We start from the raw sequence: 57,671 nt of genomic DNA, 5'->3' as shown, positions 1-57,671 counted from the left end.
GAAGTATGTTCAGGATCTTGCAGTACAAACTTTCCGCGTGTTAGGAAGCGCAGGGGTTGCTCGTATTGATTTCTTAATTAACGCTGAAAACAATGAGGTTTATGTTAATGAAATTAATACAATTCCGGGATCGTTATCTTTCTACTTATGGGAAAAAACAGACCGTAATTTTACGGAGTTAATGACAAGTTTAGTGGAGTTAGCATTGAAGCGTCAACGTGAACGTGAAAATTTAACTTTCTCATTTGAATCTAATGTTCTTTCATTACAAGCGGGGGGAACAAAGGGAGCAAAAGGAGTAAAGGCCTAAAATATTATTAAAGGAGAGCCAATACTGGCTCTCCTTTAATAATGATGATGATATTTTTCATAAAAAAAGTAGAGATGAAGATCTCTACTTTTTTTATTTATTCTCTGAAATATCGACAGGACGTGTGACTACTTGGTCGATTAATCCGTAAGCAACAGCTTCTTCAGCAGACATGAAGTTATCGCGTTCTGTATCCTGTTCAATTTTTTCAAGTGGTTGACCTGAACGTTCAGATAAAATGTGATTCAATTTATCACGAGTTTTTAAGATATGTTTTGCAGCAATTGCAATTTCTGTCGCTTGCCCTTGTGCACCACCAAGTGGTTGGTGAATCATTACTTCACTATTTGGTAATGCATAACGTTTACCTTTTGTACCAGCTGAAAGTAAGAAGGCCCCCATTGATGCTGCCATTCCGACACAAATTGTTGAAACGTCGCATTTAATGTAATTCATTGTGTCAAAAATAGCAAAACCAGCTGTTACAGATCCACCAGGACTATTAATATAAAGGTTAATATCTTTATTTGGGTCTTCAGCAGCTAAAAATAAAAGTTGTGCAACCACGATATTTGCGGTATAATCGTTAATTTCACCACTCAGCATGATGATACGGTCTTTTAATAGACGAGAATAAATGTCGTACGCACGTTCACCGTGGGCTGTTTGTTCAATGACTGTCGGTACTAAATAACTACTCATAAGGCACCCCTCTTTTTCTTGAAAGTTTTATATAGCACATTCTACCACAACCATACGAAAAATCATAGTATTGTGATGGCCATACTCTATTCTAATGTGATGGAAGGCGAGATATTCATTTTTATTAATAAAAACTTTAATAATTTATTATAAACGCTTACATAACTTTATAACTTGATTATTATGGTACAAATTGTTAGAATAAAAAACGTAGTAATTTTTCACAATATATTATGTGTTCTTTGAACGTATGATGTGAAAAGTAACCAATTTGATAATATCTTAGGAGGAATCTTTACATGGCAATTAAAGTAGCGATTAATGGATTCGGGCGTATCGGACGCTTAGCTTTACGTTTAATGATCGAAAACAACGACTTCGAAGTAGTTGCAATCAATGACTTAACTGATGCTAAAACATTAGCTCACTTATTCAAATACGATTCAGCTCAAGGACGTTTCAACGGAGAAATCGAAGTTAAAGACGGAGCTTTCGTTGTTAACGGTAAAGAAATCAAAGTTACTGCTGAGCGTAACCCAGAAGCATTACCTTGGGGAGAATTAGGTGTAGATGTAGTATTAGAATGTACTGGATTCTTCACTTCACAAGAAAAAGCTGGATTACACTTAAAAGCAGGAGCTAAAAAAGTTGTTATCTCAGCACCAGCAACTGGAGATATCAAAACTGTTGTTTACAACGTAAACCAAAATATCTTAGACGGATCTGAAACAGTTATCTCAGGAGCTTCTTGTACAACTAACTGTTTAGCTCCAATGGCTAAAGTATTAAACGACAAATACGGTGTACAAAAAGGATTCATGACTACAATCCATGCATACACTAACGATCAAAATACATTAGATGCTCCTCACGGAAAAGGTGACTTACGTCGTGGACGTGCAGCTGCTGCATCAATCGTTCCTAACTCAACTGGAGCTGCTAAAGCAATCGGTTTAGTAATCCCTGAATTACAAGGGAAATTAGATGGTGGAGCTCAACGTGTTCCTGTAATCACTGGTTCATTAACTGAATTAGTATGTACTTTAAACACTAAAGTAACTGCTGCTGAAATCAATGAAGCAATGAAAGCTGCTGCTAACGAATCATTCGGATATACTGAAGATGAAATCGTTTCTGCTGACGTAATCGGAATTTCTTACGGATCATTATTTGATGCAACACAAACTAAAGTAATGGAAGTTAACGGTGAGCAATTAGTTAAAGTTGCTGCTTGGTATGACAACGAAATGTCTTACACTAACCAATTAATCCGTACTTTAGGATACTTCGCTTCTTTAATTAAATAATTTAAATTAAGCGAATAATTTAAAAAGCTATCTCATATTGAGATAGCTTTTTTCATTTTCATCTATGAATTCGCATAAAAAGATAGAGAGTAGGTCATTTTAAACAAGAGGTGAAAAAGTGTGAAGGTTGCAATTTTAGCAGTAGGTAATGAGGTTCTCTGTGGAAAGACCCTTAATACCAATAGTATGTTTATTGCGCGTGAAGTGGAAGGCATGGGCGGAAAGGTCACTCATCAACAAGTAGTACCAGATCAAATAGAGGAAATTGTTAGAGGACTAGAGATAGCATATACTTATGCAGATTTAGTGATTACCATAGGAGGTCTTGGACCTACTGTGGACGATTTAACGCGTGATGGTGTGGCGAAGTATTTTGAGGTTGAATTAGTATATGATCAGGATATCTATCAGGGAATTTGTGACTATTTTAAAAGAAGTCATCAAGATATTCCTGAGAATAATGTCCGTCAAGCGTATAAATTTGCGGGTGGATTGGTACTTCCTAATAATAACGGAACAGCCCCAGCTTTATTTTTGCAAAAAGATTTTCAAACTATCTTTTTACTTCCAGGTCCACCATCAGAACTAGAATTAATTTTTAATGATAGTGTTCGCCCTTATTTAGTTAGCCAAATCGAAGAACGAAAAATAACTAATAGTTATAGGCTATGCGGAATTGGAGAATCGGTTGCAGAGGGTAAAATTATACACCTATATAAAAAATACCCTCACTTGAATATTGCCCCCTATTGTGCGGTAGATAAGGTAGACTATATTGTTACTACATTAGAACGTTATAGAACGGAATTAGAGGCCTTTGACGAAGAGTTTAGGACTATTATGAAGGATTACTACATTGGAAATCAAAGTACGGATCTTCCAAGCGAAATCGTGCGTTTGTTAAAGGAAAAAGGTTTAACTTTAGCAACGGCTGAAAGTTGTAGTGGGGGTTTGCTCTCATCTACCCTAATTAACGTTGAAGGTATTTCGACTGTATTTTTAGAAGGAATTGTTTCCTATAGTTATGAATCTAAGTTAAAACGTCTAGATATTAATGTTGACCGATTAATGGAATATGGGGCAGTTTCGGAAGAGATTGCTCATGATATGGCGGTAAATTTAAGGGAGATAAGTGGAGCAGATGTGACGGTGAGTATAACAGGGATAGCTGGTCCAGGTGGTGGTAGTGAATTAAAGCCAGTCGGGTTAGTTTATATGGCTATCGATGTTTGCGGTCAAATTTTCTTAAAATCATACATTTTTAATGGAAACCGTGAAAAAATAAGACAGCGTACCGTTGCCGAGGCATTATATTGGCTTTACTATCATATAAAAGCGCTTTAATAAAAGGTAATGTTTGAATTATATGTTAAAAAGCGTTAAAATAATATTTGTGAAAAATAATCTAAGGAGGACTCATCACATGAACAAAAAAACTGTTAAAGATGTTGAGTTAAACGGAAAAAAAGTCCTTGTACGTGTAGACTTTAACGTACCAATGAAGGACGGAAAAATTACAAACGATAATCGTATCGTAGCCGCTTTACCTACAATTAAATATATTTTAGAAAATGATGGACGCGCGATTTTATTCTCTCACTTAGGAAAAGTTAAGTCAGAGGAAGATAAAGCATCTAAGTCTTTACGTCCTGCAGCTGAGCGTTTAGCTGAGTTATTAGGAAAAGACGTTAAATTTATCCCTGAAACACGTGGGGCTGAATTAGAAGCAGCAATTGCAGAATTAAAAGATGGAGAAGTCTTAATGTTTGAAAACACTCGTTTCGAAGATTTAGATGGTAAAAAAGAATCTAAGAACGATCCTGAATTAGGAAAATACTGGGCTTCATTAGGAGATGTATTTGTAAATGACGCATTCGGTACGGCTCACCGTGCACATGCTTCAAACGTGGGAATCTCTGCTAACTTAGAAGCAGTAGCTGGATTCTTATTAGAAAAAGAAATCGAATTCATTGGTGGAGCTGTTGATGCACCACAACGTCCAATGGTAGCAATCTTAGGTGGAGCAAAAGTTTCAGATAAAATCGGAGTTATTGAAAACTTATTAGATAAAGCAGATAAAGTATTAGTTGGTGGAGGAATGATGTTTACATTCCTTAAAGCACAAGGTAAAAACATCGGAAAATCTTTATGTGAAGAAGATAAATTAGACTTAGCTAAAGCATTATTAGAAAAAGGTGGAGATAAGTTAATCCTTCCTATCGATACTGTTGCGGCTAAAGAATTCTCTAACGATACTGAATTCCGCATTGTTTCAGTTGATGAATTAGCTGATGACGAAATGGGATTAGACGTAGGGCCAGCTACTGTAGAATTATTCTCTAACGTTTTAAAAGATGCTAAAACAGTAGTATGGAATGGACCTATGGGTGTATTCGAAATGTCTAACTTCGCAAAAGGAACAATCGGTGTTTGTGAAGCAATCGCTAATTTAGAGAATGCAATTACAATCATTGGTGGAGGAGATTCAGCTGCAGCAGCAATGCAATTAGGATATGCTGATAAATTCTCTCACATCTCAACTGGTGGAGGAGCTTCTTTAGAATATTTAGAAGGAAAAGAATTACCAGGTGTAGCTTCATTAAGCGATAAATGCTGCGGATGTGGATGCAAATAATTTTTAACTAAAACTCAAAGGAATTCGCCTTTTTGTGAATTCCTTTTTTAAAACGCACACTTACACACACTAAATTACGAAAAAAAATATTTAACTGAGGTGAGTTTCATGAGAAAACCAATTATCGCAGGAAACTGGAAAATGAACAAAAATTATGACGAGGCTATAGAATTCGTAAAAGCGGTTGCTAATAAAGTGCCTAGTTCAGATAAAGTTGAAACAGCAATCTGTGCACCAGCATTATACTTACGTTCATTAGTAGAACATCAAGGAGAAAACTTACGTATTGGTGCTCAAAACATGCACTTTGAAGCAAATGGAGCATTTACAGGAGAAATCGCTCCAGGAATGTTAAAAGACTTAGGGGTTACTTATGTAATTTTAGGTCATAGTGAACGTCGTGAGATGTTTAATGAAACGGACGAAACAGTAAACAAAAAAACTCATGCAGCATTTGCTAATGGATTAATTCCAATCGTATGCTGTGGAGAGTCATTAGAAGAACGCGAAAACGGAACAACTAACCAAGTTGTAGACGCGCAAATTAAACGCGCTTTAGCTGGATTATCTTTAGAACAAGTTAAAGAAACAGTTATCGCATATGAGCCAATTTGGGCTATCGGAACAGGATTAACTGCTACAAATGAACAAGCAAATGAAACAATCGGATATATCCGTTCAGTTGTTGCACGTGAGCATGGACAAGAGGCTGCAGATGCAATTCGTATTCAATATGGAGGATCTGTTAAACCTAGCACAGTAGCAGGATTAATGGCTCAACCAGAAATCGATGGGGCATTAGTTGGTGGAGCATCATTAGATGTAGAATCATTCTTAGGATTATTAGAATTCTAATATAACGGCTCAATCGTTAAAAAAATCTTGATCTAGTATGATTGCTAGATCAAGATTTTTTAATAAAATAAGAAATTTGATAAAATTTAATTGACAATAAAATTCTAGAATGGTATTATAAATAAGTCGCCAAAAGGGCGATGGAAAAGAAAACAAAAAAAGTTAAAAAGTGTTTGACAGAAGTTGTTGAACATGATAAACTAGAAAAGTCGCCAAGAGAGGCAGACAAGAAATCTTACAAAAAAAGATGAAAAAACATTTGACAGAAAAAAGTCGAATGTGGTAAGATAAAGAAGTCACTAAAAGGCGAGAGAAGTTCTTTGAAAACTAAACAGAACGTCAAGAATCATTAAGTGAAAGAGATTTCGCAAGCTAAGGAAACAAACAATTATGGAGAGTTTGATCCTGGCTCAGGATGAACGCTGGCGGCGTGCCTAATACATGCAAGTCGAGCGAACCACTTCGGTGGGAAGCGGCGAACGGGTGAGTAACACGTAGGTGATCTGCCCATCAGACGGGGACAACGATTGGAAACGATCGCTAATACCGGATAGGACGAAAGTTTAAAGATGCTCCTGGCATCACTGATGGATGAGCCTGCGGCGCATTAGCTAGTTGGTGGGGTAAAGGCCTACCAAGGCGACGATGCGTAGCCGACCTGAGAGGGTGAACGGCCACACTGGGACTGAGACACGGCCCAGACTCCTACGGGAGGCAGCAGTAGGGAATCTTCGGCAATGGGCGAAAGCCTGACCGAGCAACGCCGCGTGAATGAAGAAGGCCTTCGGGTTGTAAAATTCTGTTATAAGGGAAGAAAGGTGATAGGAGGAAATGACTATCAATTGACGGTACCTTATGAGAAAGCCACGGCTAACTACGTGCCAGCAGCCGCGGTAATACGTAGGTGGCAAGCGTTATCCGGAATTATTGGGCGTAAAGAGCGCGCAGGTGGTTAATTAAGTCTGATGTGAAAGCCCACGGCTTAACCGTGGAGGGTCATTGGAAACTGGTTGACTTGAGTGCAGAAGAGGGAAGTGGAATTCCATGTGTAGCGGTGAAATGCGTAGAGATATGGAGGAACACCAGTGGCGAAGGCGGCTTCCTGGTCTGCAACTGACACTGAGGCGCGAAAGCGTGGGGAGCAAACAGGATTAGATACCCTGGTAGTCCACGCCGTAAACGATGAGTGCTAAGTGTTGGGGGTCGAACCTCAGTGCTGAAGTTAACGCATTAAGCACTCCGCCTGGGGAGTACGGTCGCAAGACTGAAACTCAAAGGAATTGACGGGGACCCGCACAAGCGGTGGAGCATGTGGTTTAATTCGAAGCAACGCGAAGAACCTTACCAGGTCTTGACATACCATTGACGCCTCTAGAGATAGAGGGTTTCCTTCGGGGACAATGGATACAGGTGGTGCATGGTTGTCGTCAGCTCGTGTCGTGAGATGTTGGGTTAAGTCCCGCAACGAGCGCAACCCCTGTCGTTAGTTGCCAGCAGTAAGATGGGGACTCTAACGAGACTGCCAGTGACAAACTGGAGGAAGGTGGGGATGACGTCAAATCATCATGCCCCTTATGACCTGGGCTACACACGTGCTACAATGGTTGGTACAAAGAGAAGCGAAGCGGTGACGTGGAGCAAACCTCATAAAGCCAATCTCAGTTCGGATTGTAGGCTGCAACTCGCCTACATGAAGTTGGAATCGCTAGTAATCGCGAATCAGAATGTCGCGGTGAATACGTTCCCGGGTCTTGTACACACCGCCCGTCACACCACGAGAGTTTACAACACCCGAAGTCAGTGGCCTAACCGCAAGGAGGGAGCTGCCTAAGGTGGGGTAGATGATTGGGGTGAAGTCGTAACAAGGTATCCCTACCGGAAGGTGGGGATGGATCACCTCCTTTCTATGGAGAAAGAGACGTTCTGTTTAGTTTTGGGAGAATTTCGATTTTCCTAGAATTGATCTTTGAAAACTAGATATCTTCTGAAGAAGAAAAGTTAAGTAATAAAGGGCGCACGGAGGATGCCTAGGCACTAGGAGTCGAAGAAGGACGCGACAAACGGCGAAACGCCTCGGGGAGCTGTAAGTAAGCAAAGAGCCGGGGATATCCGAATGGGGAAACCCGCTAGTGGTCATACGCTAGCACCGTATGGTGAATCAATAGCCATAGAGGAGATAGACCCAGGGAACTGAAACATCTAAGTACCTGGAGGAAAAGAAAGAAACATCGATTCCCCAAGTAGCGGCGAGCGAACAGGGAGGAGCCCAAACCGGAGTAATCCGGGGTAGAAGGACCTTCAGAAATGACTGAACATGATAGCCGAATGGTCTGGGAAGGCCAACCGGAGGGGGTGAGAGTCCCGTAGGTGAAATTGTGTGAAGCAGGGAAGGGATCCTGAGTACGGCGGGACACGAGAAATCCCGTCGGAAGCAACGAGGACCATCTCGTAAGGCTAAATACTACCTAGTGACCGATAGTGAACCAGTACCGTGAGGGAAAGGTGAAAAGAACCCCGGAAGGGGAGTGAAAGAGAACCTGAAACCGTGTGCCTACAACTAGTCAGAGCCCGTTAAAGGGTGATGGCGTGCCTTTTGTAGAATGAACCGGCGAGTTACGATATCGTGCAAGGTTAAGTTGAAGAGACGGAGCCGAAGCGAAAGCGAGTCTGAATAGGGCGAGGAGTACGATGTTGTAGACCCGAAACCGTGTGAGCTAGCCATGAGCAGGCTGAAGGTCAGGTAACACTGACTGGAGGGCCGAACCAGGGCACGTTGAAAAGTGCTTGGATGACTTGTGGCTAGGGGTGAAATTCCAATCGAACACGGATATAGCTGGTTCTCTCCGAAATAGCTTTAGGGCTAGCCTCGATAAGAGTCTACTGGAGGTAGAGCACTGAATGGGTGATGGCCCCACCTCGGGGTACTGATCTCAATCAAACTCCGAATGCCAGATAGATATGATCGGGAGTCAGACTGTGGGTGATAAGGTCCATGGTCAAAAGGGAAAGAGCCCAGACCGCCAGCTAAGGCCCCCAAGTGTCCGTTAAGTGGAAAAGGATGTGGAGATGCACAGACAACTAGGAGGTTGGCTTAGAAGCAGCCATCCTTTAAAGAGTGCGTAATAGCTCACTAGTCGAGTGACTCTGCGCCGAAAATGTACCGGGGCTAAACGGACCGCCGAAGCTGCGGATTGACACGAAGTGTCAGTGGTAGGAGAGCGTTCTAACAGCGGAGAAGCAGTACCGGAAGGAGCTGTGGAGCGGTTAGAAGTGAGAATGCCGGTGTGAGTAGCGAAAGATAGGTGAGAATCCTATCCATCGAAAGCCTAAGGTTTCCAGGGGAAGGCTCGTCCGCCCTGGGTAAGTCGGGACCTAAGGTGAGGCCGAAAGGCGTAGCCGATGGACAACAGGTAGAGATTCCTGTACCACTTAATAAACTGAAGGAGTGACGGAGAAGGCTAAGTTGAGCGTGTGAATGGATTCACGTGTAAGCAGTGAGGTGGTCATGTAGGCAAATCCGCATGGCGAAACATTGAGCTGTGATGCCGAAAGCCCGCAAGGGTGAAGTCAGCTGATGTCACGCTTCCAAGAAAAGCTTCTAGGGATAATTTATTAGGTGCCCGTACCGATAACCGACACAGGTAGGCGAGGAGAGAATCCTAAGATGAGCGAGAGAACTCTTGTTAAGGAACTCGGCAAAATGACCCCGTAACTTCGGGAGAAGGGGTGCTTGTGAAAGCAAGCCGCAGTGAAAAGGCCCAGGCGACTGTTTATCAAAAACACAGGTCTCTGCTAAACCGCAAGGTGATGTATAGGGGCTGACGCCTGCCCGGTGCTGGAAGGTTAAGAGGAGAGGTTAGCGCAAGCGAAGCTTTGAATTGAAGCCCCAGTAAACGGCGGCCGTAACTATAACGGTCCTAAGGTAGCGAAATTCCTTGTCGGGTAAGTTCCGACCCGCACGAAAGGCGTAACGATCTGGGCGCTGTCTCAACAAGAGACTCGGTGAAATCATAGTACCTGTGAAGATGCAGGTTACCCGCGACAGGACGGAAAGACCCCGTGGAGCTTTACTGTAGCTTGATATTGAGCACTGGTGACACATGTACAGGATAGGTAGGAGACGAAGAGACCAGGACGCCAGTCTTGGAGGAGTCGCTGTTGGGATACTACCCTTGTGTTACTGGGGTTCTAACCCGTGGCCATGAGCTGGTCAGGGGACAGTGTCAGGTGGGCAGTTTGACTGGGGCGGTCGCCTCCCAAAGAGTAACGGAGGCGCCCAAAGGTTCCCTCAGAATGGTTGGAAATCATTCGAAGAGTGTAAAGGCAGAAGGGAGCTTGACTGCGAGACCTACAAGTCGAGCAGGGACGAAAGTCGGGCTTAGTGATCCGGCGGTACCGAATGGAAGGGCCGTCGCTCAACGGATAAAAGCTACCCCGGGGATAACAGGCTGATCTCCCCCAAGAGTTCACATCGACGGGGAGGTTTGGCACCTCGATGTCGGCTCATCGCATCCTGGGGCTGTAGTCGGTCCCAAGGGTTGGGCTGTTCGCCCATTAAAGCGGTACGCGAGCTGGGTTCAGAACGTCGTGAGACAGTTCGGTCCCTATCCGTCGTGGGCGTAGGAAATTTGAGAGGAGCTGTCCTTAGTACGAGAGGACCGGGATGGACACACCGCTGGTGTACCAGTTGTTCTGCCAGGAGCATAGCTGGGTAGCTACGTGTGGAAGGGATAAACGCTGAAAGCATCTAAGCGTGAAGCCCCCCTCAAGATGAGATTTCCCATTCGAAAGAAGTAAGATCCCTTGAAGACGACGAGGTAGATAGGTCAGGAGTGGAAGTTTGGTGACAGATGAAGCGGACTGATACTAATCGATCGAGGACTTAACTAAATAGGAAAGGCAAAAACGAGCGATTATCACAGGCAGAAAGTGAAAAGAACTGAGGAATCACGAAGGTGATGAACAGTTATTGAACTTTACCACTGTGATGCGAGAGTTGCCGGACAAGAAGAAGTAAGCAGAAGATATCTAGTTTTGTGAGATTGATAAGATCTGACAGAAGGTCTAGTGATAAGGGCAAGGAGGGCACACCTGTTCCCATACCGAACACAGAAGTTAAGCTCCTTAGCGCCGAGGGTAGTACACAAGTGCGAGAGTAGGACGTCGCTAGGCCATAAAAAAAATGCGGGTGTAGTTTAATGGTAGAACTTCAGCCTTCCAAGCTGACTGTGAGAGTTCGATTCTCTTCACCCGCTCCAAATAGCCAATCAACATCCTTCGGGATGTTTTTTTTATTTTGTAGATAAAATATGTGGGGTGCTAGATAAAGATTTAAAGATGAAACTATTATAAATTATAAGGATAAAATTTCAAAAACATGTTAAAATGAAAGAAATATTGTTGCTTCATAACTAGTATTTTATATTAGGAACATAAATACTAAATTTGAATTTGTAAAGTTAATTGTGTAATGTTATGATAGATTTATGATGTTTTATCTAGTTATAACAAAATGGTTTAAAAGTGATAGTAGAAATGATCTTGAGATATAAATATTAAGGAATGTCAGCAAGGAGTGGAGGAATGGCTGTGAATATAATTGATCATTTACATAGTAATTATTTATTTGCTGTTATACGTGGGACCAGTGAAACGGACGCTATTGAAATTTCAAAGGCGGCTATTATGGGGGGAATAAAAAATATTGAGATTACATTTACAACGCCAAATGCTCAAGTAGCCATTAGTGGCTTACGTTCTCTTATAAAGGATAGGGATGTCTTTGTAGGAGCTGGAACAGTGATGACGGTGGAGAATGCAAAACTGGCGATTAATTCGGGAGCGGAGTTTATTATAAGTCCTCACTTTTCATTAAAAATAGCTGAGTTTTGTCAAGAACATAAGGTTCCATATTTTCCGGGCTGTGCAACTATAACAGAAATTTGTAATGCCTTAGACCATGGAATTGAGGTTGTAAAACTATTTCCGGGCGGTATTTTAGGCCCGGATTTTATCAGAGATGTTCGTGGACCGTTACCTGATGTTAGGTTGATGCCATCTGGTGGTGTTTCATTAGAAAATATGCAGTTATGGTATCAAAGTGGGGCCTGGGGAATTGCGATTGGTAGTTCTTTAACTGAAAATATTAAATTAGGGGGATATGAATCGGTTTATAGGGTTGCCAAGACATTTGTAGAGAAATACAGGGAATTACTTAATTAATAATTGTGAATAAGGAGATAACTTTTCTTAATTCCTTTAAAATAGAATATTGATGGATAGTAAAATAAAAAATTATTTGATAAATTGGTTGAATGAGTTAGATATTTATACGATTACTTTTAGTGTTTAATGATGAATGAAAAAGAGTTATAACATTTGTTATAACTCTTTTTGTTTTATCCTTTCGTCCAAATTTTACATAGTACAACTTTATTCGAGAATACTAATAGAGATAATTTAACATTTTGAGGTGGTCAGGATGAAGATACAACGTTTTTGGTTATATGGACTATTGTTTATCTGTTGTATGACGACATTGGTTTTTCAACCTATTTTGGTTAAGGCAGAGGAAGAAAAATCAGAGTTAATCTCTAAAACGATTCAGGCGACTCAGGATATTCCGTATTTACCTGATCATTATCGCTATATTGATTGGCGCCAAAGGGCGGTAGAGTTTAATAACTTTTTGTTTAAGACGAATACAGCGGATATAATATTTAATCAGGAAGAAAAAAATACGGGTCGTGCCGCGCTTGGGATTAAAACATATCTCGATGAAGGAATGGAAGCGCCGTCTCAAGCATTAACCCTAATTGGGGCTCTTTTATCCACAGAAGCGTTGGATTTAAATATCCTAAATGAGGAAGAGATAAGCAAATTAATGGAGTCTCTAGAGTCTTATTATAATATTGAAAATGGAGAGGGAACCTTTTTAAATTATCAAGAGGGTAATAGTAAAGAAATGAGTTTTTGGCAACAACTTTATCCCTCAATCGTTTATTTTATGTTAATGGATCGTTATTCTCCAACCGTTGATTCCGATGCGATGTTACAAAATATTGCGGATACGTGGTATGAAGTAGTCATGGATTTGGGAGGAAGTGATGGAATCGTCGATTTTGGATACACAGGCTATGATTTCAAAAATAGGATCCCATTTGATAATGGAAAGTGGATTGAACCTGATGCAGCAGCAGGGGTTGCACTTCTTCAGTATTATGCTTTTGAAAAGTTTGGGGATCGTAAGTATATGAAGGCGGCAAATTTATGTATGGAATATATGGACGATTTTGATCGGAATCCAGGATATGAATTATTATATTTATATTTGCCCTATCTGTCCGCCCGTCTAAATTCAACGGGTGATTATCACTTTAATACAGCGAAGTATATGGAGTTTTTCTTTACCGAGAGTGACTATCGTCGGGAATATGGTATTTTCAACGATGATTATGCCACCGGATTAATAGGTGAGCGTACTCAATATGGTGGTAGTCCAGCGTCATTTCAAAGTATTATCGGGGCAACCGCACTAGTACCGATGTTAAAATATGACCAACGTTATGCGATTGAAGTGGGCCGATACCTTTTGAATGTGACAAATAATTTGAATTTATTTTATGATGAGGATTCATCAGATAATGCTAATATCGTTCCTCTAGAAAGGGTCGAAAAGGATGGGGATGCAAGACAACGGCACTCTATTTTGAGTGGGACTTATTTGGGATTACTAGCCACTATGATTGAACCAACAAACGTTGAGGGAATTTTAAAAGTGGATATTAATCAAAATGATTATTATGTAGAAGAGGCTAAAGAACGTCCCTTATACTTATTATTTAATCCTCATGAAGATCAGAAGGTAGTTGAGTACGAGCCTCAGACAACGGGATGCGTAAGTTTATATGATGTCGTGAGTCATCAATTTCTTAAAGAGAATATTAAAGGAAAAACAGATATTGAAATTAAAGGCAATGAGGCGGTGATGATATTAGAGATTCCAATAGAGGAGGGAGAAAATCAGTATAGTATCGATCGGAAGGTAGAGCACGGGGTAAGTGCCGATGTTCCATTGGCGGTAAATATTTTAGATATACCGCGTTATGGAGTTATTGATGATAAATACCCGATTAATATTGATATTCAAACGACAGATGAGGCAGCCGTTTCAAATATTAAACTTTCACTAGACGGGGAGCCCATTTTCCAAAATGTTAATTATACTAAACCATACGAATTAGAGGCTACAAAGTTAGAGAATGGATATCACTTGTTGGAGGTTGAGGTTACTGCTAAGGGAGGATTAAAGGATTATTCCTATGCACGCGTATTTATCCAAAAAGACGATCAGCCGTATATTTTAAATAATCAGGCAATCGATATTACCAAATGGGAGTATGATTCTGAGAGGGATATTTCACTTACCAATGAAGATAAGGATGCCTTAATTCAAGGAAGAATCGTAAGTCAACCTTTTGCGATTGATTTTAGCCAGGTTCCACTTCTTGATTTAGAGGTAGCAGCATTTAGTGGGTCTTGGTCAGTACTCTTAAGAGATGTTGAAAGTGGACATGAATTTTATTTATTAAAGGATAGTACGGATGCGGGTCATATCATATCTAATATGAATTATGTACTTCATCGATTAAATCCGGGCAAATTTAATTTACTTGGAAAACATGAGGTGCAATTAGTTGTTCTACCGGGTGAGAATTCAACAGTCACATTAAAACAGGTACAGATATTTAATGAAGGAATTCAAACGATTGAGGAGAGCAAATGGAAAACCTCATTTCGAACAGAAAAGATTACGCATTGGCAATCGCGGTTTAATGCGTTAGCACGACTAAATTACTATAAAGGTCAGGCAGTTATTCGAAATTTAAATCCAGACGGGAATGGAGGCATGCAAACTCACTATTTTGAGGTGGATTTAAGTAAACATCCAAGATTTAAAATTAAGGTGGATGAGGTAGACGAATTATGGTCATTACTCGTTTATATTGAAGGTGAGAATCGAGGCTATTATTTACAATATCCAACGGATAAGACAGGAACCTTTAGTTATAATATCAGTGAGGTATTAGAGAAGGCTTTACCGGAAGGTGATTTAGATAATCAGGTGAATCTTCAATTTTGGGTTGTTTGTAATGGTCATTATGATTCTACCGTGAAAGTAGATTATCTAAGATTAGATTATGAAAAAAATTGGTTTGAATTAACTGCTATTATTTTGTTATCGGTACTCAGTGTGACGGCAATATGCGTCAACGTGAATAAAGAAAATTAAAAGGGGAGCCTCAAGGCTCCCCTTTTAAAAATATTAAGTCTAAATAAATTTAAAATGGATAAATTTTGTAGATGTTTAGGTGAAGGACACAGTTAGTTATTAAATTATGGTAAAATAGGAGGGAAGGGGGAAACCTGAATGATTATTAAAACGGAAATTATAGATTCATTTTTAGAGTATGGGAATTTGAATGCCGTAAAGGACCATTGGATTTACCAGGCTATTGTCCCTGGACAATTCACTTTCGAAGAACCTAAAAATGTTAATAGGGAATTACTAGTCCATTTATATGAGACAATTAAAAATAGATTGTATAATTTTAAACCGTTAAATGAGAGACTATGGCATAAAATATTTAGTAATCTTCAAATTCCGGATACTACTGCGATTTACCTGATTGTCGGTTTACCTCAACCATACGATGCCGTTGTGAGGGAAGATAAGGTGGGAATGAGATGTATTATTTTGGATTTGGTAAGGTTATGTACCTATGCAGATAGTTTGGAAGAACTTGACTTTATAGCCGCTGATTTTTTAACGCATGAGCTTTCCCATGTGCTTGTGAGTCAAAAGTATCCCTATTCTAAGAAGGTTCCTAAAATAGAGGTTTTAAAACAACTCGTTTTTGATGAAGGAATTGCCCATTTTCTATCTTATGAGGAGGATGTATTGTCGGTAGATTGGCATACAGATAAAATGAATAACCGCCGAAATTCAGTTTATCAAAAATTACGTTATTATTTGACACAGGAAGAGGCATTAACACATGAGGCTTTTAGGAACGCGAACACCGGGTCATTTTGGGATAAATATGCCTCAATATCCGGAATGTTTGCTGTTATCTCTTATTGTGAACGTGGCGGATGCCTTGAAGAGTTGTTAGAAAAGGGGCCGGATGCCCTGCTAGATATTATTGAAAAGGGAATTTAAAAAAAGAGACGTTTGCGTCTCTTTTTTTATACACATTTTAGTTTTAGATCGTCAGTTCTACAACGTATTTATATTTGTCTGATCGATAATAAGTTGTCGTATACTCGATGCTTTGATTGTGTTGGTCTTTACTGATTCTAGTTCTTTTTAATACGGCATCGTTTGTAGAAATTTCTAAGGCATCAGCAATGACCTCATTTGCTAACATGGCTTCAATGTATTCTTCAGCATGGGTAATGTGTATATTTTTTGTCGCTAATAAATCGTATAAAGAACCATATTGTTCTGCATCAAATGGAAGGTTTAGTGATTCAGGTAAATAAGAGATAGAGTACATGATAATATCGTTGTTAACCATACGAATGCGGTTTAATCGTAAAACTTTTTCATTTGTAGAAAGGTTTAGAGCGGATTTAATTGTTTCATCAGGAGTTACTAAAGAGATATTTATTTGTTTATTTTTAAGGAGTAATCCTTGTTCCGACATTTTTTGTGTAAAACTTTTTACTGTGGATAACTTATCAGCAATAGCATTTGAAAGAACAATAGTTCCTTTTCCGCGCCCACGCTCCTTTTTTAGAAGGCCCTCGTTTACTAATTCGTTGACCGCCTGTCGAATAGTCATGCGGCTGACATCAAACATATCTTCTAATTCATTTTCGGAAGGAATAGTACTTCCAACAGGATATTCATTGGTTATAATCTTGTGTTTTAGGACATCTTTAATTTGTAAATATAAAGGTTTAGAATCCTTTGAACGATCAAGTATCACAGATGATTCCTCCAATTCTATTTAAAACGGTATCATATAATAATATCATAATGTTTTTAAGGCTTTTTTTCAACTCTCATATAACATTCTAAATAAAACATCATTATGTCATATGAGTAAAAGATTTTACAAGGAATAAGATTTTTCTTAGATATTTAATAATCTTTTGATGAGATAAGTAGCCATAAAAAAAGGTAGTCTCGTTTAAAAAATGGACTACCTTTAATTTACCATATAAAAATGTTTTCATTGTATAAAAATATTCAAATTCATAAATTATCCAATAATAATGTCTGCTTTTGGATAACGAACTTTTGCTGGGTGAGCATTTGCTCTGAAGATGAGTAGGAAGGTAATAATACCGATGCGGCCAATAAACATCGTTGCAATGAGAACAATCTTAGCAAATGAAGTTAGGGCCCCCGTTATTCCCATAGATAATCCGGTTGTTCCAAAAGCTGAGCAAACTTCAAAGAAAATTTCCATTAATGAGAACGAATCACTCATACAAATAAGAAGTGTCGACAGACAAACAATTAAGGTAGCGACAATATAAATCATAAAAGATTTATAGACCGTTTGAGTTTCAATTTCTCTTCCGTAAATATTCACATACTGTCTTCCACGTGCAAAGGAGAGGATAGCCAGCACCATGATAGCAAATGTTGTTGTACGAATTCCGCCTCCTGATGAATTAGGTGAAGAACCAATGAACATAAGTCCACAGAACATCGTTAATGTAGCGGGAGAGAAGGCATTCATATCTACGGTTGCAAAACCTGCATTACGTGTACTTAATGAGTTAAATGTTGCAAAATAGAATCCTTCAATTAATCCTCTATCTGTAAGAAAGTGATTGTATTCAAAGAGATAGAATCCAATAATCCCAACAATCCACAGGATAAGCGTTGTTACCATCGTTAATTTTGTATAGATGGAGAATTTGAAACGTTGATTCGTTCGTTTGCAGTGGACGTATTTTTGAATATCTAAAATTACCGGGAATCCCATGGCTCCAAAAAACATGAGCATCATATGAAGCGTTTGGACGAAATAGTCATGTTGAAAAGGAATCAATGACGCCCCTGTAATATCGAATCCAGAATTGGTGATGGCAGAGACGGTTGTAAAAAATCCCTGAAGCATCGCAATCCAATAGACAGGATAATAGCCTGCAAAATAATAATAGTGTCCTAGAATAAGCATGAAGATAAGCTCAATCACTAGAAAGGAGATTAAGACGGATTTAACCAATTTAACAACACCACTTAGATTAATTTGGTTTTGATCTGTCATAATGAGGGCACGTTCTCGAGTAGAGATTTTATGTCCTGCTAATAACCAGATGGCTGTGGAAATCATCATTAATCCCAATCCACCAATTTGGAGGTTGAGTGCTAAAATTAAGATTCCTGGAAGACTAAAAGTTTCAACTGTTGAAATCGGTGATAAACCGGTATTACTTAATCCGCTCGTTGATACAAAGAGAGCGTCAAGAAAGGAAAGAGATGCTCCCTCTTGCAAGCTGAAAGGTAACCAAAGCAAAATAGCAAATCCGACCGTGAATAGAAAGTAATAGCCGGCAATTAAACGTGTCGGGGTAGAATGAAGCAGTCCCCGAATCTTTTGAAAAATGAACATGATGGCACTCCTTTTAATAGTTGATAAACATAGCATAATGCTAGTGATTTGAATTTGATTATATCATTAATAGCAACAAAAAAAGTGTAAAATTTATGACGCAATCCAATAAAAACGTTATTATATGGCAATGATGATAATTGATTCCATGAGTAGGAGATGCATAGTGTTATCTGCAGATAGGATTTCAATAATCCACAACTTAAGATGACGGCCTATTAAACATTTTTAATAATATAGTAACTTGTTGGTTTATTAGGCGTGTAAACGACAATGAGATAGTGTAGATCATTGACTGGAATTAATTGGTCATTTAAGTAAATAGGTTCGACCACAGCATATTTAAAGATATCAGGTAATGTAATTTGGTGGGTATTAAGTAGGGTCATCATAGTTGGTGAGTGTTCAGCTAAATGATTAACGATTTGACGACGTTCCTGTTTATGGAGTCGGTCTTCCCACCAAATTTTTGGTTTGATTTTACTTTGAGTGAGGTAGTCGACTTTCATATAAGAAAGAACAGTTTTTAAATGAGGAAAATCAGTCGCGATTAAATAGTCGTATAGCCTTGTGTATAAGTCACTTAATTGATAGTTTATCCAAGGGTAGCGGGATTCCCAAAAGGCACCGAAATCTTGCATAAAAGCAAAAGGCGAAGCGGCGAATGGTCCATCTACTAAGTACTTCATTGTATGGTCTAAGCGATGGGCATTCCAGTAACGTTCTAGAATCTCCTCAGCCAAGTGGATGTTGTGAACATCTGTTTCTGATAAGGTGTTGTTACGTTTCATTTGGTAAGGTGCGAATTGGTCGTACTCATATCCAAATTCATCGGCTTGTTTACGTAATCCGGTTCCGCGTAGTAGTTTTAGGAATCCAAGTTGTAGTTCTTCAGGACGGAGTGCGAATACGTCGTTAAATGATTGTTCAAATCGATCGTAAGGTTCTTCTGGAAGACCTGCAATTAAATCAAGGTGTAAAATGATTTTTCCACCTTCTTTAATTCGTAGAATATTTGTTGTGAGTTTATCAAAGTTTTGGCGGCGCTTCACGAGTTTATTTGTTAAGTCATAGGTAGACTGAATTCCGATTTCGAATCTAAATAGACCGGCAGGAGCATGTTCATTTAAGTAGTCAATCAGTTCGGTTGGCATAATATCCGCGGTAATTTCAAATTGGAACTGTGTTCCTTCTACGTGTTCTTCAATAATGAAGTTAAATACGTCGAGTGCGTATTTTTTGTTTATATTAAAGGTTCGATCTAAAAACTTAAATGTTTTGGCTCCGTGACTCATTAAATAACGGATTTCGTCTTTTACTTTTTCGATATCGAAGTAACGAACTTTATTATCCACAGATGCAAGACAGTATTGACAAGAATATGGGCATCCGCGAGAGGTTTCGATATATTGGATTCGTGTTGGAAGCAAAGGGATATCCTCTTCAAAATAAAAAGGTGACTGAATTTCTTTAGGGTCGAGAATAGGAGCGGGAGGATTTTGAACAAGCTCCTTCGTTAATAAGTTACGATAGACGATGCCACGAACATCCGCAAGGTCACGTCTCCCATGTAAATATTCCATTAGCTCTTTAAACGATAATTCTCCTTCCCCATAGATAATATAATCCACAGAGCTGCGAGAAAACCAAACATCAAAATCGTAAGAAACCTCGGGTCCTCCCATAATGATTGTTAAGGTTGGATCTTTTTCTTTAAGAAGGTTGATGAGTTGTAACGTTTTTTCAACGTTCCAGATATAAACACTAAAACCAATAATTTTAGGACGCATCGATAATAGATTATTAAGTATGTTATCGAGAGAATCTTTTAACGTATATTCTTTTAGCGTAATATCAAAATCTTTTGCATTAGCTTTAAGATAGCGGATAGCCAAATTGGTATGAATATATTTTGAATTTAACGTACTAAGTATAACTGACATTATTTAACACCTCATTTTTTTATCCTTTTCATTTTAGCATAAACCGACTTTAGATACCTATATCTTTTATGGTCTTTTAGATAGGAATTTAAAGATTTTGGATATAAAAAACAACTTTACCACTTTTTTGAACAATGGAAGTTTAAAATCACTTATTTTGTTAATAATGAAGATAAAATATGGTTGGAAGTAGGTGGGAAGATGTTGATTTCTCTTCAAAATGTTTGTAAGGAATATCAATTAGGTGAAGTTACAACGACGGCGTTAAAAGACGTAAATTTAGAAGTAAAAAAAGGGGAATTCGTTGTCGTATTAGGTCCATCGGGTTCTGGAAAGTCGACGCTGCTTCATGTAAGTGGTGGATTGGATCAAGTGAGCGATGGAAAAATCATTGTTAATGGGAGTGAGATTACGAAAATGAAATCATCGCAGCTCACTAATTTTCGTCGTAAAGAATTAGGTTTTATTTTTCAACAGTATCATCTAATGCCTAATATGACGGTATTTGAAAACGTAGAGGTAGGTGCGAGATTAAGTCGTTGTCCACTGGACGTGCAAAAGGTATTAAAAGAGGTAATGCTTGATGAAATGTTACATCATTTTCCGTATCAGTTATCCGGGGGTCAGCAGCAACGGGTAGCAATTGCAAGAGCTATTGCTAAAAATCCATCGATTTTATTTTGTGATGAGCCAACCGGGGCGTTAGATGAGGAAACCGGAAAGTTAGTCCTAGAAGTATTACAGCGAGTTAATGAAGAGTTTCAGACGACGATTATTTTAATTACCCATAATTTAGGTATTGCACAAATGGCGGATAAAGTCATCAAGATGAAATCAGGAATGGTTGTTGAAGTGATGCAAAATCCTCATAAAGTACGTGCAAGCGAAGTGAGTTGGGCCTAATGTTATCTAAAAATAGTATGAGGTTTATTCGTCTGAAACCTTTCCAATTTTTATCGATTGTAACTTTAATTGCAATGGCTTCATTTATTTATGTTTGTTTGCAAGGCTCTATTGATTCTGTCACCTATTTTTTAAATGATTATACGCATCAAACACGACAGGAAGACTTTTTTGTGGTTTTATCTGCTCCGAGTAAAGAGGATTTAAACAAACTAAACCGTAGTAAACGTGAGGATACCTCTGTTTTTCTAAATCAATTATCTTCACAAAAGAAAACATTACAGAACTATAGTTTGATTGATTATTATAATCTGCAAATTGAGTCATTAGCAGAGGAGTTTGATGTCACGTTAGAAGGTCGTTTTTACCGGGATGTGGTAAATGATGTAGACGGAAACACGTTTAGATACCGAGTTATAAATCCCACGGACTCAGTAAATTTGACCTATTTATTAGAGGGAAAACTGCCGGCTAAGGAAAATGAAATTGCTGTGTTTAAAACATTTGCCGATGGAAATCAGTTGAATATAGGAGATACATTAACCTTAAATCAACGATCATTTACGATAACAGCGTTCATAGCTGTACCGGATTATATTTACCCAATCTTTAATTATGATAGTCCCCTATACGAGCCTACACGTGAGACGGTAGCCATTGTCACGGAAGCCGCGTATCAACAATTTGATGAGAAGCAATGGGTTTTATATAGTGGCTATTTTAATCAGGAAATCGGAGACCTAGAGGGGGCTGTTTCTAAAATTTCAAATGCTGATGGGGTTTCCTACGCCATGAGTAGAGACCAAAATGTTAGGATTAATGCGGTAGACATTCATCTAAATAGTAATCAATTATTATCAATGACATTTACCGTTCTTTTATTAGCCATGTCTGTTTTCGTTATTTTATTGGTCATGAAAAAACGGATTAACTCAGAACGTGTTCAGATTGGCATCTTAAAGGCGATGGGATATCGTCGCTATGAGATTGCACTTAGTTACTTGGGGTATCCATTGTTATCCACAGTGTTTGGAAGTTTAATTGGATTCTTTTTAGGAATTGGTCTGTCTATTCATTTGGCTAATACCTATATGACAAACTATGTGGTTCCCTTTGTAGGATTTTACTTGACGTCAAAATTAATCATCGGGGGAATTATTTTACCATTAATCGTAGTTGGGGTTTCGAGTTTGATTATCTTACTTCTTTTATTGAAAGATGATCCTTTGACGTTAATGAGGGAAAGTAGTCATTTAAAGGTGTCGAGAGGTTCAAGGATGGTTATGCGAATATTAAAGCCATTTAAATTCGAAACACGGTTTAAATATTCGTTAGCTTTTCGTAATATCGGAAAAATTACTTCTCTATTTAGCGTCGTTGTGGTGGCAAGCATCTTTTTAGTCTTTTCCTCGATTGTTTTTCATTCCTTTGAAAGTATTGTGGATAAAGCATTTAAGGGGGCCAAGTATAGTTATCAGATTAAGTATAATCGGCTTATCGATGCCTCTTTAGCTGACACGGAATCTCCGTTTTTACAGTATACGACCCACCCGGTGATTGGAGAAAAGACGACCCCATTTTATTTATATGGAATCATACCCGAAAATAAAGTAAGTCCTCTTTACAATAGTCAAGGGGAGGAAATTACCGCGATGGCGCAACATGGATTAATCATTAATGAATTTATTGCCCGGGCTTATGCGCTTCAAATAGGAGATCGTTTATCCTTTGAAGTGAAGGGAATGGAATTAACATATCCGATTGTTGAGGTTGTGGATCATTATAATGGGCCAATGATGTATACCTCCCTAGAGAAATTAGCGACTGACCTAGGTTTGAATTCGAATCTATATAACGGGAAATGGAGTTCTGAGAGACCGTTAAATGATAAGAATATTTCCTATATTTTTTCTATTGATGACTTAACAAGAAATATTAAAGTAGGCATGGAAATGATTCGTATTTCACTATTAGTAATGGTTGTTGTGACGGTTATTTTAGGAAGTCTGATGATGGTATTAATTACGACCTTTATCATTGAGGAAAATCAACGACAAATTTCAATTTTAAAGGTGATGGGATACAGTAGAAAGGAAGTTTCTAAACTCGTTTTAACCATTTATTTTCCATTTGTGATGCTCGCCTATTTCGTCAGTGTCCCGCTTACTAGGGTGGGGATAGATTACATTATGACCCAAATAGCTTCTGAGCTTCCAATGGCTATTCCGACGGACTTTACATTGACCCAATTTGTAATTGGAGTGCTGACTGTAGGAGTTACTTACTGGATTTCTCTTTTGCTATCTAGAGGACAGTTGGATAGAGTATCATTGCATGAAGTGTTGAAAGTTTAACTAGAAATAAATTCATATAGGGAACGGCATTCATCTTTTTAATGTGGTTCTCATCGTCAGTTCTTTTGTTAGGTAAAGAATCGGATGAATTCTTTGAATCGTTTAACGTTGTAAAACACCTAAGCTACATCATTAGAGAGGTAGTTGCAGGTTTAAAAAATAATGATAGCTTGATTCGATTTTGTAGGTTGTAGTAAGTTTTTGATGATGGAAAAGGATGAACGTGATTGTTCATCGGGTGTCCCTCGCATCGAAAAGTAGCTAAGTCTGTTTTATTAAATAGAAAGTCTTCAACCTGTTTTAGTGCCTCCTCATTGGGGTGGGGACAGGTTGTGGATAATTAGTTTAATTAGTGGATAAACTATATTCATCTTCCCCTTTATCGGTCGTTTAATATTTAAAAACGCTATATTTTATGATATTCTAAAGACAGTGAACTTCTTTGTACGAAAGGTGGGTTTAATAAGATGAATAAGGTATTGTTTGACCATGATACGATTATGCGTTCTTTAAAGCGAATTGCACATGAAATTTTAGAGAAAAATGATGATTTAAATGATATTGTCATTATTGGAATTAGAACGCGTGGGGCTTATTTAGCTGAGCGTCTAGTACGTTTAATCGAGGTATTTGAAGGTGTAACAGTTCCTTTAGGGGAATTAGATATTACAAAGTATCGTGATGATATTACACGCGAAATGAAAGAGGTTATTGTGAATCAGAGTACAGTTCCAATGATGCTAAACGGTAAAACGGTTATTTTAGTAGACGATGTGTTATACACAGGTCGTACGGTTCGTGCGGCATTAGAAGCGGTTCTAGAATATGGACGTCCTAAAAATATACAATTAGCTACTCTTATCGATCGAGGTCATCGAGAACTTCCAATTCGCGCGGATTATGTAGGGAAGAATATACCGACTTCTCATTCTGAAGCTGTTCAGGTGTATTTAACTGAACTTGATGAGAAGGATGCTGTGGTATTATCAAAATAATCATGGAATATGGGACGTAGAAGTATTCTTTAGTTAAGTATAAGAATAATATTTAAAGGAGTATCGTATTTCATTTAGAAAGAATAGAGTGGTGGATAATACCACTAGTATTTTCATAAAGAGCAGAGTATAATGCTAATTAAGATGAAACTATACCTGGGTTTACGATGATAGTTTCAGCGAGTTTATAAAAAAGCACCGAACTGTACCTAAAGTCCTGCAGGTGCTTTTTTTATTTCAATAGATCTCCGTTACTTTGTTGGGTTTAGGGGGATGAATACGAACAGAAATCAGTAGTAGAATAAATGATTAAAAAAGTAGGTGAAATGATTGATAGAACAATACATCGAACATTTAGATATAGACGGATTTCAACGTGATTTAATTCAGTGGTACCATTCGGTAAAACGCGATTTACCTTGGCGAATAAATCAAGATCCTTATCGAATTTTAGTTTCTGAAATTATGTTACAACAAACGCAAGTGGCAACAGTTATCCCGTACTATGAACGTTTTATGAAACTATTCCCAACGACTAAAGAGTTAGCAATGGCAGACGATCAAACATTGCTTAAGGCATGGGAAGGTTTAGGTTATTATTCTCGGGCTCGTAACTTACGTGAAAGTGCACGAATGATTGAAGAAATGGGTGGATTTCCAAAAACGCATGAGGAAATTTTAAAATTGAAGGGAGTTGGACCCTACACAGCGGGGGCAGTGAGTAGTATTGCCTTTGATATTCCGGTACCAGCTGTCGATGGAAATGTTTTTCGTGTAATGAGTCGAGTATGTTGTATTTACGAGGATATCGCAAAGGCGAAAACGAGAAAAACTTTTGAGGCTGTTGTATCACGCGTAATTTCACATGAAGATCCAAGTGCATTTAATCAGGGATTAATGGAATTAGGGGCAACGATTTGTACACCTAAATCTCCAAAGTGTTTACAGTGTCCAGTTCAGTCTTATTGTCAGGCTTATCACCAGGGGGTTGATGATTTATTACCCGTAAAAACAAAAGCAACTTCCCAAACTAAAATGAAATTAGTTGTAGCCGTTGTAAAGAATCAACATGGAGAGTATTTAGTTAGTAAACGTCCTGATACCGGATTGCTCGCTAATTTTTATGAATTCCTAAATTTTGAGTACCTAGGGGAGAAGGAACCGAAGGAATTTTTAGTAGAAAAGTTATCCCCAAGTTGTAAAAAGGTTGAATCGGTTCAATTTATCGGAACATTTAATCACGTTTTTTCACATCGGATTTGGGAAATGGAAAGCTATTTTATTTCAATTCAAACTGGATACGAAGAAGTCATCGCTGAAAATGACTACTTGTGGATAAGTGAACAACAAATGACGGACTATCCATTAGTAACTGCCCATCAACGTATTTTAAAGAATATTGAATCTAGAAATATTTGCTAATTATTGAGTCGTATGATAGAATAAAAAAGGAAACGAAATACTAGGGGTGCCTTACGGCTGAGAGTGCATGATGCATAACCCTTTGAACCTGAACTAGTTAGGACTAGCGGAGGGAAGTAGACGAATTTTTTATTTTTAATAAATGGGATATTCTTATACTTTTAATGATGCCGTAAAGCCTCCTAATGAAAGGGAGGATTTTTTTATGAGAAATTCAAAAACCAAAAAGAGTGTGGAAATCAGTATCTTAATTGCTTTGGCATTTATCCTTGATTACGCATCAAATCTTTTTATGGGGTGGTTATGGCCACAAGGAGGATCTATTTCTATTTCTTTAATCCCTATTGCAATCATTGCTTTCCGTTGTGGATGGCTTGCCGGAGTGATGGGTGGGTTTATCATGGGGTTATTACAATTGTTAACGGGGGCATATATTATGCATCCTATCCAGGTGTTATTTGATTACCCATTACCTTATGCTGCCCTTGGATTTGCTGGGGTATTTGCAAATAAAGTAAATGGGACTACAGGGATTAAACAGATGGTTTATATTTGGTGTGCAACAGGTTTAGGTTCATTTCTTCGATTGATTTGTCACGTTATTTCAGGGGCAGTATTTTTTGCACCTGTCACGGGGGAGAATCCATGGGTCTTTTCGATTGTTTATAATACACCTTATATTATAATGTCTTATATTGTGAGTACCGTCTTATTAACCATTCTTTATCGAAGAAATAGCGAGCAACTTCTGGTCAAATAACGCTTTTAATTTAATATTGCAAAAAGACGACAAATTTGTCGCTCTTTTTTTGTTCACTTTATAGTTTCGCCCAAATATACTATAATATAGAATATATTACAATTATAAGGAGGGAATTTGGATGAAAGAGTTTAGCATATTTATCGCACCACTTGTATTTATGTTCTTAGGATTAATTACTTATTTAGAATCTGATTTACCACATCAAAAAATTGGCTATCGTGTATTAACCGTTAAGCAAACCGTTGAGACGTGGCAAGTATCTAATAAATTTGCGGCAAAAGTATTACTTGTATTCGGAGGATTATTACTGATTTTTGGTGTTATTTTAAATTCTTATTTTCGAACATTGGCCATCTGGGAATTAATTGTTATTAACGTAATCGAACTCATTATTATTGGGGGGCTAGTCATTGGGTTAACAGAATGGCGTGTTAATATTTCATTTAATAAAGAAGGTAAAAAAAAATAGTGATGGAAACTACTACGCAAAATATAAGGTCGACGTTTAATTAATGGTTAATTAAACGTCGACCTTTTTATCTAGATGAATTATTTTTCATGATAAAGTCATATCCTTTTAAGAAGAGAAACGTTAAAATTGATACGACGGCAAGTAAGATAATAAGATTGCTACCGATGTAAGTAAAGGCTTGTAGTGGGGTATTAATTGATTCTACTGGCATATATGTTTCCTCCTTTATACTTCAGTATAAGTAAACAGGGAGGAGTTCATACATAGAATAGTTTTTTTCATGAATCTCATAAGCGATATTTTTTTAAGAAGAGGGCGTTCCTTTTTTTATTTTGTTGGATTTGGGCGTGTTTTTGTAGTATTCTATGAATATTGACACATAGGAGGGATTTTAAAGATGAATATTAAGGTAGCGTTTTTTGATGTGGATGGAACAATCGTGGATAATCATTCAAAGCAAAATCAATCGTCTGATATGGAGCTTGTCCCACAATCAACGATTGAGGCACTTCGTTTATTAAAGGAAAAGGGAATCACCCCTTTTATTGCGACGGGGAGATCCCCATTTATGATTGAATCCTTATTAGAGGGACTTTCAATTGATAGTTATATTTGTACAAATGGACAGTATGCGGTGATGCATAATCAGGTTATGTATGAGGCTCCGTATAAGAAAGAGTTGCTTGACCGTATTGTTGAGATTGCGAGTCAAAATAATGTCCCGTTATTATGGATGCCTAAGACGCATTATATTTTATCGGGGGAACATCAAGAATTTTTGCTCGAAGCTTTAAAGAATATGAATTTACCAGAGCCTTTAATTGAAACAGGAATGAAATCAACTAACGATAAGATTTATCAAATGGTAGCAGGGGTAACTGTAGAAAATGAGCATATTTTTTATCCACTAGAAGAAGTTCGCGTCGTAAGATGGCAACCTAAAGGGGTTGATTTACTTCCTCGTACGGGATCAAAGGCTACAGCTATTTTAGCTATTTTAGAAAAGCTAGGATTAGGCCCTGAACAAGCGATTGCTTTCGGCGATGGATTAAATGATATTGAAATGTTGCAAGCCGTTGGATGTGGTGTTGCGATGGGGAATGCGCATGAGGAACTGAAAAAACATGCAGATTATGTAACCAAACCAGTGAGTGAAGATGGAATTTATTATGCGTGTAAAGAATTAGGATTGATTTAATTGTGGATAAGACTGAATGCCTCATAGTGAATGGTAGTTTTTCGTTTTTTAGGCGAACGACGTTAGATATAAAAAAGAGTTAAGGTTTTGCTTTAATCTCAGACTCGTTACTTATTGAAGCCTAGAGCAGTATTGAATTTCTACAATAATCATTATATTTCTACATAAATTATATAACTTTATTTAGTAAACTATGGAGGTAATCTATTAAATATTCGTTCTATCGTTCGTTTAATAATATATAAGAGTATGTTTAAATAATCACTAAAAAAAGATGTTATCCGGATTGGATAACATCTTTTTTTCTATTGAAGGTGAGTGATAACGTCGTGAAGGCTAGTTAATATCTTTAAGGTTTTGTTTGCAAATTCTTCTTCTGGATATTTCATATCCGGAATACAGATGACATCAATTCCACCACAATGGGCCGCAGTTATTCCTGCCTCACTATCTTCTAATACTAACGCTTCATCAGGAGTAACCCCAAGCTTTTGACAAGCGGTTAAAAATATTTCAGGATGGGGTTTTCCACAGGTTACTTCATCACCACAAATGATATCGTCAAAGTAGTTTCTTAAACGTGCCGCAGCTAATATTTTTTCTGCACGTTCTTTTGAACTACTTGTTGCTACGATTGTTTTATAATGATGGTCTTTTAAATAAGTTAGTAATTCAACAATTCCATTTTTTAATGGAGTAGATGTCGTCAAACGATCGTCTAGCGAGAGATGGACATCTTCCCAAATTTCTTGCATCGGAAATTCTTCGCCGTATTGTTGGGTGAATAGCTGACAAATCGTTGTTCTATTTTTTCCAAGACAACGGAGATAAAAGCTTTTATCAAAAGGATAATTAAATTTTTTCATTGTCTTCGTGTATTCTTCATAAGTTACTCTTTCACTATCAATCATTAAACCATCCATGTCAAAAATAATTGCCTTTTTCACGAAAAGCCCCCCTTGTATATGCTATCTGTTTGCATTATAGCAACTCATCAGATAGAAGACAAGAGGGGCGAGAATTAATTTGACTGGATATTTAGTTTAGATAATATTTGATGAAACATATGTTTTAAAACAAAGAAAAGGAGAGCATAAAGTGGGACGATTAGAAGTACCCATTGAATAAGTTGAATAGGCGTCACATGACTTAACATAAATAGGTTTGAAAATTTAAGAACTGAAAGGGTAATACCGGTGATACTAATGAAGAGAATGGCTATTTTTTTTAGGTTAATGGGAAGACAACTTCTGATGAGAACCCAAAGACCGCTAACCATTGCGATACAAAAACAGTACGTATCAAACAAAGCGTGATTTCGATGAAGACTTGGAATCATAAGTCCAATTAACAGACATCCGATAACGGAAAATCCCGCTGGAATGGCTATTTTTGAAACCTCAGTTAAAAAGTTTCCTTTAATTCTTTCTCGACTGGGTTCAATCGCTAAGAAGAATCCTGGGAGTCCGATTGTAAAGAGATTAATTAGCGTCATTTGGATCGGGACAAAGGGATATCTAAGCGGGGTAAGTAAAACGATAAAGGCAATTAAAATCGAATAAACTGTTTTGGTTAAAAAGAGCGTTGAAACTCGTTGAATATTATTGATGACCCGACGTCCTTCAAGCAACGCAGCGGGAAGTGAGGAAAAATCGGAGTTAAGGAGTAGAATGTCGGCAATACTTTTAGTGATTTCACTCCCATTATTCACTGTAATACTGCAGTTGCTTTCTTTCATTGCTGGAACATCGTTAATTCCATCTCCCATCATAGCGACGAAATGTCCTTGTTTTTTCAAGGCCTGAATCAGTGATTTTTTTTGTTTAGGACTGACACGACCGAATACGGTATACTCATTGACTAAACCGTCTAAGTGATCGTCTGGGTATTGTGACATATCCACAAAACGATCAGCATTTTTTAATCCTGCTTGTTTAGCAATATGTGCGACCGTTTGAGGGTGATCCCCCGAAATTACCTTTAAATCAACCCCTTGGTTTAAGAAATAATCGAAAATTTGAGGGGCATTTTCACGAATGGGATCAATGAGAGTAATGAGTGCAAGGACTTCATGATGGTCATTAACGGTTTTAACAACAGTTAGGACACGATATCCACAACTTGCTAGGGCTTCAATCTCCTTCGTTATTTGTTCATCCGGATGCTCGACTATATGTGGATAAGATCCAATTCGGTACACGCCATCACTGTACTTTGCACCGCTATATTTATTAGCAGAAGTAAAGTAATAAAGTTCACTCGGTGTTGCTTGATCATTTTCTGTGAAGTAGGCTTTAAGGGCCTGCGCTGTAAAGTTAGTCTCGTTTAACTCGTGGAGCAAGTTTCCAATCCGACTCGAAATCTTTTGATCCACATACCATTTAACTTCATGGACTTGCATTTTTCCTTGGGTAATCGTTCCTGTTTTATCAAGGCAAAGTGTATCAATTCGGGCCATTGACTCAATGCAAAACATTTCTTGAACGAGTGTTTTCTTATTAATGAGTTTAATGACCCCGACGGTAAGGGAAATACTACAGAGGAGGAATAGACCCTCGGGGATCATTCCGATAAGGGCAGCAGCCGTTTTTAAAATGGCATCATTCCATGGGAGATGATTGAAAACGAGGGATTTACCTAGCATCAAGAGTCCAACGGGAATAATGAACAGGCTCACTGTCTTTAAAATAAGATTTAGTGTTTCTCTGAGTTGCGAAGGATGTTTTTTATATTCCTTTGCTTCTTTTCCCAATTGATTAGCATAGGTTTGTTCCGCAACGGCAGTGACTTCAATAAGGGCGCTTGAGGCCACCACGTAGCTACCGGAATAGACTGTATCTCCAACGTTCTTTATGACTGTATCACTCTCACCCGTTAGTAAGGCTTCATTTACTTCAAGGTGTCCATCGACGACCTGTCCATCCACAACGATTTGATTTCCGGTAGTGAGATAGAGAATATCACCTAAAACGAGGTCCTCTGGATAACATTCTTGTTTTTTTCCTTCTCGTTGCACGAAAACTTTTGTACGGGTAATGAGATTAATTTTATCGAGGGATCGTTTTGCCCGAAGTTCGACTGCAATCCCAATAATAATATTGCACACAATAACGCCCAAAAATAAAAGATTTTTGTAAGAACCTGTGGTCAAAATAAAGAGCCCTAAAATAAAGTTAATCATATTAAAAAATGTGCACAAGTTATCAATCAGGATTTGTTTAACTGATTTTGTTTTGTATTCAATAAGATGATTATCTTGCCCAAGTGAGCGACGTTTTTGAACCTCTTCTTGAGTTAAACCGTATTTAATATCTGTCATAAGCATTCCCCTTTAAAACGATGTCATTTCTTTTAGTTTGGTAAAAACTAACGTTTTTTATAACGTCTGTTGCGAGATTATTCCGTAATTATAAAGGGAAATCGGGGAAATGGAATGTGATTTTTGAATAAAAATAAAGGAGACAATAAGGATTATTAGATTTTAGAGGGAGGGTTAAGGGATTATGTAGAATTTTAGCAAAAAATGAGGGATTACTTCTTTATTTTAAGTTTTGTGATACAATATTTTACGTTATTGATAGAAAATCGAGCAATCTTTTTTTGGAGTAAAGATAGAGGAGGGGCACAAGTTAAATGGAACAACAATTTATGCAAAAATTATATAAACAAATTGCAAAGCAGTTAAATATTACAACAAACCAGATTAACGCGGTTCTTAAATTATTAGAAGAAGGTTCAACTGTTCCGTTTATCGCACGTTATCGTAAAGAAGTAACGGGGGCACTTGATGAAGAACAGATTCGTGAAATTTCTAAGACGTATGAGTATGGTGTTAACTTACAACAACGTAAAGAAGATGTTATTCGTTTAATTGATGAAAAAGGGATGTTAACAGAAGCCTTAAAACAGGATATTTTAAAGGCTGAAAAGCTAACAGAGATTGAGGATTTATATCGTCCGTTTAAAGAAAAGAAAAAAACACGCGCCACACAGGCGAAGGCGAAAGGATTAGAGCCGTTGGCGAAGTATTTATTAACTTATCCAGAAGGTGAGTTACAAACGGAAGCAGCGAAATATTTAAATGAAGAAGTGACGAGCGTTGACGAGGCTTTACAAGGAGCGCGAGATATTATTGCAGAAATGATTGCAGATCATGCGGATTACCGAAAATGGATTCGTGAGTATATGACGAAAAAGGGTCAAATTCAATCAAAGGTTCGTGATGCCAATTTAGATGAGCGTAAAGTGTATGAGCAATACTATGAGTATAGTGAACCTGTTTTACGCGTAGTGCCACACCGCGTACTTGCGATGAATCGAGGGGAATCTGAAAAGATTTTACGTATTTCTATTTTAGATGATGCAGAAGGTGTACATCGTTATTTGGTCAAAGAATTAATTCCAATACGCGAGGTTACAGAAGCAACGAAACAAGTTCGTTTAGCAATTGAAGATGCGTATAAACGTTTAATTAAGCCATCAATTGAACGTGAGATTCGTGCTGGTTTAAAAGAAGTGGCTGAAAATCAAGCCATTCATATCTTTTCTGAAAATGTTCGCCAGTTATTATTGCAACCACCGATGAAAGGAAAGGTTGTTTTAGGTGTTGACCCGGCTTATCGTACGGGATGTAAGTTAGCTGTGGTGGATGAAACAGGGAAAGTTTTAGATATCGATGTGATTTATCCACATGAAAAATCTAAAGGTTCGAAAGCAGATCCTGCTCTTGTGCAAAAGGCTCGTGCGAAAGTCATTGATAAAATTAATAAATATCAAGTGGAGATTGTTTCTATCGGAAATGGAACGGCTTCTCGTGAAACGGAAAGTTTTATTGCCGATGTTTTAAAAGAGATTAAGCATCCTATTTATTATATTATTACGAATGAGGCGGGGGCATCTGTGTACTCGGCGTCAGAATTGGCCCGTAAGGAGTTTCCAGATTTACAGGTTGAGGAACGCTCGGCGGTTTCGATTGCAAGACGTCTTCAAGATCCGTTGGCAGAGCTTGTAAAGATTGATCCGAAATCGATTGGTGTTGGTCAGTATCAACATGATGTGACACAATCTAAATTGAATGATTCTTTAAACTTCGTGGTTGAGACGACGGTGAATCAGGTAGGGGTTAACGTCAATACAGCTTCTCCAGCGTTACTTAAATATGTAGCGGGACTTTCAACAACGATTGCCAATAATATTGTTAAACACCGCGATGAAGTTGGAAAGTTTACAAAGCGTGAGGAATTAAAGAAAGTTTCTCGTTTAGGGGCGAAAACTTATGAGCAGGCCATTGGGTTCTTGCGTATCGTGGATGGTGTAAATCCGTTAGATAAAACGGGGATTCACCCGGAAAGCTATAAAATAGCGGAACAAGTATTAAAGACATTAGGATTTACAAAAGATGACTTAGGGACGGAGGCGCTAAAGTCGGCAGTAGAGAAAGCGAATCGTTCTGTTTTAGTCGATGAGCTCGGTGTCGGAGAGCATACATTGAATGATATTTTAGATGCATTTGTTGCCCCAAATCGCGATCCGCGTGATGATATAGAGGCCCCACTTTTACGTTCAGACGTCTTAAAGCTTGAAGATTTAAAACCAGGAATGGAGCTTCAAGGAACAGTACGTAATGTCGTTGACTTTGGTGTCTTTGTTGACTGTGGGGTTAAAGAGGACGGACTTGTCCACTTATCAAAAATGTGCAAACAATTTTTAAAACATCCGATGCAACTTGTTTCAGTAGGTGACATTGTTAAAGTCTGGGTAGAATCTGTTGACTTACAACGTAAGCGATTGGCTCTAACCATGATTGAACCAGAAGCGAAATAAAACAAAAAAGGCTACGTTTAGAAGTAGCCTTTTTGTTTTGCCGATAAAAATAGATTCTAGAGCCCTTATTGAATAGTGATTGAACGTAAGCACGTAATATAAACATGTCTATTATGACCTCCATCTTTGAGCTATACTGTAGCTATCAAAGAAAAGGAGGTCTATTTTTTATGAAAGAAAATCCTATTATAGTTCCAGTCGCATTGAGTGACTCTAATTTAAAGTCTAATTCAGTATCTGAGACTAATAAAAATACACCTGTTTGTCACTTTAAAATTAAGGATGCTGAAGTTACGTTTTACAATGGTGTGAACAAATATATCTTACATACTGTTCTAGCGGAGATGTCTAAGTATGCTCGTTGATTTTACTACGGTTCAAAATATCTTTATCATTTGTGGCCATACTGATATGCGTTGTGGGATTGACGGTTTAGCTAGTGTTGTCTCGGATAAATACAACTTAGATTTATTTAATGATGCCATCTTCTTGTTTTGTGGAAGAAAAAAGGATCGATATAAAGCTTTGTACTGGGATCGTGATGGATTTATGTTATTGTACAAACGAATTGAAAATGGAAATTTACAATGGCCTAAAGATCAAGACGAAGTTAAGAAATTAACGGCCCAAGAACTCCGTTGGTTATTAGAGGGGTTATCCATTCAACAACCCAAAGCCATTAAACCTGCTAAAACAGGATGTTTATACTAATAGAAATAAGGGATTTTCGACAAAAATCTCTTATTTCTATTTTCATAAGTTGTAAGATTAGGTATACTAATCTTACAACGAAACCTTTTTGAAAGCAGGCGAATTTGATGACAGAACTTGAACAACAATTAATGAAACAAAACAAAGACTTACTTGCGCAAAATCAAGAACTTTTAGAACAAGTTCGCCAATTAAATGAACAAATTCAATGCATGACTAAAAAACTATTTGGATCTTCGAGTGAAAAGACTAAAGTAGCCGATGGCCAAATTTCATTATTTAATCCAGATAATTTTTTGAAGAGACAGAGACAACTGAAGACCAAACCGTCGAAGAAATAACCTATCGACGTAAAAAACAAAAGGGAAGGAAGGCAGAATTAATCAAGGACTTACCGATTGAGGAAATCCATTGTCAATTACATGGAGAAGACTGCTTATGTACAAATTGTGGAAACGAAATGAAACGGATAGGAAAAAAGGTCATTCGTGACGAAGTTTGTTTCGTTCCAGCCCGATTATATAAAAAGCGATACATTAGTTACGCGTATGCATGTGATTGTCATGATGCATCGATCGAAGCTAAACCGATTCGTTGTGCCGAAACTCCAAAAGCTCCGATTCAAAGAAGCTTTGCCGGAGCGAGTGTGTTAGCTGAAGTTTTTCATCAAAAATATGTCTTAAGTATTCCTTGTTATCGACAAGTATCAGAATGGGCACGCTATGGATTAAGTGTGAGTGATAAGACGCTCTCAAATTGGATAATCACTACCTCTTATGATTGGTTACTTCCGATTTATGAGCGATTGAGAGATGAACTAGTTCAACAGACCGTTTTACACGCAGATGAAACACCGTATCAAATTTTAAATCGAGCGGATGGAAAACCTGCCACCTCTCAATCAAGGATTTGGTTATTTAGAACCATCAAAAATGCCCAACATCCTGTAGCTTATTACCACGCTGATCTAACACGTGAACGCGCGGTGGCAACCACTATCTTAGAAGGATTTAAAGGTTATCTTCACTGTGATGGGTATTCGGGCTATAAAAATATTCCCAACGTGAAATTAGTTGGATGTTGGGCTCATGTCAGAAGAAAGTTTTTTGAGATACCTGGGAATAATGGTAAGGCAAAAAAGGCAGTCGAATACTGCGATCAAATCTTTCGTTTTGAAAAGACGATTAAAGATTTATCTCCTGAGCAACGTCAAAAACAGCGCCAACTGATCATCAAACCAGTCATCGAAGAATTTTTCAAGTGGCTCGAATCCTTCTATGTGATGAAAGGAAAACTTCAAACAGCGGTTATGTATGCCCTCAATCAAAAGGTAGAGCTTTTGCGCTTTTTAGATGATGGAAATCTTGAAGCCTCGAATAATCTAGCTGAACAAGCAATTCGCCCTATCGCGATTGGCCGTAAAAACTACCTTTTTTCAACCAGTATGAAGGGTGCGACTGCCAATGCGATGGCATATACTATCATTGAGACAGCCAAGGAAAATAGTCTAAATCCATCCAAATATCTCACTTATCTTTTTGAAAAACTACCTAATACGGACTTCATACGAAATCCAGGCGTATTGGTGGACTTTTTGCCATGGGCAAAAACAGTCCAAGAGATTTGTCGGTAACAATATAAAATAATAGCTACCAACTCTGTACCTTTAGTTTACAGGAGTGGTAGCTATTTTTGTATCCGTGTTATTATTACGTGCTTACGATTGAACCATTATCGGACAACGCATTCTCGATCATTAGAGATGAGTTAGTTATTTAAAGGTTTGAAGAAGCAAAAGGGCTCTATCTCTTCATCATTAATAGGGGAGATAGATCCGTGAGATAAATTGTAATAGAGTGAATAAGTATATGGAAATTGAATAGAGGTGCTTGCGTAGTAAGTCGTTTCATTGGCATAACCTGTTGAATAGCTATGACTTGTAGGAGCCCTTAGTGTTAAAAAAACATTTCGTGATAGCAGCTTAGTAGTTAGAATGAGAGTCGTCTTCGTTTATGGAAAGGAATATACAATAATGGATAATTCTGAATAATTATGTTATAGTTTGTTAAAAAGGGGTGAAAGAATTGGATAAAGAAAATATGTCGTTGATTTATTCTATCATAGGATGTTTTGTGCTGGTTTTAATAAGGAGCTCGCCATTTCAAGACGCTCTAGGATTTTCTCACGTATATGCTTTAGGAATTTCGGATGACCTACGGAATGGTTTTTTAGGAAATTTAATAATGTTCGGTAGTTATCTAGGGGATTGCATATTTTACATCACACATTTGATTTCCTTCATAGGGGCTATACTGTGTATCTTATTATCAATCAAACTTATTATAAAAAATATAAAAAAATAAATGAATCAATCTATAATAATCCATTAAAGGAGATGAGGTCATGGATCGGAAGCAACCGATAGGGAATAAATGAATAGGTTGTTTTCAAGCACAGACTCAACCTTTCATTGGAAATGGGATCTATGCGTTCATTGTTGCGATTTATACGTTAGGACACTTTAAAGATTTTAATATTAATTTGAAATAAAGGCTCTGTTTTAAAATAGTGTTGATGTTTCTATGGTATTATATGGTGAATTTGTAGAAGGAGGGGGGAGAGTTATGAAGTTTAAAATATTGTTACTTATCTCAATTGCATTCTTTTCATATGCAATATATTTTTATCCTGTTCAAAAATATTTTGCAGAAAAAAATTTAGAAGAATATATGATTATCCAAGGAACATCGAGTGCAGTTATACAATCTAAAGAAATTCTTAAAGATTACAAAATAGGTGGATACACAATATCTATAGTATATGCAGATGACCCAGATTATCGATATGAATATATATATTTTCCAGGTGAAAAAGAATTAAAAGATAGTATGCGATGCTTTGTTTATGACAGTGAAAATGTGGAAATAGGAGTAACCAACAAAACAGTTAAATATCCGCCTATTAATTAAACGGTAGGGGTTAGATTCGGAGTGCGTTTGAATTGGAATAATTTAATTTTTTTAATTAATTGGTTTCCCATCGGGGACTGTCTTATTTAGTACTTAAGATAAATAACGAAAAAAGAGAGAATTTTGATGAAATAATATTTTCTCTTTTTTATTTTTTTTGAATGAATAACTAGATAAACGATAGATTTTTAAAAAACAAGACTTTTTTGTTGGTAAATGTCTATATATAGTAAGAGAGATGAGATAACAAGAGAAAAAGAGGAACGTAGGATGAGTTATGAATTGCCAGAAATTTATATTGTTATTTCCCAAACAGGGACTCTTTTTTCCCGGGCATTAAAGGTAGCTACACGGCATCCTTACAATTATGTCTCGATTTCGTTAGATCGGGAATTAAATGCGATGTACAGCTTCGCCCGAAGAAATATTTATTGTCCATGGATTGCTGGATTTATTGAAGAGAATCCAGATGAGGGAATGTTCAAGATAAAAACACAAACACGATGTCAGGTGTACAAATTACCATTAACCCCAAAGCAGTATGAGCAACTCTTATTAGCATTAGATCCATTTTTAAAAAATCCCGAGCAATACCGCTATAATTTTTTAGGATTACCTTTTATATGGATGGGGATTCCACTCAATCGTCGCTATCACTTTGTTTGCTCCGAGTTCGTCGCTCATTTATTAATGCAAGTGAATATTATTCGTGAATCTCATTCGGGACGAATGATGAGACCTTATGATTTTTCAATGATTGAGGACGTTGAGTTAATTTATGAGGGGTATTTAAGGGAGTACACCAATGATCAAGAAGAATACGTGGTCTTTTAATACAAAAAAATAGGTATAATGATAAAGGTTTCATGAATAATCTGGGATATAGGTTTACTTAAATAGGAATAAATAATACAATAGGTTTATAAAAGAAACCTGAAAGGATGTTACAGACTATGTCAAAAGTATTAGCAAAAGTTAAAGATTATGCGATTACTGAGGAGATGTTAAATGAAACAGTTGATGCGTTACGTACTCAACAACATATTAACATTACATCAGAAGAACAAAAGCAAGATTTATTAGATGAATTAATTGCTCGTCAGTTAGTCGTTGAAGATGCGATTGAATCTGGTTTAACACAAACAGAGGAATTCCAAAAATTATACCGTGAGTTTGTTTTCCAACACAGCATTGGACAAATGTTTAAAACAATTACGGTAACAGATGCTGAATGTGAAGCTTACTATAATGAAAATAAAGAGCAATTTAAAGAAGAAATGGTTCGTGCAGCTCACATTTTAGTTGAGGAAGAAGCACAAGCTAAAGAATTATTAGCAGCTATCGAAGGGGGAGCAGATTTCCACGAGTTAGCAAGTGCCAACTCTAAATGTCCATCAGGAGCACGTGGAGGAGACTTAGGTGATTTTGGACGTGGACAAATGGTTCCTGAATTTGAACAAGCAGCATTTGCTTTAAACATCGGAGAGGTTTCAGGAATTGTGAAAACACAATTTGGATACCATTTAATTAAATTATTAGATAAAAAAGATGAGGTTCCATTTACAGACGTAAAAGGACAAATCGAGCAATATTTAATGTCTAAAAAACAAAATGAGATGTATTCAAACTTCACTCAAGGATTAAAATCAAAATACACAGTTGAAAAAGCGTAAAAAACTATTTACTTTGTAGTTCAAACTAATTATAATAATATTATAAGTTAGATGAAGGAGGAAGTAAAAATGGTATTTAATCGCGTGAAAGAAATTATTGTAGATGAATTAGGTGTAGAAGAGGCATCAGTAACAATTGAATCAACATTAGAAGATTTAGGGGCTGACTCATTAGATGCTGTAGAATTAATCATGGCTTTAGAAGAAGAGTATGATTTAGAAATCGCTGAAGACGATGCAAAAACAATGAAAAGCGTTAAAAACATCGTTGATTATATTGAAAGTCATCAATAATTTGATTCCAAACTAGGAGCGTGATTTGAGTCATTCTCCTAGTTTTTTAAACAAGAAGATAAAAGTTATAATTTAGATAAATTCGCTCACTCTAAGGGTAGAGATTAAATAATGTAAGCGATTGTGTTTTTTAAAGAGAAAGATATAAGGAGGTGAGGCTAATGGATCGTTCGAGAAAAGTGGTCAATGATTTGTTAACTGACGTCTTTAACCAAATTTTGATTTTAGAAGAGCGAAATTTAACAGAGCATGATGCAGTCGATGTGACGATGACCGAGATTCATGTCATTGAAGCGATTCGTAAATGTGAACCGCCGACCATGGGAACCGTGTCTAAGCGATTGATGATTACGATGGGTACATTAACGACTTCAGTGAATCGATTAGTGGAAAAAGGATATGTCACACGTAAGCGTGATGTGAATGATCGTCGTGTTGTTCTACTCGATTTAACAGAGAAAGGTCAACAGGTGTTTGAAATCCATGAGGCTTTTCATGAAGAGTTAGTGAATGCTGCTTTAAAAGATTTAGAGTTTCGCGAAGATTTAGTTCTAGCTTTAGAAAGTATTTACCGCTTCTTTAAAAAGTTGCAGGAAAAACATCAACAGTAAAAAGACGTATCCGTCGGGATTACATCAAACGGAACCGACTTCAACAGATAGGATGAAGTGATGGAACAAAAATTGGAGTGAATCGAGTAAAACTTGTTCGACTATCACTAATTAAGGAAAATGATGTCAAAAAAATTATAAGGAATCAATTTCGATTATATGGTTTAATAGACATATAAGAGGAGTTGATTTTTTTATGTGGAAATTAGGAAAGATAACATCGGGAGTTCTAGTATTAGGATTAGCGTTAAGTGGGGGATTCCATGCGTTAGCGATAGATAAAGAGCAAATGGAGTTTCATTTGACGTATAAAGATTTTTATCAAACGAATCGGCAAGAGGTAGTAGATATTATCAAGTATGGATTCGGGTTTAATGATCGTCATGCCTTAATGGAGACAGATGTTGATGTTCCTTTAAGGAGCGATTATGCACTGCTTGTTAATTTAACAACGAATGAGGTTATTTATGAAAAACGGGCACATGAACGAACGTATCCAGCTTCATTGACGAAAATGATGACGGTTCTTGTGGGACTGGAACATCGAATGGATGTTGATATTGTGATGGACGTTGATTTTGCAATATTAGCCGATGAGGGGGCAGCCATTGCTGGCTTTTATAATGGACAATCGGTAAGTTATGATGATTTATTATACGGTGTCATGCTACCCTCAGGGGCCGATGCGGCACAGATGTTAGCTAAAGTTGTGGCAGGTTCGGAGGAAGGGTTTGTTGAACTGATGAACGAGAAGGCCCAACGTTTAGGCATGAAAGATACTCATTTTACGAATGTCGTTGGTCTTCATGATGATAATCATTACTCCACGCCATGGGATTTAGCGATTTTAGAAAAAGTAGCCTTATCAAATGATGAGTTTCGTGAAATTTTTTCAGCACCATCATACCAAGCAAGCGTTGCGGGTAGTAATGGGGAACCATTAATTTTTACGAGCCGAATGTTTGATCGCATGGGAGATCCAAACTTCGAGGGCGGTCAGGTTCTTGGTGGGAAAACAGGTTATACACATGAAGCGGCCCTTTGTCTTGCAAGTTATGCAACAGATGGGGAGAACGAATATGCGCTTGTAACGACCCATGCCAATGGAAATTCATATACGCCACAATATCATGTATTAGATGCCTTAACTGCCTATGATTATTTTTTAAATGATGAGGAGTCAGAGGAAGTTTTGATTGAAGATTTACAAAGTGGTGCCCAGTACTTGATTGCGAAATAGAGGAAGAAGGAAGATAGAATCTTCCTTTTTTAGTTCAAACTAATTAAATTGGTATATAATAAAGGTAGAATTTAATGATAATGGAGTAGAATGGAATGAATAAACGAATTTTAATTGTGGATGACGAACCAGAAATTTTGGAGTTGTTGGCGCTTTATTTAAGAAATGAAGGATTCTCGTGTTTTTTATTTCCTAATGGGAAAGATGCATTGGACTCACTCCAAGAGAATACCTATGATTTGGCAATCTTAGATTTAATGTTACCTGATATGGATGGATTTACGATTTGCTCAAAAATTCGCGAACATTATAAGTTTCCGATTATTATGTTAACGGCGCGAAACGAAGATATGGATAAGATAACGGGATTAACACTCGGAGCGGATGATTATGTGACGAAGCCTTTTAATCCATTAGAAATTGTGGCACGCGTGAAAGCTCAGATGAGACGTCTGACTCAGTATCATGAAACCACTGTCTTAAAAAATGAAGAGGTGATTGATATTGCGGGATTATCGATCAATTATCAAACCCATCAATGTTTTTTGAATAATCAGCCTATTTCTCTTACCCCAACAGAATTTTCGATTTTATGGTATTTATGTCAGAACCGTGGATGCGTGGTAAGTTCGGAGCAGTTGTTTCAGGCGGTTTGGAAGGATAAGTATTTTAAAAACGAGAATAATACGGTGATGGTCCATATACGGCGCCTTCGTGAGAAGTTGCATGAACCACCTGGGAAGCCTAAGCTGATTAAGACGGTATGGGGAGTAGGTTATAAAATTGAAGGATAATTTTAAAAAGTTAAAACGGAAGTTGCTTTTAGAGGCGATTGGTCTCATTGTGATGAGTGTCATTTTGGGCGCGATATTTTTACATTTATTTGTGGATGGTGTCTTGGAATCATGGTTTGCTGAAGGATTTGTGACGTGGCTTCAAAATTGGATGGGGCTAGATTATTATGCGGCACGTCAGATTTATCTTAAAATCTTTGTCTACAATAAGCCGATGATTTTAGGTGGAGCTTTTTTATTGTTACTTGGCGGGGCTCTTTATGTGATGGGGATGAGGTTAACGCGCTATTACCAAGAAATGGCCCAAGCGGTGCACAAATTATTAGATGAATCAGATGAGCCGATTGTCATGAGTGATGGTCTCGAGTTTATGGCAACTGAGTTAAACGAGGTGAAGCGCGTTCTTAAACATCGCGAACGGGTGGCCCGAGAGAGTGAACAGCGTAAAAATGATTTGGTCATGTATTTGGCTCATGATATTAAGACTCCGTTAACTTCTATTATTGGATATTTGAGTTTACTTGAGGAATCTCAAGAATTACCGAGCACCTTTAGGCAGAAGTATACGGGGATTTGTTTAGATAAATCTTATCGTTTGGAAACATTAATTAATGAATTTTTCGAGATTACTCGCTTTAATATTCACGAAGTCGTCCTTGAAAAAGAGACATTTAATTTAACCTTTATGATGGAACAATTAGTGGATGAGTTTTATCCTCTTTTGCTAGAAAAGAACTTAAAGATTAATCTTATGTATGAAGAAGAAGTTGAATTTTATGGAGATGTGGATAAGTTAGTGCGGGTGTTTAATAACCTATTGAAAAATGCCGTTGCTTATAGTTATCCCCAATCGATCATTGAACTTCATATTTTTAAAACGGTAGCGGAAGTTACATTGACCTTTAAGAATCAAGGAAAGACGATTCCTAAACACAAACTAGAAACGATCTTTGAAAAATTTTATCGTTTAGATACTTCAAGAACCTCCCAAACTGGGGGATCGGGACTTGGATTAGCCATTGCTAAAGAAATTGTCGTTGCTCATAAAGGAACTATTGAAGTCGAAAGTAGTGAAGCGGGAACGATCTTCACCATTACGCTTCCTTATTCTAAATAAAGAACCCCCCTCTTGTTACGTGTGGATAGCAAGAGGGGGTTTTTAGTGATGGGTATTAAGCACTTAGTTATTAATTTTTATGGGTAATTAAAGTTCCAGGATTTTAATAAAGAAAGTGAGGGCTACTATTAAACTAGAGCCCGCACTTGATTAACAAATTCTCCAGCTTTTAAACCAAAAACATTTTCTGCATTAATTTGATTAAATGCTGATTCATAAGGTTCCTTTCATAAAAGCTATATATTATTATTATTTTCCTATTATAAAATCGTATAAATCTCTCCCTAAAAAAATATAAGGAATTCTATTAGAGAAATCACTTATCCCCAATGAAATTTTTATTGCTATTCATAATGATGAATGACCCTGCCAGAACAAAATCTTCATTTTTTATAGGCCTTACATTCATGTTATCGGTATAAATAGATGTCCTAGATGAGATAATAGCTTTATAAGGATTTATAGTAACCTGTACTAAAAATAAATAATAACATCGTAAAATCTAATCAAAACGGGGTTAAACGATGTCAAAAAAAATATGAAATTACAATAATTTTAATGTTATTTTTAACCATACTTATTGATTTAAAAATACTTAATAAATTTCCAAGTAATATTTTTGCAAATGATAATTCAACTTCATTTAATTCCTTATCTTATGAAGAACAAATATCAGAATATCAATTAACGGTAGAAAGAATTCTTTACAAATCCATTGAAAAATCAGTAAACAATGTTTATGGAGAGAATAAAAGAACATCTTGGGATTATAGAATCATAAACATTGAACGTGGATATTATCCTGAACCCTATTTGTATAGATTAACGATAGAATTTGAAACATTTACTGGAGCTCATAAACCACCTGTTGATACTAATGTTGCAGTATACGACATCATAAGTTTTGATCCAACAATAGTAAAAGAAATAAGTTATGAACATTATTTAAATGAAAGATAGACTAGGGATATGTGCACATATCTCTAGTCTATCTTGTAATATAAGAAAAAATGTAGAACTTTTTTCAATGTCATTAAGTTAATAAATTAATCATTAAAATCGCTCAAAGGGAGGTGTACTAAAATGTACATCTCTTTTTTATATAAATGAACGCGTATTTACGCGTCCATTTTAGCTATCAACATCTATCTGTCTATGATTAATATTTTTGTCTAATACAACTTAATATTATTATGGAAGGAATAAAAGGTTATAAAGTAAAACGACCCCAAGAAAAAGAACAAAGAATACCCCTAAAATTGTTACTAAAACAATTAGTGTTTTTTTAACTGTGTTATTCATAAAGTACCCCCTACCTAGCTGCTTACGAATAATAGTCTATCACAATTTGGAAATTTTATAAAGTGAAGGGGGCATGGAGTGGGAGGGATTAAATAAAAAATCCCTCTTCTGTATTTAGAAGAGGGGAGTTGGATTAGTAAAGTTCGATGAGTTTTAAGACAAACTCACTTGAGTTTTTCGCTGCTAAAGGTAAAAATTCTTCATAGGATAAGTCGGCCCCACCGTCAGCTTTATCAGAAATTGAACGAATGATGAGGTAGGGAATTTCGTTTAAGTAGGCAACCTGTGCCATTGCTGCACCTTCCATTTCTACGGCCGAAACTTCACCGAAATGATCTTTAATTTTCTGTGCTGTTTCACCACCAGCAACGAATTGGTCACCTGATGCGACGTCTCCTTCTACGACTGAAATGTCAGTTAGAGTGCTGGCCGCTTTCTTTGCAGTTGCTAAGAGTTCTTGACTTGCTGGGAAAAAGTCGATCCCTAAACGATCAATTTCACCTAATTTTCCACCAACCGCTGTTGTATCAAAATCATGTTGTACTGCTGCAGTTGATAGAACGATATCACCTTGATTTAATTCAGGATTTAGTGTTCCGGCAACACCAGAATTAATTAGGGCCTCCACATTAAATTGATCGATTAAAAGTTGTGTACAAGCAGCCATATTGACCTTACCAACTCCTGAACGCACTAATACGATTTCTTTCCCATCAATCGTTCCACGATAAAACGTCATATTGGCGATTTCAACAGTCTCTTGAACATTCATTTTTGATTTAATTATTTCTACTTCTTCCTCCATCGCTCCGATAATCCCTAACGGCTGCACATCCTTTGCTGATGAATTTGAGCATCCAACCATTGCTGTTAGTGCGATAACCGCAATAGCACATAAAGTTATTAATGATTTTTTCATGTTGTAAAACTCCTTTAGTTATAAATTGACAATTGTCCTCACTCAGTGCCATTTATTTATAACATGGTTTATGCATTTCATCAATCAAAAATATACATTTTTCTACAAGATAGTTAGTCGATTTTTGTTTTTTATCGATAAAAATCATTTAATAAGGAAGAAATTTAATAAAAAAAGGTTTTTTACACCTTATATGTAAATAATGATAGAACGCATAGATAGGGTGTGGTAATATTAGGATATTAAAAGGGAACTAAATGAAAAAAAGGTTGATGATTTTAATTCTATTTATGGTATTTGCTGAAGAAGAACTTTTGTCGGCCGTTGAAACGGTGAGCATCGTAAATCATCATGAAAATGTGATTAAATATAAAGTTAATTCTAAATTAAAAGATAAAGTAAATCTTTCAGATTTTGATGACTTCATTGAAGGTAGCACCGAGGACATTAAAATAATGGTTCATGATGGGATGAAGAAAAAATTTTATTGATAAAGGGGACTTAAAATGGTAGAGCAAATTTTAAATGATTCAGAAATTGTAGCGATTTATCATGAAATAGAAAAAATGGAAGTAGAGACCGGAGGTTGGGCATATCATAATCTTACACATGTTAAAAATGTAGCGAATTTAACGGAACAATTACTTCGTCATTTAAATCAAGATGAATTTTTCATTGAAGAAGTTAAAGTAGCGGCTCTCTTACATGACATTGGTAGTCTAGATGGGAAAGCAGATCACGCTCAACGGAGTTACGAATATGCTAAAAATTATTTTAAGCATCACCGTTTAAATTTAAGACATGAAAAACTTATTCTTGATGCGATTAAAGAACATAGTAATGGTTTTGAATGTAATAATCTCATGACACTTGTTCTCATTCTTGCAGATAAACTTGATATTACAAACCAACGTCTTGCTCCAGCAGGTTATCAGATTGATGGATTAAATGAAATCCAATACATCGATAGTATCGATGTATCCATTATTAATGGGGCACTCTATGTCCATTTCATCACACAACCAGACTTTAATAAAGAATCTTTTGAAAAATTCTATTTCTCTAAGAAAGTCTTTCAGGCGATTAAATCTTTTTCAACAAAACTAAATCTAAACTACCATGTCAAACTGAATCAACGAGCCTGGGACATTAAATAAAAAAATATGTTTTAAAATTAAATAAGAGAGGTTATTTTATACCTTGTGAAAAAATAAGGGGTTAAGTGGATCCTAAAATATCAAAAGATAGGAGGAAGGAAATGAAACAAAAGGAAGACGATAAACTTTTTTTCTTCATAAAAATAAGTAAAATAAAAACAGATAAAGATTACTTTATTTTAGTCGTTCTTTTTATATGCTTTCTTTATGCGATTCCTATACAAAGGATGGGGTTTTATGACTTTTGTTTTGAGGAAATGAGAGTGAAGAGAAGTTTAGTCGATATCATTATTATTTCTATTATTTTATTTTATGTATTATTTTGTTCGAAGAATTTTAAGAGGGATAAGTAAAAAAAGTTAGGGAGATTTTAATAGTTTTAATGTTATTCATTATTGTTGTAGTAGGTTCATTTAAATTACTTCCTCATCTTGGTGATGATACTCTTGTGGGGAAAAAAGCTTTTCAAGATAATGAAAAAGTTATTTTTGGTGATTTATTTTTTAATCTATCTTATCTGTTGTCGTATCTTCATGTTGAATATAGAATATTGGGACATTATTTAATCCTTAAAGATTGGGAGTTTAAGGGGATTAGAGGTATTACTCAGAAGAAGTTAAGTGAAAGTTATTAAGTGAGACGACTTAGGAAAGCGGATATTAGATAAAGGAGTCAAAGGAGTGAAAAATATTAATGAGCCTTTAATGTTTTGGGTCAGGGTTATGTGTGTTAAGGGATGTTAAAGAGGTGATTAAGCTGATCTTAACATAGGCGAAAGATAGATGTTTATACTAGTTGATGGATGAAAGGGGCACGACATGAGTTGGTGTCTTTTTTTATGCCTGTTATTAGGCATGTGTGTTGAAAAAGATTATCGCAAGTTGTGATATTTTTTCACGCTTCTTGATTTGTTAATCACGAAAGGTAGATGCGATCGTAAGAAATTCGTAAGGTTTTTGAAAGACGCCGTTAAAAAACTTTCTCATCAATGATGGTTAAATAAAGGTATCCGGAAATAAGGGTTGGACCGGAGTAGAGAATGAGGAGATAACAGAATGGGTTGATTCAATGGATGAAAACCCGTATCTCTGTTTTCAAATACATCATTTATGAGAGGGCGTGAAAAAATGAAACGAGCAAAAATTTTTTTAAGAGGGATTGTTTTAATCACTTTAATAGGATTACTATTTCATTTTGGACAAGGAATACTTGATCCACAAGAGGGTTTATCTCTCCAACGACACTCAAATCAACAACCTGGTTTTGATCTTAATGCTTATCAACCCGTGGACGATTCTTCATGGAATATTCAGAGTCGATATGCTTTGCTTGTGAACCGAGAAACCGGACGTGTCTTATACCAACGAAAAGCAAACCAAAAGATGTATCCGGCATCTTTAACTAAGATCATGACTGTGTTAGTGGCCATTGAGCAATTAGAAGAGGAAGAGATGACTGTTATTTCTGATTTTACAAATTTATATGAGTCGGGGGCGGCGCTTGCTGGATTTTTCCCAGGAGAGACTGTTCGTGCGATCGATTTACTGTACGGAACCATGCTTTCATCAGGGGCAGAGGCGGCAGAAAGTTTAGCACAGAATATTTCGGGTTCTGTGGATAATTTTGTTGCATTGATGAATCAAAAAGCACGAGAACTTGGAATGAATCAGACCCATTTTGAAAACGTGACAGGACTTCATGACAAAGGACATTATACAACAGCGAAGGATCTCGCCATTTTATTAAATGACGCGCTTTCGAATGAACGATTTAAACAGATTTTTACCGCTATTCAGTATGAAATGCCATCCACAACCAATCACCCTTCAGGTCTATTCATGGCGAGTCGAATGTTCGCTAAATTAAATGATGTGACCTTTAGGGGCGGTCAATTTTTAGGTGGGAAGACGGGATATACAGAAGAGGCGGGCCTTTGTCTTGCGAGTTTAGCGTCAGATGGTGAGTCTGAGTATATTTTAGTTACTGCGGGGGCACCAGGAGGTCCAAGAACTGAACAAACCAACATCTCTGATGCGATTAATTTATATGAACGTTTCCTTAATGAGTAAAGGGATTACCAGCTGGCAATCCCTTTTTCCTAATTGAGAATAGTATAGTAGTCTAAACGCCCTTCAACTTTTTGGATAAACCAAAATTCCTTTGAATCAACGATTTCTTTTTTTATAGTAATGATTTGCGTTAATGGATGAGGGGCATATTCGTTAGAAACGAGGCGTTCCTGAAATTCAACCGTATAGATGACTTCATCATCAGAAGGCATCGTAGCAGAGACGACGTGGGCTGTTTCTAATGATGGAGATGATCCCCCTGTTACGAATCCATTTGTTTGAATATAGGATAGGACCTTAGATCTTAATGGTTTAGAAAGTGCGACGTATTGAAGTCCCCCGTTACGATATTGAAGCCCGTGAATCCACAAAGCAAGTGCTTCTTCTTTAGTCAAAGGGGAGAGGACGCGTTGGAAATGAGTGATTTTTTCGTCTAACATGTCACGGGTTGGATAAGTAATGTGAACTTCCGATTTTGTTTCATCAATGGTTGCGAGAAATAAAGTGTTTAACCAGTTAGCACCCACATACAGTTGTTCTGTGCCCAGTTGGTAATCGTAAAGGGTAAACGTAATCGCAAAGGAACCGGAATGGATTTCAAGGTAAAGGGGCGTCTGATTAAGAATAGCGGGACTGTCATTAGAAATAGGGTAGGGCGATAGGGTGAATCCTTGAAGTCGACTCGCAAGAGGGTAATCTAAAGAGGCATTGGCCAATCCATTGAGGTAGGATAAGTATTCTTGTTGTTTGAGATAATTATCAACAGTAACAGAAATGGTTTTTGTTTCTGGGTGATAGGAGTAGTTAGTGCCGCCCATATTTTTTATGAACCATTCGAATGGAACTAGCAATTCCTGTTTATGATGAATGAGTTTATAGGGACAATCCGCAGCCGTCTTGTTTAAAAAAATCTGCTTTTCATCTGCCGCATGGACAGGAGGGCGCCCAAAATTAAAAAGGATAAGGTAAAGAAAACCGAGTATGAATAGCAAAGAAAGTCGTTGTTTTTTCATGAAATATTCCTCATTATTAGTTGTCATTTATGTTGGGTAAGAAAATTAGGAGTCTTCATCTAACGGATAAATTTTTGTTTATCTATAGCTTGTCCTAAATAGGAGGCACTTATTCTCATTAAAAGTGTTAAACGCTCGAATAAAAATTGAGAAATATTGTAAGAATAAGAGTACTATAAGATAGGGAATGATATTATGAATTTAAAAAAGGAAGTTGCGCATCAACCATTTTCATGTGAAATTGCAGGCGCTAAAACGGCCGTTATTTTTATCCACGGAATTTTAGAAGGTCCGTATCAATTTCATGGATTATCTGAGAAAATTTTAGACTTAGGGGTTTCCTCATTTGGTCTTTTACTCCCAGGTCATGGAGGAAGTGCGAGACAGTTTGCGAAAAGTCATCGTCGTCAATGGGTCCGTTATGTCGATTGTCAAATTGAGGCGATTTCAAAAAGATATCCACAAATTATTTTGGTCGGACATTCAATGGGGACTTTGCTTTCATTACTTGCTTGTCGTAAGCATCCCTCGATTATTGGTGTCGTTTGTTTAGCAACCCCTTTAGCAGTAAAGGTCAATTTAAAAGGGTTTATTTGTTCATTAAAGGTTTTAACCGGGCGATATAGTCAAGAGGATGATTACGTTTTGGCCAGTTATCGGGCATGGAGTATTTCGAAGGGATCGTGGGGCGATTATCTTCATTGGATTCCAAGGTATTTGGATTTATTTCATTTAATGTACGAAACGAAAAGAGAGCTTCCTTCGGTGAGACAACCTTTGCTTTTTATTCACTGTCAACAGGACGAATTTGTCCGCGGTAAAACCACAAAAATTTTAAAGAATAAATTGAGAGGACATGATTACGAACTGCTTGAATTATGCGAATCGGGGCATTTCTACTATCGAAATGATGAGGGGACACAATTAGAAGAGGCAATCTTAGCTTTTATTACTAAGTGTCAACAACAACATAATAAAAAAAGATGACTTAGGTGGTCATCTTTTTTTTGATTTATTTTACCCCAACGATACTAAATAGGCTATAAGGATGGTTTTTATGTTTTAATGGCTTGTATCCCGAATAAAACTTACGTCCGAGAACGTCTTTTAGTCCGGCATCTGTTAAATGAGTCACCATTTCATTAATTTTAAATCCATGATGTCCTTCAAAATTTGGTTCTTCAGAGTAAAAGGCTCCGTTATCACGAAGTAAATCGACAATAATGAGTTTTCCATGTTTTTTTAAATAACTCGCTAACTTATTGATGATAGGTTGGACGTCTTTGATAGGACTCATCACCATGGCGGCGTAAATAACGTCAAAGGTTTGATCGAAGTTAGACGTTAGAATATCTCCCGTAAATGTTTTAATATGACTAATATGATGTGCTTTAAGTGTGTTCTCGAAGACTTCTATGTCTCGTTTTGAGCTATCCACCATGAGTCCTGATGCGATTTTGTGTTGTAGATTTAAGGAGATTAGACCTGTTTGACATCCGAATTCCATGACTTCAAGTGGACCATGACCGATATAGCTTTCAATTTCTTGACTAATCGCATGTACGCGTTTTTTACAGATATCTGTCTCTGTTTTTTCTTCAACCTGATTGAAATTCAAACTTTATCACTCCCTTTAAAAATTTTCGTAATAGTACTATTCTATCACATTTCAGTTGTTTTAGAAGTTTTTAGAGGAGATTACTTATCATCATTAATTGACAGTGGCCCCTTCAGCTTAGTGACTGTTGGGGAGAGAATTTGTTGTTTTATTTTATAAAAAATGGGGCATAATTTTAGGACAGAGTGAATAGAATGTGGTATCAAACGCCAGGATGGAGGAGGAGTATTCGTTTGAATCAGTCTATAGACTTAGCCCCGTAATGGTGGTAAGATAATGGCAACAAGAGGTCGATGTGGCGTTGAATAAAGCTTTGAATAGTTTATTGTCTAATTAGACCGTTCTTCTATCATCCTAATCAAACAACTGAATCCGTTTCATCAGGGGTGAAAGTCATTTACCTTATTTAAAGAAGCTATTTTGTATGATGAAATAATATTATTTAAAGGGAGAGTTAAGAGATGTTAAAGCGTAAGTCAATTAAAGAAGTCGTTGTAGAGGGAGTAGGCGCCATTTGGTTTTTTTTAGCGCTCGTTTCAACGGTGGTATTAATTGTACTAAATTGTACTCCAATTTATCGATATGTGATTAATCGGTACCAATTAACAACGATAACTGGGTTATCAGAGGAAAAACTAATGCTCAATTATAAAAGTATGATTTCCTATTTACAAAGCCCTTCACGTGGGATGTTACAGTTACCGGATTTTTCAATGAGTGAGGCGGGAATGATACACTTTGCGGAAGTTAAGCATATCTTTCTTGTGTTATACGTGATTGTTCTGTTATTTATTCTAGCATTTGGGGTATTTCTTGTCACACGACATCATCATAAGGATAAATGTATTTTATCGACGTTTAATCGAGGGGCTAATTTAACCTTCTTAACGTTTGGAATTTTAATCTTCTTTATTACTATCAATTTTTCGGGAACATTCACCGTGTTTCATAAACTCTTTTTTAATAATAATTATTGGATGTTTGATTATCGAACAGATCCTGTTATCTTAGCGTTACCTGAGCAACTATTTATGATTATTAGCATCATTATTATTATGAGCTTATTCGCTATTTGTGGATATATTAAGTATGTTTATTATAAAGGAAAGAAAAGTCTAGCTGCTCGTTAGACTTTTTTCATCATCTATGGATGTGAACTAGGAGGGATACGATGATATTTCGTGGACGAAAGCTATTTAACTTGAAAGTTGGTTTAGTATTAGCAGGTGGAGGGGCTAAAGGGGCCTACCAAGCAGGAGTCATACGCGCATTGTGGGATCTAGACTTAATTAATAATATCGATGTCGTATCCGGCGTTTCAATTGGTACATTGAATGCCCTTTGCTTATGCATGAAAGATAAGGATTTGATCGAACGTAGCTGGCGATCACTCTCGTATTCGAAAATCGTTACTAAATCGGACTCCATTAAACTTAGTTATCTGAGTGACCTGATTAAACGATTTACAACGCATACCGGTGATTTCACTAAAGCTTCCGGTCTTGAGTTAAGTGAGTTAGGATTAATCTCGCAAAAAGGTATCCGTGATTACATTCAGGAGTTTGTAGACGTTGGGACACTAAATCAAACGAAGATAGAGGTTTATTGTTGCGCATATAACGTGACAGATGGTTATCCAGAATATTTTAAATTAAACGAGTATAGTGAAGAAGAGGTCATTGATATTACACTCGGCTCATGTGCGGTTCCGTATATTTTTCCGTCAATCACGTTTAAAGGAAAGCAGTATGCTGATGGGGGGATTAATAATCCTCGATACAGTCGGGCTAATGCGGATAATGTCCCCATTGCCCCGTTAAAAAATCATGATTTAGATTTAATTATTGTAGTCCACTTAACTTATACGGATAAAGTCGACCGACGACTTTATCCACATGCCCGCTTGATTGAGATTTATCCCTCTAACTCATTAGAATTAATCAATGGATCAGGAACTCTAAACTTTAATCAGGCATCAATTACAGAAAAGATTCAAATGGGTTATCGGGATACATTAGTAACTCTTTCCCCGATGTTGATTGCCCTTTTAAAGGGAAAAGACATTACGCCATATATTAGACAACACGCTAAATGGAACGAACAATTTTTAAAAAAATACCAAAAGTAAAGACCATTTTTTATTCATGAACATAAACTATATAAGTCTATATACCATGCACAACGGATGGCATATGTGATAACACGCCCTGTATTCAATGGCTTACTTGGAAGATGCCGAGAATCAAAGATGGGGCCAGTGATAACAGAACCGATACTTTTTTGACAGGGTTAACAGGTCTAGTTGTATCATCATCTGATGGGTGTTGGAATTAGGTCTATAAAGGATGAAGGGTGGTTTTGTTTATATGTAAATGGGTTTGATAAAAAAATAGCTTTTAACGTTGGGCGGGAGTCTTTTCGGTATTGCTAAAAGTCCTTATATTAATGGGTAGGAGGAAGGTTATGATGTTAACCTTAACGTGTTTAATTATATTTTTACTCCTTATATTGAAGCTATCCGGCGCTATTGTAAAAGCGGGGTTTAAATATGGATTGCCCGCTTATCTTCTCTATAAGTTTGTGGAATATCAAGGGGAAATCGGTTAAGCTAATGGGGATGGATAAGGTTTAGGTAATCGTCTCATTCTTTTTCCCCTTAGGTCTATTTTGAAGCGATGGCAGGATTGTCATCGTTTTTATCTTAATTTTTTTAATGATTTAAGGACTTTATCATAAGATATAAGGAGGGAGAGAAGAAATATTAAGAATCTCGTTCGTTAGACTTGATTATCTCGGATTATTTTTTTATGATAGAGAGGTAATGTCGAAATTTGACCACTTGGGGAGAAAGTAGGAAAGCTATGTTTATTGTAAAGGCGGCTGTTTTATTTAGTTTTATTTTTCTAACAATTAGGAGTATTCGATCGATTATTAGACGTGAGCGATTAATCTCATATAAAAGATATGTAGAGGGAGTAAAATCGGGGATTGCGGAATTAAATACTGATATTGTTCAGGTAGCGACGGAGACGTATCAGGAAGCGGGGATTGTTGTAGATGTTAGCGCACTGATTAATCGGATTGTTCGATTAATGGGAATGGCATTGGTCTTCCATCCTGTGATTGGGGCCTTTATTTATCAACGTCCTGGGGTGACAATGGCCTGTTTTTTATTATCGATGTTTCACTTAATTGGTGATTTTGCCTTAGAACAGTTAATTGCCGGAAAAGAAAAAGCGAGTTATTTTATGATTGGGTATTTAACCGATCACTTGGTGTTGATTTTAAATATTGTTATTTCGGTACTTATGGTAATTTATTTATAAATGACGAAAGCCACGAAGGGGAATCCATCGTGGCTTTCTTTTTGTTTAGGAAGTAGAAAGAAGGCTAAAAGTTAGAATTACTTAGCATATAAGACTATAGATAGCCGTTTATTATATTGTCCTAAAATATTAAAATCATACCTCTAATGATAAATAGTGTTAAAAAGTTAAGTGTAGATGATCAGAATAATAGGAAAGATAAGTTTAATGAATAGGACGAAGAGTAGGGTAATTCCTAAGAAGAGGTAAGCCTTAGAGCGACCACTAGTCTCACGCAAGCGATGACAGGTTTTAATTAACCGCTCCTTTTTCCTATCCGTCAAAAGATCATAACAAAGAGAGAATCCATTAATCAGAAGCAACAGCGTGGCTAAACCCAAGTGTGCCTTTAAGAAAATAATTAGAAATAAACCGAGTAAAAGGCTAGAATAGACCATCACCTTTCGAATCTTCAAAAATAAACTTATTTTACCAGTTAAATCGTCCATGGAATCCTCCCTAGTTTAAAATTGCTTGCCCTAGAAAAGTTTAATAGTAATCTTTGGCATCGATAGGCAAATCGAGAGTTTTCATAAAATCCATTAACTGCTCAGGGCGACTTGCGCCGGCCAATGCACACATTGGCAGTGTTTGCGTCGTTAAATAACCCATGATGATTTGTGATAGCGTTGCGTCATACTTTGTTGCTAAATGATTTAAGTGATGAGCAAGACGAAGATTCTCTTCTGTATAGTATGGGCTTTGACTCACATCAACGCCATTGTTAAGCTTTGTAAAGAATCCGCTACATAAACTAAAATAAGGCATAGCTAACACGTTGGATTCCTTGTGGAAGGCTAGCATTTCCTCATCCATCGTCACCATTGTTTCATCGGGATAAGGTGCCATCGTGTTAGAAGCTACATTATAAAGTGCTTGATTAGCAACGAATCCGCGGTACCCTTTTTCTTTACAATAGTCCATGGCCTCTTTTATTCGCGCAGTTGTCCAGTTTGAACAACCGTAATATTTTATTTTTCCGGCACGAACAAAGTCCTGCATCGTTTCGATGAGTTCGGCAACAGGACGATTTAGATCATCACGGTGGTAAAAATAAATGTCCAAGCAGTCAATTCCGAGGGCCTCTAAACTTTTATTTAAGTCGTAGGTCATCTCTTCTTTACTGAGTCTGCTCGTGTTCATTTCGTTTAGTGGGGGATGACCTCCCTTTGAAATGATAACTAAATCCTCATGATGTCCTCGATGTTTTAACCAATCACCGATGACACGTTCAGAACGGCCAATTTCCCCAGCAACCCAATCGCTATAAATACGGGCAGTATCGATGACATTTCCACCTAGTTCCACATATAAATCTAGCATTTTAAAGGCCTCTTCATTATCCCAAGCAATTCCGGCATTTGCGGTTCCAAAGCCAATTGGACATAAGGATAAGGTCGTATCTTTAATTTGAATTCGTTTCATAACTTCACTCCTTTAGGCGATATCGTTAAAATTATGTCATGACTTTAACGATGAGTCTAGACATCAGGGAAAAAAAGGGTTCCTATTGTTTAAATTTTGAGAAGTTCCTTAAGAAAAACAAGAGGTGCGCATTGTTAGCGCTAAGCGATGCACTGTATAAAAGCGAACCGTGTGAAGGATTCGCTTTTATGGTTATCGTATTGAATTAAAATTCTTGAAAAGGTTGTTCAGGAGAAGTAGAAGGATTCGTAAAGTCGAAAAACCATTCTTCTAAAAACTCTTCAATTTCAGTTGGAAGGTCCCCCGGAATTTGAGAATCAAAGTAATAAGGGTTTCCATTCATGTAATTTGCGATAATTTCTTCGCGAGACGGTTGTGGTTGTTTCATCGTATAGTAGGCAATCGTTCCAGTAAAAAGGCACGATAGTGCACTGACAACAAGTAATCCCGTCAGCAACGAACGATTATCTTTTCGTAAAGTATCTAACCCCTTTTTAATTGAGGCCCCCATTAGGTGAGTCATAGAATCAAACAGTGTGCGCATCATTCGTGTTTCTGATTCGACCTTCTCCTCCTGATACTCGTGTGATCGCGTGTCCGTTGTATGCATTAAAATCCCCTCCAATAAACGCTTAACCTTAGTATATCATTATTACGTCCTAAAAAGTGTAAGAAAACTTTATTTTATTGGTATAAATAACTTTTAAACCCTGTGAATATACTGGGTAAAAGAGAGGAGGAGAGAGAATGCAATCACTCGATACGTTAGTTAGTCAGTTGTCGTTAGAGGAAAAAGTAGCACTCTGCTCGGGAGAAGATTTTTGGCATACTAAATCAATTCCTCATGTTAATATTCCGAGTCTGATGATGTGTGATGGTCCTCATGGGCTAAGGAAGCAACCCGGGGATGCTCATTTTTTAGAGATGAATGATAGCGAAGAAGCCATCTGTTTTCCAACGGCTGCCACGACAGCCTGTTCGTTTGATGTCCAGTTATTGAAAAGATTAGGGCAAGCGCTTGGGGAGGAGTGCCAAGCTGAAAAGGTAGGTCTTTTACTCGGTCCTGCCATTAATATT

Annotated in this window: 52 protein-coding genes, 1 tRNA gene, 3 rRNA genes and 1 riboswitch (2 of these 57 cut by a window edge); of the genes, 44 read left to right on the top strand and 12 right to left on the bottom strand. The window is 37.1% G+C overall.

What is annotated here, in order from left to right; all coding sequences use genetic code 11:
- On the top strand, positions 1 to 310 hold the 3' portion of the coding sequence (locus tag AC6I0I_RS10600; protein WP_262951025.1) for a D-alanine--D-alanine ligase family protein. Its footprint begins 902 nt before the window's first position; the window shows 310 of its 1,212 coding nt (coding positions 903-1,212); its start codon lies off the left edge, out of view; it ends in the stop codon at positions 308 to 310.
- A gap of 93 nt (positions 311 to 403) precedes the next feature.
- Here AC6I0I_RS10600 and clpP read toward each other — a convergent pair whose 3' ends face one another.
- Complete coding sequence (gene clpP / locus AC6I0I_RS10595; RefSeq protein WP_161832750.1) at positions 404 to 1,012, bottom strand: ATP-dependent Clp endopeptidase proteolytic subunit ClpP; 609 nt, start codon at positions 1,010 to 1,012, stop codon at positions 404 to 406.
- Positions 1,013 to 1,311: 299 nt separating this feature from the next.
- Here clpP and gap point away from each other — a divergent pair, with 299 nt between their 5' ends.
- From gap to AC6I0I_RS10540, 11 genes are all read left to right on the top strand, one after another.
- The gene (gap, locus tag AC6I0I_RS10590; protein ID WP_161832749.1) at positions 1,312 to 2,319 is read left to right on the top strand and encodes a type I glyceraldehyde-3-phosphate dehydrogenase; all 1,008 of its coding nucleotides are present in this window, start codon (positions 1,312 to 1,314) and stop codon (positions 2,317 to 2,319) included.
- A gap of 120 nt (positions 2,320 to 2,439) precedes the next feature.
- Positions 2,440 to 3,663, top strand: a complete 1,224-nt coding sequence (locus tag AC6I0I_RS10585) for a competence/damage-inducible protein A (RefSeq protein WP_161832748.1) — start codon at positions 2,440 to 2,442, stop codon at positions 3,661 to 3,663.
- A 79-nt stretch (positions 3,664 to 3,742) separates the two neighbouring features.
- On the top strand, positions 3,743 to 4,954 hold the full coding sequence (locus AC6I0I_RS10580) for a phosphoglycerate kinase (RefSeq protein ID WP_161832747.1): 1,212 nt from the start codon (positions 3,743 to 3,745) through the stop codon (positions 4,952 to 4,954).
- A gap of 108 nt (positions 4,955 to 5,062) precedes the next feature.
- A complete protein-coding gene (gene tpiA, locus AC6I0I_RS10575) occupies positions 5,063 to 5,809 on the top strand; it encodes a triose-phosphate isomerase (RefSeq protein WP_161832746.1) in 747 nt (248 codons plus the stop codon).
- Positions 5,810 to 6,196: 387 nt separating this feature from the next.
- A 16S ribosomal RNA gene (locus tag AC6I0I_RS10570) occupies positions 6,197 to 7,713 on the top strand.
- A 92-nt stretch (positions 7,714 to 7,805) separates the two neighbouring features.
- Positions 7,806 to 10,699 (top strand): 23S ribosomal RNA (locus AC6I0I_RS10565).
- A gap of 173 nt (positions 10,700 to 10,872) precedes the next feature.
- Positions 10,873 to 10,981 (top strand): 5S ribosomal RNA (gene rrf / locus AC6I0I_RS10560).
- Together the 16S, 23S and 5S rRNA genes with 1 tRNA gene alongside form the textbook arrangement of a ribosomal RNA operon.
- Before the next feature lie 12 nt (positions 10,982 to 10,993).
- Positions 10,994 to 11,067: transfer RNA gene (locus AC6I0I_RS10555), tRNA-Gly, on the top strand.
- A gap of 325 nt (positions 11,068 to 11,392) precedes the next feature.
- The gene (locus AC6I0I_RS10550) at positions 11,393 to 12,031 is read left to right on the top strand and encodes a bifunctional 4-hydroxy-2-oxoglutarate aldolase/2-dehydro-3-deoxy-phosphogluconate aldolase (RefSeq protein WP_161830959.1); all 639 of its coding nucleotides are present in this window, start codon (positions 11,393 to 11,395) and stop codon (positions 12,029 to 12,031) included.
- A 259-nt stretch (positions 12,032 to 12,290) separates the two neighbouring features.
- Positions 12,291 to 15,101 (top strand): hypothetical protein, encoded by a 2,811-nt coding sequence (locus AC6I0I_RS10545; protein ID WP_262953713.1) that lies wholly within the window; start codon positions 12,291 to 12,293, stop codon positions 15,099 to 15,101.
- Between the two features lie 138 nt (positions 15,102 to 15,239).
- On the top strand, positions 15,240 to 16,031 hold the full coding sequence (locus tag AC6I0I_RS10540) for a hypothetical protein (RefSeq protein ID WP_161830961.1): 792 nt from the start codon (positions 15,240 to 15,242) through the stop codon (positions 16,029 to 16,031).
- A gap of 43 nt (positions 16,032 to 16,074) precedes the next feature.
- On the opposite strand, the gene AC6I0I_RS10535 is transcribed toward AC6I0I_RS10540, so the two are convergent.
- From AC6I0I_RS10535 to AC6I0I_RS10525, 3 genes are all read right to left on the bottom strand, one after another.
- Positions 16,075 to 16,803: a GntR family transcriptional regulator gene (locus AC6I0I_RS10535; protein ID WP_161830962.1), complete on the bottom strand. Its 729-nt coding sequence runs from the start codon at positions 16,801 to 16,803 to the stop codon at positions 16,075 to 16,077.
- 276 nt (positions 16,804 to 17,079) lie between these two features.
- Positions 17,080 to 18,444 carry a TrkH family potassium uptake protein gene (locus tag AC6I0I_RS10530; protein ID WP_161830963.1) on the bottom strand — a complete coding sequence of 455 codons (1,365 nt, stop codon included), beginning with the start codon at positions 18,442 to 18,444 and terminating at the stop codon, positions 17,080 to 17,082.
- 218 nt (positions 18,445 to 18,662) lie between these two features.
- Complete coding sequence (locus tag AC6I0I_RS10525; protein WP_262951015.1) at positions 18,663 to 20,387, bottom strand: B12-binding domain-containing radical SAM protein; 1,725 nt, start codon at positions 20,385 to 20,387, stop codon at positions 18,663 to 18,665.
- 201 nt (positions 20,388 to 20,588) lie between these two features.
- On the opposite strand from AC6I0I_RS10525, the gene AC6I0I_RS10520 reads away from it, so the two are divergent.
- The 6 genes from AC6I0I_RS10520 to AC6I0I_RS10495 all read left to right on the top strand — a co-directional run bounded on the left by AC6I0I_RS10520 (position 20,589) and on the right by AC6I0I_RS10495 (position 27,293).
- Entirely contained in the window at positions 20,589 to 21,290 is a 702-nt protein-coding gene (locus AC6I0I_RS10520) for an ABC transporter ATP-binding protein (protein ID WP_161830965.1), read from the top strand.
- Positions 21,290 to 23,644: an ABC transporter permease gene (locus AC6I0I_RS10515; protein ID WP_262953712.1), complete on the top strand. Its 2,355-nt coding sequence runs from the start codon at positions 21,290 to 21,292 to the stop codon at positions 23,642 to 23,644. Before AC6I0I_RS10520 ends, AC6I0I_RS10515 begins: the two co-directional genes overlap by 1 nt.
- Before the next feature lie 467 nt (positions 23,645 to 24,111).
- A complete protein-coding gene (gene pyrR / locus AC6I0I_RS10510) occupies positions 24,112 to 24,639 on the top strand; it encodes a bifunctional pyr operon transcriptional regulator/uracil phosphoribosyltransferase PyrR (protein ID WP_161830967.1) in 528 nt (175 codons plus the stop codon).
- 330 nt (positions 24,640 to 24,969) lie between these two features.
- Positions 24,970 to 26,061 (top strand): A/G-specific adenine glycosylase, encoded by a 1,092-nt coding sequence (gene mutY, locus AC6I0I_RS10505; protein ID WP_262953711.1) that lies wholly within the window; start codon positions 24,970 to 24,972, stop codon positions 26,059 to 26,061.
- A gap of 32 nt (positions 26,062 to 26,093) precedes the next feature.
- Positions 26,094 to 26,193: riboswitch (TPP riboswitch) on the top strand.
- A gap of 73 nt (positions 26,194 to 26,266) precedes the next feature.
- A complete protein-coding gene (gene thiT / locus AC6I0I_RS10500) occupies positions 26,267 to 26,821 on the top strand; it encodes an energy-coupled thiamine transporter ThiT (protein ID WP_262953710.1) in 555 nt (184 codons plus the stop codon).
- A 121-nt stretch (positions 26,822 to 26,942) separates the two neighbouring features.
- Complete coding sequence (locus AC6I0I_RS10495) at positions 26,943 to 27,293, top strand: SdpI family protein (protein WP_161830970.1); 351 nt, start codon at positions 26,943 to 26,945, stop codon at positions 27,291 to 27,293.
- Positions 27,294 to 27,360: 67 nt separating this feature from the next.
- On the opposite strand, the gene AC6I0I_RS10490 is transcribed toward AC6I0I_RS10495, so the two are convergent.
- Positions 27,361 to 27,507 (bottom strand): hypothetical protein, encoded by a 147-nt coding sequence (locus AC6I0I_RS10490; RefSeq protein ID WP_161830971.1) that lies wholly within the window; start codon positions 27,505 to 27,507, stop codon positions 27,361 to 27,363.
- Positions 27,508 to 27,693: 186 nt separating this feature from the next.
- Here AC6I0I_RS10490 and AC6I0I_RS10485 point away from each other — a divergent pair, with 186 nt between their 5' ends.
- Positions 27,694 to 28,494, top strand: coding sequence for a Cof-type HAD-IIB family hydrolase (locus AC6I0I_RS10485; protein ID WP_161830972.1), 801 nt, complete (start codon positions 27,694 to 27,696; stop codon positions 28,492 to 28,494).
- Positions 28,495 to 28,799: 305 nt separating this feature from the next.
- On the opposite strand, the gene AC6I0I_RS10480 is transcribed toward AC6I0I_RS10485, so the two are convergent.
- Positions 28,800 to 29,441 (bottom strand): HAD family hydrolase, encoded by a 642-nt coding sequence (locus AC6I0I_RS10480; protein ID WP_262953709.1) that lies wholly within the window; start codon positions 29,439 to 29,441, stop codon positions 28,800 to 28,802.
- Positions 29,442 to 29,515: 74 nt separating this feature from the next.
- Positions 29,516 to 31,813, bottom strand: a complete 2,298-nt coding sequence (locus AC6I0I_RS10475; RefSeq protein WP_262953708.1) for an HAD-IC family P-type ATPase — start codon at positions 31,811 to 31,813, stop codon at positions 29,516 to 29,518.
- Between the two features lie 314 nt (positions 31,814 to 32,127).
- On the opposite strand from AC6I0I_RS10475, the gene AC6I0I_RS10470 reads away from it, so the two are divergent.
- The 14 genes from AC6I0I_RS10470 to AC6I0I_RS10405 all read left to right on the top strand — a co-directional run bounded on the left by AC6I0I_RS10470 (position 32,128) and on the right by AC6I0I_RS10405 (position 44,686).
- Positions 32,128 to 34,317 (top strand): Tex family protein, encoded by a 2,190-nt coding sequence (locus AC6I0I_RS10470; protein ID WP_262953707.1) that lies wholly within the window; start codon positions 32,128 to 32,130, stop codon positions 34,315 to 34,317.
- 170 nt (positions 34,318 to 34,487) lie between these two features.
- The gene (locus AC6I0I_RS10465) at positions 34,488 to 34,682 is read left to right on the top strand and encodes a hypothetical protein (protein ID WP_262953811.1); all 195 of its coding nucleotides are present in this window, start codon (positions 34,488 to 34,490) and stop codon (positions 34,680 to 34,682) included.
- A complete protein-coding gene (tnpB, locus tag AC6I0I_RS10460; protein ID WP_262953810.1) occupies positions 34,672 to 35,028 on the top strand; it encodes an IS66 family insertion sequence element accessory protein TnpB in 357 nt (118 codons plus the stop codon). Before AC6I0I_RS10465 ends, tnpB begins: the two co-directional genes overlap by 11 nt.
- Positions 35,029 to 35,135: 107 nt before the next feature.
- Positions 35,136 to 35,369: an IS66 family transposase gene (locus AC6I0I_RS10455; protein ID WP_262953809.1), complete on the top strand. Its 234-nt coding sequence runs from the start codon at positions 35,136 to 35,138 to the stop codon at positions 35,367 to 35,369.
- The gene (gene tnpC, locus AC6I0I_RS10450; RefSeq protein WP_262953812.1) at positions 35,366 to 36,661 is read left to right on the top strand and encodes an IS66 family transposase; all 1,296 of its coding nucleotides are present in this window, start codon (positions 35,366 to 35,368) and stop codon (positions 36,659 to 36,661) included. Before AC6I0I_RS10455 ends, tnpC begins: the two co-directional genes overlap by 4 nt.
- A 991-nt stretch (positions 36,662 to 37,652) precedes the next feature.
- Positions 37,653 to 37,997 (top strand): DUF3139 domain-containing protein, encoded by a 345-nt coding sequence (locus tag AC6I0I_RS10445; RefSeq protein WP_161830976.1) that lies wholly within the window; start codon positions 37,653 to 37,655, stop codon positions 37,995 to 37,997.
- A gap of 270 nt (positions 37,998 to 38,267) precedes the next feature.
- Complete coding sequence (locus AC6I0I_RS10440) at positions 38,268 to 38,831, top strand: hypothetical protein (RefSeq protein ID WP_262953849.1); 564 nt, start codon at positions 38,268 to 38,270, stop codon at positions 38,829 to 38,831.
- A gap of 119 nt (positions 38,832 to 38,950) precedes the next feature.
- Entirely contained in the window at positions 38,951 to 39,670 is a 720-nt protein-coding gene (locus AC6I0I_RS10435) for a peptidylprolyl isomerase (RefSeq protein ID WP_161830978.1), read from the top strand.
- Between the two features lie 69 nt (positions 39,671 to 39,739).
- Positions 39,740 to 39,964 carry an acyl carrier protein gene (acpP, locus tag AC6I0I_RS10430; RefSeq protein WP_161830979.1) on the top strand — a complete coding sequence of 75 codons (225 nt, stop codon included), beginning with the start codon at positions 39,740 to 39,742 and terminating at the stop codon, positions 39,962 to 39,964.
- A gap of 161 nt (positions 39,965 to 40,125) precedes the next feature.
- Positions 40,126 to 40,575: a MarR family winged helix-turn-helix transcriptional regulator gene (locus AC6I0I_RS10425; RefSeq protein WP_161830980.1), complete on the top strand. Its 450-nt coding sequence runs from the start codon at positions 40,126 to 40,128 to the stop codon at positions 40,573 to 40,575.
- Between the two features lie 196 nt (positions 40,576 to 40,771).
- Entirely contained in the window at positions 40,772 to 41,815 is a 1,044-nt protein-coding gene (locus AC6I0I_RS10420) for a D-alanyl-D-alanine carboxypeptidase family protein (protein WP_161830981.1), read from the top strand.
- A gap of 95 nt (positions 41,816 to 41,910) precedes the next feature.
- Positions 41,911 to 42,609, top strand: coding sequence for a VanR-ABDEGLN family response regulator transcription factor (vanR, locus tag AC6I0I_RS10415; RefSeq protein ID WP_262953850.1), 699 nt, complete (start codon positions 41,911 to 41,913; stop codon positions 42,607 to 42,609).
- Positions 42,599 to 43,726 (top strand): sensor histidine kinase, encoded by a 1,128-nt coding sequence (locus tag AC6I0I_RS10410; RefSeq protein ID WP_262953851.1) that lies wholly within the window; start codon positions 42,599 to 42,601, stop codon positions 43,724 to 43,726. The genes vanR and AC6I0I_RS10410 overlap by 11 nt, the downstream gene beginning before the upstream one ends.
- A 558-nt stretch (positions 43,727 to 44,284) precedes the next feature.
- On the top strand, positions 44,285 to 44,686 hold the full coding sequence (locus tag AC6I0I_RS10405) for a DUF3888 domain-containing protein (RefSeq protein ID WP_262953852.1): 402 nt from the start codon (positions 44,285 to 44,287) through the stop codon (positions 44,684 to 44,686).
- A 475-nt stretch (positions 44,687 to 45,161) separates the two neighbouring features.
- On the opposite strand, the gene AC6I0I_RS10400 is transcribed toward AC6I0I_RS10405, so the two are convergent.
- Positions 45,162 to 45,947 (bottom strand): 5'-methylthioadenosine/adenosylhomocysteine nucleosidase, encoded by a 786-nt coding sequence (locus AC6I0I_RS10400; protein ID WP_202618689.1) that lies wholly within the window; start codon positions 45,945 to 45,947, stop codon positions 45,162 to 45,164.
- Positions 45,948 to 46,204: 257 nt separating this feature from the next.
- On the opposite strand from AC6I0I_RS10400, the gene AC6I0I_RS10395 reads away from it, so the two are divergent.
- The 5 genes from AC6I0I_RS10395 to AC6I0I_RS10375 all read left to right on the top strand — a co-directional run bounded on the left by AC6I0I_RS10395 (position 46,205) and on the right by AC6I0I_RS10375 (position 49,173).
- Positions 46,205 to 46,438, top strand: coding sequence for a hypothetical protein (locus AC6I0I_RS10395; RefSeq protein WP_161830985.1), 234 nt, complete (start codon positions 46,205 to 46,207; stop codon positions 46,436 to 46,438).
- A 15-nt stretch (positions 46,439 to 46,453) separates the two neighbouring features.
- On the top strand, positions 46,454 to 47,104 hold the full coding sequence (locus AC6I0I_RS10390) for an HD domain-containing protein (RefSeq protein WP_161830986.1): 651 nt from the start codon (positions 46,454 to 46,456) through the stop codon (positions 47,102 to 47,104).
- A gap of 101 nt (positions 47,105 to 47,205) precedes the next feature.
- Entirely contained in the window at positions 47,206 to 47,457 is a 252-nt protein-coding gene (locus AC6I0I_RS10385; RefSeq protein WP_161830987.1) for a hypothetical protein, read from the top strand.
- Positions 47,458 to 47,486: 29 nt separating this feature from the next.
- Entirely contained in the window at positions 47,487 to 47,738 is a 252-nt protein-coding gene (locus AC6I0I_RS10380) for a hypothetical protein (protein ID WP_161830988.1), read from the top strand.
- 493 nt (positions 47,739 to 48,231) lie between these two features.
- On the top strand, positions 48,232 to 49,173 hold the full coding sequence (locus tag AC6I0I_RS10375) for a D-alanyl-D-alanine carboxypeptidase family protein (protein ID WP_262953853.1): 942 nt from the start codon (positions 48,232 to 48,234) through the stop codon (positions 49,171 to 49,173).
- A gap of 29 nt (positions 49,174 to 49,202) precedes the next feature.
- Here AC6I0I_RS10375 and AC6I0I_RS10370 read toward each other — a convergent pair whose 3' ends face one another.
- Positions 49,203 to 50,186 (bottom strand): hypothetical protein, encoded by a 984-nt coding sequence (locus AC6I0I_RS10370; protein WP_262953854.1) that lies wholly within the window; start codon positions 50,184 to 50,186, stop codon positions 49,203 to 49,205.
- A gap of 195 nt (positions 50,187 to 50,381) precedes the next feature.
- On the opposite strand from AC6I0I_RS10370, the gene AC6I0I_RS10365 reads away from it, so the two are divergent.
- Positions 50,382 to 51,173 (top strand): alpha/beta hydrolase, encoded by a 792-nt coding sequence (locus AC6I0I_RS10365; RefSeq protein WP_161830991.1) that lies wholly within the window; start codon positions 50,382 to 50,384, stop codon positions 51,171 to 51,173.
- Between the two features lie 25 nt (positions 51,174 to 51,198).
- On the opposite strand, the gene AC6I0I_RS10360 is transcribed toward AC6I0I_RS10365, so the two are convergent.
- Entirely contained in the window at positions 51,199 to 51,804 is a 606-nt protein-coding gene (locus AC6I0I_RS10360) for a methyltransferase domain-containing protein (RefSeq protein ID WP_161830992.1), read from the bottom strand.
- 461 nt (positions 51,805 to 52,265) lie between these two features.
- On the opposite strand from AC6I0I_RS10360, the gene AC6I0I_RS10355 reads away from it, so the two are divergent.
- From AC6I0I_RS10355 to AC6I0I_RS10340, 4 genes are all read left to right on the top strand, one after another.
- Positions 52,266 to 52,934, top strand: a complete 669-nt coding sequence (locus tag AC6I0I_RS10355) for a TIGR01906 family membrane protein (protein ID WP_161830993.1) — start codon at positions 52,266 to 52,268, stop codon at positions 52,932 to 52,934.
- A gap of 41 nt (positions 52,935 to 52,975) precedes the next feature.
- Positions 52,976 to 53,932, top strand: coding sequence for a patatin-like phospholipase family protein (locus tag AC6I0I_RS10350; RefSeq protein ID WP_161830994.1), 957 nt, complete (start codon positions 52,976 to 52,978; stop codon positions 53,930 to 53,932).
- A gap of 335 nt (positions 53,933 to 54,267) precedes the next feature.
- Positions 54,268 to 54,411, top strand: a complete 144-nt coding sequence (locus AC6I0I_RS10345) for a hypothetical protein (RefSeq protein ID WP_338506359.1) — start codon at positions 54,268 to 54,270, stop codon at positions 54,409 to 54,411.
- Between the two features lie 254 nt (positions 54,412 to 54,665).
- Complete coding sequence (locus AC6I0I_RS10340) at positions 54,666 to 55,130, top strand: hypothetical protein (RefSeq protein WP_161830996.1); 465 nt, start codon at positions 54,666 to 54,668, stop codon at positions 55,128 to 55,130.
- A 528-nt stretch (positions 55,131 to 55,658) separates the two neighbouring features.
- On the opposite strand, the gene AC6I0I_RS10335 is transcribed toward AC6I0I_RS10340, so the two are convergent.
- The gene (locus AC6I0I_RS10335) at positions 55,659 to 56,594 is read right to left on the bottom strand and encodes an aldo/keto reductase (RefSeq protein WP_161830998.1); all 936 of its coding nucleotides are present in this window, start codon (positions 56,592 to 56,594) and stop codon (positions 55,659 to 55,661) included.
- Positions 56,595 to 56,799: 205 nt separating this feature from the next.
- Positions 56,800 to 57,204, bottom strand: a complete 405-nt coding sequence (locus tag AC6I0I_RS10330) for a hypothetical protein (RefSeq protein ID WP_262950990.1) — start codon at positions 57,202 to 57,204, stop codon at positions 56,800 to 56,802.
- 137 nt (positions 57,205 to 57,341) lie between these two features.
- Between AC6I0I_RS10330 and AC6I0I_RS10325 the strand changes: the two genes are divergently transcribed.
- Positions 57,342 to 57,671, top strand: the 5' end (the start) of a protein-coding gene (locus AC6I0I_RS10325) for a glycoside hydrolase family 3 C-terminal domain-containing protein (protein WP_262953855.1). The gene runs 1,893 nt beyond the window's last position; only the first 330 of its 2,223 coding nucleotides appear in the window; the start codon lies at positions 57,342 to 57,344; its stop codon lies beyond the right edge, outside the window.

Source organism: Turicibacter sp. St.80E1 (assembly GCF_059728495.1).
This window is presented reverse-complemented; position numbering and strand designations above follow the sequence as displayed.

Excerpts from the sequence above, each read along its gene's own strand:
- AC6I0I_RS10525 (WP_262951015.1), bottom strand. The coding sequence starts at position 20,387 with ATGTCAGTTATACTTAGTACGTTAAATTCAAAATATATTCATACCAAT.
- AC6I0I_RS10520 (WP_161830965.1), top strand. The coding sequence starts at position 20,589 with ATGTTGATTTCTCTTCAAAATGTTTGTAAGGAATATCAATTAGGTGAA.
- AC6I0I_RS10370 (WP_262953854.1), bottom strand. The coding sequence starts at position 50,186 with ATGAAAAAACAACGACTTTCTTTGCTATTCATACTCGGTTTTCTTTAC.
- AC6I0I_RS10355 (WP_161830993.1), top strand. The coding sequence starts at position 52,266 with ATGTTAAAGCGTAAGTCAATTAAAGAAGTCGTTGTAGAGGGAGTAGGC.
- AC6I0I_RS10440 (WP_262953849.1), top strand. The coding sequence starts at position 38,268 with ATGAGTTATGAATTGCCAGAAATTTATATTGTTATTTCCCAAACAGGG.
- AC6I0I_RS10540 (WP_161830961.1), top strand. The coding sequence starts at position 15,240 with ATGATTATTAAAACGGAAATTATAGATTCATTTTTAGAGTATGGGAAT.
- AC6I0I_RS10405 (WP_262953852.1), top strand. The coding sequence starts at position 44,285 with ATGTTATTTTTAACCATACTTATTGATTTAAAAATACTTAATAAATTT.
- AC6I0I_RS10375 (WP_262953853.1), top strand. The coding sequence starts at position 48,232 with ATGAAACGAGCAAAAATTTTTTTAAGAGGGATTGTTTTAATCACTTTA.
- AC6I0I_RS10425 (WP_161830980.1), top strand. The coding sequence starts at position 40,126 with ATGGATCGTTCGAGAAAAGTGGTCAATGATTTGTTAACTGACGTCTTT.
- AC6I0I_RS10490 (WP_161830971.1), bottom strand. The coding sequence starts at position 27,507 with ATGCCAGTAGAATCAATTAATACCCCACTACAAGCCTTTACTTACATC.
- AC6I0I_RS10390 (WP_161830986.1), top strand. The coding sequence starts at position 46,454 with ATGGTAGAGCAAATTTTAAATGATTCAGAAATTGTAGCGATTTATCAT.
- AC6I0I_RS10465 (WP_262953811.1), top strand. The coding sequence starts at position 34,488 with ATGAAAGAAAATCCTATTATAGTTCCAGTCGCATTGAGTGACTCTAAT.
- AC6I0I_RS10550 (WP_161830959.1), top strand. The coding sequence starts at position 11,393 with ATGGCTGTGAATATAATTGATCATTTACATAGTAATTATTTATTTGCT.
- acpP (WP_161830979.1), top strand. The coding sequence starts at position 39,740 with ATGGTATTTAATCGCGTGAAAGAAATTATTGTAGATGAATTAGGTGTA.
- AC6I0I_RS10485 (WP_161830972.1), top strand. The coding sequence starts at position 27,694 with ATGAATATTAAGGTAGCGTTTTTTGATGTGGATGGAACAATCGTGGAT.
- pyrR (WP_161830967.1), top strand. The coding sequence starts at position 24,112 with ATGAATAAGGTATTGTTTGACCATGATACGATTATGCGTTCTTTAAAG.
- AC6I0I_RS10335 (WP_161830998.1), bottom strand. The coding sequence starts at position 56,594 with ATGAAACGAATTCAAATTAAAGATACGACCTTATCCTTATGTCCAATT.
- AC6I0I_RS10330 (WP_262950990.1), bottom strand. The coding sequence starts at position 57,204 with ATGCATACAACGGACACGCGATCACACGAGTATCAGGAGGAGAAGGTC.
- AC6I0I_RS10340 (WP_161830996.1), top strand. The coding sequence starts at position 54,666 with ATGTTTATTGTAAAGGCGGCTGTTTTATTTAGTTTTATTTTTCTAACA.
- gap (WP_161832749.1), top strand. The coding sequence starts at position 1,312 with ATGGCAATTAAAGTAGCGATTAATGGATTCGGGCGTATCGGACGCTTA.
- AC6I0I_RS10530 (WP_161830963.1), bottom strand. The coding sequence starts at position 18,444 with ATGTTCATTTTTCAAAAGATTCGGGGACTGCTTCATTCTACCCCGACA.
- AC6I0I_RS10420 (WP_161830981.1), top strand. The coding sequence starts at position 40,772 with ATGTGGAAATTAGGAAAGATAACATCGGGAGTTCTAGTATTAGGATTA.
- thiT (WP_262953710.1), top strand. The coding sequence starts at position 26,267 with ATGAGAAATTCAAAAACCAAAAAGAGTGTGGAAATCAGTATCTTAATT.
- AC6I0I_RS10365 (WP_161830991.1), top strand. The coding sequence starts at position 50,382 with ATGAATTTAAAAAAGGAAGTTGCGCATCAACCATTTTCATGTGAAATT.
- AC6I0I_RS10580 (WP_161832747.1), top strand. The coding sequence starts at position 3,743 with ATGAACAAAAAAACTGTTAAAGATGTTGAGTTAAACGGAAAAAAAGTC.
- tpiA (WP_161832746.1), top strand. The coding sequence starts at position 5,063 with ATGAGAAAACCAATTATCGCAGGAAACTGGAAAATGAACAAAAATTAT.
- AC6I0I_RS10515 (WP_262953712.1), top strand. The coding sequence starts at position 21,290 with ATGTTATCTAAAAATAGTATGAGGTTTATTCGTCTGAAACCTTTCCAA.
- AC6I0I_RS10350 (WP_161830994.1), top strand. The coding sequence starts at position 52,976 with ATGATATTTCGTGGACGAAAGCTATTTAACTTGAAAGTTGGTTTAGTA.
- vanR (WP_262953850.1), top strand. The coding sequence starts at position 41,911 with ATGAATAAACGAATTTTAATTGTGGATGACGAACCAGAAATTTTGGAG.
- AC6I0I_RS10470 (WP_262953707.1), top strand. The coding sequence starts at position 32,128 with ATGGAACAACAATTTATGCAAAAATTATATAAACAAATTGCAAAGCAG.
- AC6I0I_RS10435 (WP_161830978.1), top strand. The coding sequence starts at position 38,951 with ATGTCAAAAGTATTAGCAAAAGTTAAAGATTATGCGATTACTGAGGAG.
- AC6I0I_RS10455 (WP_262953809.1), top strand. The coding sequence starts at position 35,136 with ATGACAGAACTTGAACAACAATTAATGAAACAAAACAAAGACTTACTT.
- AC6I0I_RS10380 (WP_161830988.1), top strand. The coding sequence starts at position 47,487 with ATGTTATTCATTATTGTTGTAGTAGGTTCATTTAAATTACTTCCTCAT.
- AC6I0I_RS10400 (WP_202618689.1), bottom strand. The coding sequence starts at position 45,947 with ATGAAAAAATCATTAATAACTTTATGTGCTATTGCGGTTATCGCACTA.
- AC6I0I_RS10385 (WP_161830987.1), top strand. The coding sequence starts at position 47,206 with ATGAAACAAAAGGAAGACGATAAACTTTTTTTCTTCATAAAAATAAGT.
- AC6I0I_RS10545 (WP_262953713.1), top strand. The coding sequence starts at position 12,291 with ATGAAGATACAACGTTTTTGGTTATATGGACTATTGTTTATCTGTTGT.
- AC6I0I_RS10445 (WP_161830976.1), top strand. The coding sequence starts at position 37,653 with ATGAAGTTTAAAATATTGTTACTTATCTCAATTGCATTCTTTTCATAT.
- AC6I0I_RS10395 (WP_161830985.1), top strand. The coding sequence starts at position 46,205 with ATGAAAAAAAGGTTGATGATTTTAATTCTATTTATGGTATTTGCTGAA.
- AC6I0I_RS10475 (WP_262953708.1), bottom strand. The coding sequence starts at position 31,813 with ATGACAGATATTAAATACGGTTTAACTCAAGAAGAGGTTCAAAAACGT.
- AC6I0I_RS10495 (WP_161830970.1), top strand. The coding sequence starts at position 26,943 with ATGAAAGAGTTTAGCATATTTATCGCACCACTTGTATTTATGTTCTTA.
- clpP (WP_161832750.1), bottom strand. The coding sequence starts at position 1,012 with ATGAGTAGTTATTTAGTACCGACAGTCATTGAACAAACAGCCCACGGT.
- tnpB (WP_262953810.1), top strand. The coding sequence starts at position 34,672 with ATGCTCGTTGATTTTACTACGGTTCAAAATATCTTTATCATTTGTGGC.
- AC6I0I_RS10345 (WP_338506359.1), top strand. The coding sequence starts at position 54,268 with ATGATGTTAACCTTAACGTGTTTAATTATATTTTTACTCCTTATATTG.